The following is a 55,955-nucleotide window of genomic DNA, read 5'->3' on the forward strand; positions in this document are numbered from 1 at the left end:
GTTCAGGACTGCTCAGCAGCTCTTCCAGCGAAGGGACGACGGCCGGTGTTGGAGGAAGGGATTCCTGATGCTCTGCAACTGCACTGTCCATATGTCGATCCGTCCCGTTTATTCGTCCCTGCGAATTATATCAGTTTCACGACGGAACTGTGACAGTCAATCGAGCGAGCCGGAATTTCCCAATTCATTCAATACCTCGGCTGCCATCGCTCGAGTGATCTTGGTGCCTCGAGACCAGGCCAACCGGTCGAGCCGTTCGACAATCGTCTGAGCCGCATTCAGCGACCGTTCCATCCGGTTGACGATATAGAGCACGAGTTTGTCATCTATATTAAGCTGGCGGTCGGCGAAGAGCTTGACGATGACCTGCGACAGCAATTCCTCGTCGGGCTCGCCGATTTCGACGGTCGTCGCCGCCTTGAGCCTTGAGCGCAGGTCGGGAAGCTGAACGGGCCAGGACATCGGCCAGAGACGGCTGGTCATCAACAGGCTGTTGCCGTTTTCGCGCACGCTGTTGATGACGTGAAAAAGCTCGGTGTCGTCGAAGCCGAGACGGTCGACATCCTCGAAAAGAACCGGACCGTTGGCAGCGGCAAGCGCGGCACCGGATCCGGATGTCGGGTGAATGCGTTCGGCCCCGCTGCGCTCCTCCCAGATCGTCGCCAAATGCGTCTTTCCGGAACCGACCGGTCCGGCGAGAATGACAACCGGGGATGGCCATTGCGGCCAGGCGTCGACGATGGTCACGGCAGCGCTCAGCCGGTCGGAGATCAGGAGATCGTCCCGGCTGCTTGCGGCATCATGAGAAAAGACCAGCGGGAGTTGCTCCCCCGCCCTGCGCTTCACGTCGCTCATTTTGAATCGGCTTTTGTCTTCCGGGCCGCAGCAGGTTGCGACTGGCCCGCATAAAGATCGCTCTGAAGGTAGCGCGCGAGCGCAAAACGGACAAGCACGCCGACAACGGCGGCTGCCGGGACGGCAACCAGCAGGCCGACGAAGCCGAAGAGCGCACCGAACGCAAAAAGGGCGAACATCAGCCAGACCGGGTGAAGGCCGACGCTATGGCCGACGAGCTTCGGCTGCAGGATATTGCCCTCCAGGAACTGACCGCTGAAGAAGACTGCGAGCACCGCACCGATCCACAGGTAATCCGGCCAGAACTGCACGATGGCAACACCGACGGCAAGAACCAGACCGACCAGCGAGCCGACATAGGGAATGAAGCTGATCATGCCGGCAAAGAGACCTATGAGCAGGCCAAAGTTCAAGCCGACGAGCGACAGCCCGGCCGCGTAGTAAATCCCGAGGATCAGGCAGAGAGAGCCTTGCCCGCGAACGAAACCGGCAATCGCCTGATCGATTTCGCGGGCAATCTGGCGGACGTCGTTGAGATAATCGCGGGGGATACACTGATCGACCTTGGCGACCATGCGGTCCCAATCGAGCAGCATATAGAAGGCGACCACCGGCGTTACGACCAGCAGCGAGATGACATCGACGATCGCCTTGCCGGAATTCCAGATCTGCGCAAAGAGGCCAGTGAGGAAGCCCATGCCTTCCGTAAGGACTGCGGAGAAATTGTCCTTGATCGTACCGAGCTGGTTCTTGACCCAGACCGGCATCACGGAATCCTGCGCATCGGCGATGAAAGCCTGCAACTGGCTGATATAGCCGGGAACGCGCTGCGCGAAATCATTGAACTGGTTGATCAACACCGGAATGAGGATCATCAGCGCCAGCGCGAAGACGATGACGAAGGCGACCAGTATGACGATCGTCGCCATCAAGCGGCTCATGCCCAGGCGCTGCAAACGGTCGGCGACGGGATCGAGGAAATAGGCGATGGCCATGCCGGCAATGAAAGGCAGCAGGATGGAGCTGAAGATGTAGAGGAAGATGACGAAGAAGACGAAGACGCCCAGCCAGAAAAAGATCTGACGCTTCAGACTAGCTCCGCTGACCTGATTTGGCATCGTTTTCCCCGTTCGTCCGCCCCTGGCGCGATCGCTTCGCACCGGTCCTTGAAGCACATAGGATGCAGGCTGGAACATGGTCAACCCTGCTGCGAAAAATCCCGCCTTCCCCTATGGAAAGAGCAGGAAATTAGGGCTTTTCTCTATGCGGCGCCTTGCATAAAGCGCACTCTCATGCAATTGCGACCGGCATGTGAAGATCGGTTAAGAAACCGCCCGAAGACAGCCATCGGAGATTAGCATGAGCCAGTCTGGAAAAAACGGCCTGACCTATAGCGACGCAGGTGTCGATATCGACGCCGGCAATCTTCTGGTGGAGAAGATCAAGCCTGCCGTGCGCTCGACGCGCCGCCCTGGCGCCGATGGCGAAATCGGCGGCTTCGGCGGTCTGTTCGACCTCAAGGCCGCCGGCTTCACCGATCCGGTTCTTGTCGCCGCAAATGACGGCGTCGGCACCAAGCTGAAGATCGCGATCGACGCCGATTATCATGAGACCGTCGGCATCGACCTGGTGGCGATGTGCGTCAACGATCTCGTCGTACAGGGCGCAGAGCCGCTTTTCTTCCTCGACTATTTCGCGACCGGCAAGCTCGATCCGGACCAGGGCGCAGCGATCGTCGGCGGCATTGCCGCCGGCTGCCGCGAGGCGGGCTGTGCGCTGATCGGCGGCGAAACAGCGGAAATGCCGGGCATGTACTCCTCCGGCGATTACGATCTTGCAGGCTTTGCCGTCGGTGCCGCCGAGCGGGGCCAGCTTCTGCCTTCCGGCGACATTGCCGAAAGTGACATCATCCTCGGTCTCGCCTCCTCCGGCGTTCACTCGAACGGCTTCTCGCTGGTGCGCAAGATCGTCGAGCTTTCCGGCTTGAGCTGGGACGCGCCTGCGCCTTTTGCCGAAGGCAAAGCGCTGGGCGAAGCTCTGCTGACGCCGACCCGCATCTATGTGAAGCCGCTCCTTAAGGCCAGCCGCGAAACCAAAGCCATCAAGGCGCTGGCGCACATCACCGGTGGCGGTTTTCCCGAGAACATTCCGCGCGTGCTGCCGAAACATCTCGCTGCCGAGATCGATCTTGCCGCCGTCAAGGTCCCTCCGGTCTTCTCGTGGCTCGCCAAGACGGGCGGCGTCGAAGCCAAGGAAATGCTGCGGACCTTCAACTGCGGCGTCGGCATGATCGCCGTCGTCTCGCCCGAAGACGTCGCAGCGGTGACCGCCGTTCTGGAAGCCGAAGGCGAAAAGGTTGTCACCCTCGGCCGCATGATCGCCCGGGCGGAAGGCGCTGCCGGTACGGTTTACAAGGGCACGCTTGCCATATGACCATGCCGCGCAAACGCGTCGTCGTCTTCATTTCCGGCGGCGGCTCCAACATGATGGCGCTCGTCGAGGCGGCGAAAACCGAAGACTTTCCGGCGGCGATCGTCGGGGTGATTTCCGACAACGCAAATGCCGGCGGGCTCACCAAAGCCGCCGCTGAAGGCATTCCGGCTTTCGCCTTCATCCGCAAGGACTATGCAAGCAAGGAAGCGCACGAGGCGGCGATCTTCGAAGCGCTGGACAGGCTCTCGCCTGATATCCTGTGCCTTGCCGGTTATATGCGGCTTCTGAGCGCGACATTCATCCGGCGTTATGAAGGCCGGATGATCAATATCCATCCTTCCCTCCTGCCACTCTTTCCCGGGCTGCACACCCATCAGCGCGCCATCGACGCCGGCATGCGGATCTCGGGCTGCACCGTGCATTTCGTGACCGAGGGCATGGATGAAGGTCCGGTGATCGGCCAAGCGGCCGTGCCGGTCTTCTCCGGTGATACGGCCGATGCGCTCGCTGCCCGCGTGCTCACGGTGGAGCACCAGCTTTATCCCCGGGCGCTGCGGCTTTTTGCCGAGGGCAAGGTGCGGATGGAAGGCGGCAAGGCTGTCGGCGCGGATGCGGCCACGCCGGGTAGTTGCAATCACATCATTTCCCTGATCGCCTGATCGCTTCAGGCGGCAAGTGCCTGAAGCTGATGCAAGGTGCCGTCGCTATAGACGAAGCGCCCGCCGCGGAAGGTCGCGCGGATGCGATGCACATTGCCCGGCTCGACCACGACCAGATCGGCGCGCTGGCCGATGGCGATCTCGCCGCGATCCGTCAGACCTGCCGAGCGGGCGGCATTCCGTGTCGCCATCGCAACTGCGACCGGTATTGCGGTATATTCCGCGATCTTGAAGATGCCGGGGACGAAGGCTGCCGGGTGATAATCGGCCGCGATCACCGTCAAAAGGCCGGACTTGGCGGCATCGAGCGCGCTCAGATTGCCGGACATCGACTGGCCACGAAGCGCATTCGGCGCGCCCATGAGCGTCCAGAGCCCGCGGCGCCGGGCCTCCTCGGCCGCCGGCAGCGTGACCGGGAACTCGCTGATGGTGACGCCGAGATCATGCATCTCCGCGACCTTTTCGACGCTGTCATCGTCATGCGACGCAAGCGACAGCTTCTGCTTCAGCGACAGCGCGACGATTTCCTTCAGCTTTGCCTCGATCTCGGGATTGTTACGCAAGGCGATGCGCTTGGCGACCATTTCCGCCGCGATCTCCTCGGAGATCGCACGGCGCTCGGCGATGCTCAATATGTAGCTCTGGATGTTGTTGTACTGCCCCTGCCCCGGCGTATGGTCCGTCAGCGAAACCATATCGATCTGGCGGGCTTCGAGGAGTTTTTCGAGGGCGGGCGCGGCCCCCACATTGGTGATTTCGTAGCGAGCATGGACGCGGTGGTCGACCAGCAGATTGTGCTTGAGGCGATTGATCCCTTCGATGACGGCGTTCGTCGTCTCCAGTGAGCGGACGTGGCCGTAGACACTTTCGGTCGCGAAGGAAATCGCTGCATAAGCCGTTGTCACGCCTGCCGCCGCGAGCTTCTTGTCCAACTCGTGAATACCGAAGTCGATGGGCATGATGGCGTTCGGCCGCGGTGCGATCTCACGCTCGATCATGTCGCCATGTAGATCCACGAAACCGGGCATCAGCAACCGGCCCCCGCCATCGATTGCGGCGTTGGCGACTGGCTCGTTCCGTATCTCGGCAATCGCGCCGTCCTCAATGCGCACCGAACCCTGGCTCACAACTTCTTCGGGAAGAACGAGCGTGAAATTGCTGAGCCACATGACTTTTCTCCTGACGGCATGCGATTATCGGCCAAGCAGCAGCGCATAGGCTTGCTTCGTGACAAACGGATGAAGCTAATCCAGATAGAATCCTTACGTTGACGGTTCGATCGGATCAAACCGAGGAATGCGAAAAAAACGAGAGAAAGCTTTCTCGTAGTAGCCACAAACCTGCATCATCGCTCCTAGATCGTAGCTCGGATTGAACGAGGCGTGGCGGCCACTTGGGTGCCAACGACCGGCGTTCGCGAAAATCGCTCGTTCTCCTTCCCGCCACATGCCCATATAAGTTGCAACAAGACCAAGACTCTCATCGGGGCAATTTGCCAGAAGGCGACCAAAGGCTCGGTTCATCAATGACATCGGCATGGTATCCACAAGATGCTTCTCCGGCGCCCCAACTCTTCCAGATGAGTCTAATATCCGAAACGCCAGCATCTCTTCCCAAGCCTCAGGCGGGCTCTCATCAGAGATAATCAGATGAATAACCGCTACATAGGGAAATCCTAATTGAAGAAGGTGAAGTGCCTGAGTGTATCCGAAATCATTGGGTGATTTTCCCTGCCGCTGATAAGTGGCTCGGATTACTTTAAGCTCAACAGCGACAATTTTGTCGGCAACTAGGTAAGTTCCTTCGTAGGGAACTATGAGTAGATCGATATCGCCTGGATTATTCTTTCCTGGAAAAATCGTGGAAGTCGGTGCGCATTGATGAACGAGCACGCCGCTATCCTGAGGCATTCTCCAGAAATATTCGGATTGGATCGCCTGATAAACCTCGCCAAATAGGCGACGATCACACATCATCAGGCCAGCGAGAGCAACTTCATCCTTCTTTCGCGCAAGCCTAACGTCGATGAAGAACGCTGGCTCTCCACTACGAATAAGGCGGGGCAGCGTTTCTACCTTTATTAGCGTCGTCGCCAGCCCCTTACAAAAGACTTGCCCTGTTCATCGCCGCCCATTGCAGCAGGATGATCGTTTTCATGTCGCAGATCTCGCCGGTTTCGATCATGGCAATCGCCGTGTCCAGCGGGATCTCCAGCACTTCGATATCCTCGTGCTCGTGGTCCAGACCGCCGCCATGGGAAACGCGATCGGCGGTATCGATTTGTGCGGCGAAGAAATGCACGACTTCGGTGTTCGAACCAGGCGAGCTGTAGGCCTTGAACAGAAAATCGACGTCCCGGATGCGGAAACCCGTTTCTTCCACGGCTTCGCGGCGCATCGCCGCTTCCGGCTCCTCGCCGTCCAGGAGCCCGGCCGGTGTCTCGATTATGAAGGCTGGTTCGCCGTGAAGGTGGGGCGCCAGGCGAAACTGTTTGACGAGAACGACGGTCGAGCGCTTCGGATCATAGAGCAGGATCGTGGCGGCAGGCGTGCGGTGATAGACTTCGCGGTGGACGCGATGGGTCTCGCCTTCGGAATCCGTGTAGTCCAGCTCATAGGTGCTGAGGCGTGTCCAGCCTTCCGAGAGCGTCATTTCCGCGGCGATCTCCGCCTTTGCCTTGGCGAACTTCGTCATGCGGCGCCTCTGCGCAGCCAGACCTTATTGTCGTGGACCGCCGCGCCGCCATAGGGCGCCACGGGGTCTGCGCCGGTCAGTACGTTGATGCCTTCGCCATCGACATGGGCCTTGTTCGGCCACAGGCCTTCGGCAATCAGCACGCCGGGCTTGACCTCTGTGGTAACGCGGGCATGCAGGCGCACTTCACCGCGCTGGTTTCCGACCTGGACGAGATTGCCGTGTGCAATGCCGTTCGCCTCGGCATCTTTCGGGTTTATCATCAGTTCAGGACGCCCCTCCTTCTGCCGCGAGGTCTTCGTCTCGGCAAAGCTCGAATTCAGGAAGTTGCGCGCCGGCGAGGTTGCCAACCGGAAGGGGTGTTCGGCATCGGCCACCTCAATGACGTCCACCTGGTCCGGAAAGGCCGGCAGCTCGGAATGCGGACCGAGCAGGCCTACCGATTTCGGCGGGCGGTTGGGAGCCGGCTGGTTCATCCAGTCCGGCCGGAAGCGGAACTTGCCGTCCGGATGCGCAAAACCATTGAGGTAATGGGCCTCTTCGAAGGCAGGCTGGCGGTCGAACCACTTGTGCTCGAGGAAGTGGTCGTAACCCGGCAGGCCGCTCGTCTCTAGAATACGGTCGACCATTTCCCGCGCGGTAAAGCCGAAGCCGGGCCGATCCGCGACGCCGAGGCGCTTGGCCAGTTCCTCGATGACGAAAAGGTTGGTGCGCACGGTCGGCGGCGGTTCGACCAGCTTCGGCCCGAGCAGGATATGGTTCTGCCCGCCGGCACGGTAGATGTCGTCATGTTCGACGAACATCGTGGCGGGAATGACGATGTCGGCCATCTCGGCCGTCTCGGTCATGAACTGCTCGTGCACGGCAACGAAGAGATCGTTGCGAGCGAAGCCCCGCTTCACCAGCCGCTGCTCGGGCGCGATATTTACCGGATTGGTGTTCTGGATCAGCATCGCGGTGACCGGCCCGCGATGGCGCAACGCCACGGGATCGCCGGTCAGCACGTGGCCGATCTGCGACTGGTCGAGCATGCGGATGTCGGGATCCTTCATCGACTTGCCGGTCAGTTCCGCATTGTTCATGCGGAAGATACCGCTGTTCGAGTGAAAAGCGCCGCCGCCCTCGTATTGCCACGAGCCGAGCACGGTGGCGATCGAAGCCGCGGCGTGCATGGCAACCGCGCCGTTGCGCTGGCGCGTGAAACCGTAGCCGAGGCGGAAATAGGTCTTCTTCGTCGTGCCCACCAGTCTTGCGAAAGACTCGATCTCATCGACCGAAAGGCCGGTGATCGCGGCAGCCCATTCCGGCGTCTTCGCCTTGAGGTGTTCTTCGAGGCCTGCCGGATCGTCGGCATATTTCGCCATGTAGGCCCGGTCGGCATAGCCGTCGCGGAAGGCGACGTGCATGACGGCGCAGGCGAGCGCGGCATCGGTGCCGGGCCTGACTGTCAGCGCCATGTCGGCCTGCTTCATCGTTGGATTGTCGTAGATGTCGATGACGACGATCTTGGCGCCTCGCTCCTTGCGGGACTTGATCGCATGCGTCATCACGTTGACCTGAGTGGACACGGCATTCGTGCCCCAGATGACGACGCAATCGGTGCGGCCCATTTCGCGCGGATCGGGGCCGCGGAGCGCGCCCGTCGCCATGGTGAAGCCGGTCCAGGCCGGGTTGGTGCAGATGGAATCGAAGAAACCGGAATAGCCCTTGGCATGGCGCAGGCGATCGATGCTGTCACGCTGCACCAAGCCCATCGTGCCCGCATAGTAGTAAGGCCAGATAGCCTCGCTGCCGTCCTTCGCTTCCGCCTTCACGAAGGCCTCGGCGATCTCGTCCAGAGCCTCATCCCAGGAAACCTGCTGCCAGCGCCCCTCGCCTTTCACGCCGATACGGCGCAGAGGATGCATCAGCCGGTCCGGATGATAGAGACGCTCGGCATAGCGCGCGACCTTGGCGCAGATGACGCCCGACGTATAGCTGTGATCGTTCGCGCCGCGCACCCGGCCGATACGGCCGTCTTCCGTGATGTCCACCTCCAGCGCGCAGGTGGAGGGACAGTCGTGCGGACAGACGCTGTGGCCGATCCTTGATTTGGCGTGAGTGGGGGTCGCAATGTTCATGTGATTTCTATATGCCAAGCGGCAACCGGCCAAAAGCCGGAAAAAACGCCGATCAGGCGAATTCATACAGGCATCAACGACCATGAATTACCGCCACATCTATCATGCGGGCAACTTTGCCGATGTGCTGAAACACGCCGTTCTGGCGCGCCTTATCCGCTATCTGCAGAAAAAAGATGCGGCTTTCCGTGTGCTCGATACGCATGCAGGCATCGGGCTCTACGATCTCTCCTCCGAAGAGGCGCAGAAAACCGGTGAATGGCGCGACGGCATCGGCAAGATCATGGAAGCTGAACTTGCGCCTCAGGTCGCCGGTTTGCTGGAGCCGTATCTTACGGTAATCCGCGAACTCAATCCGGATGGCGAAATCCGCTTCTATCCCGGTTCGCCGAAGCTTTCGCGCATGCTCTTCCGCCCGCAGGATCGGCTTTCGGCCATGGAACTGCATCCGGAAGACTACGCCCGCCTTCACCGGCTGTTCGAAGGCGATCACCACGCCCGCGTCACCGAACTTGACGGCTGGCTGGCGCTCGGCGCGCATCTGCCGCCGAAGGAAAAGCGCGGCCTCGTCCTCGTCGACCCGCCCTTCGAGGAAGATGGCGAATATGCCCGGCTGGTCGAAGGCCTTGTGAAGGCCTATCGCCGCTTTCCCGGCGGCACCTATTGCCTGTGGTACCCGCTGAAGAAGGCCGCGCCCATCAAAGAGTTTCACGAATCGCTGCAGGCGACTGACATTCCGAAGATGCTGTGCGCCGAACTCAGCGTGCGCAGCGACCGCGGGATTACCGGCCTCACCGGGTCCGGCCTCATCATCGTCAATCCGCCGTTCACGCTGAAGGACGAATTGCACGCGCTGCTGCCGGCGCTCAAGGACCATCTAGCGCAGGATCGCTTCGCTTCCCAACGCGCCTTCTGGCTGCGCGGCGAAGCGAAGACGACAAAGGCTGATTGACCGCTTGCCGCGCGTGCGAAATAGTCCGCGCCGCAACCGCATTCCTTAAGGTGAAAACATGAAACTTCTTTGCTCCCCAGCGTCGCCTTTTTCCAGCAAGGTGCGTATGGCCGCGCGCTATCTGGAATTGGACGTCACCGAGATCAGGGTGGATACCAATGCCGGACCGGCAATTCTCGTCGACAACAACCCGCTCGGCAAAATCCCCACGCTTCTGACCGACGACGGGCTCTCGGTCTTCGACAGCGTGGCGATCATGCATTATTTCGACCGGCTCAAGAAGGGGAAGCTCTATCCTTCCAACAACGGCAAGCGAACCCAGGCCGAGATACTGGAGTCACTCTGCGACGGGATCTGCGACAGCCTGTTGGCGATCGTCTACGAGCGGCGCTTCCGCGACGAAGAGAAAGTGCACCAGCCCTGGATCGATCGCCAGTGGAAAAAGGTCGTCAGCGGTTTGCACCACATCAGCGCGCACCCGCCGAAAATCGGCAAGAAGCCGAACGGCGGCCACTTCGCCCTTGCCGCAACGATCGGCTATCTGGGCCTGCGCTTCAAAGGGCAATGGGAAGCCGAGCACCCCGAGCTAATCGACTGGGCAAGCAAGTTCGAAAAGAAATTCCCTGCCTACGGGGAAATCAAGCCGCAGGGCTAAAACACAAAAGCCGGGCACGAGACCCGGCTTTTTCAAAGTGTCTTCGGCGGACTTAGAACTTGACGCCGATACCTACCTTGACGCTGTGTTCGTCATAGCCGCGCGAAACGCTCGTCGGACCGAGATCGAAGTCCTTGTCCTGGTAATCGCTGAAGCGATATTCGACGCGCGCGGTGATGTTGTTCGTCACCATTGCTTCGGCACCTGCGCCGACCGTGTAGCCGTAGGCCGTCTTGCTGTCGGAATCCCCAAAGCCGCTAACCTTGTTGTTCGCCGCAGCGACACCAGCCGTTGCATAGAGCAGGAACGGATTGAGGTCGTAGCCGACGCGGCCGCGAACGGAGCCGTTGAAACGATTCTTGTTGGTGACGCCGCCCGAGGTGCTGTCGAGACCCGAATAACCCAGATCAGCTTCGACACCATAGACGATCTGGCCGCTCTGCCAGTTGTAACCGGTGTAAAGCTGGCCGCCGAGCGCGTAACCGTCACTGTTGTGCGCGAAGTGGCCGACATTGTAGGTGCCCGCGCCGCCGAGATAGAAGCCTTCCCAATTGCCGGCGGGCGTGACCGGCTCATTCTGAGCAACCGGAGCTTCCGGGATCTGTTCGACCGCGTCTGCAGCATTGGCGGCGGAAACGCCGGCGATCACGAAGACGGACGCCATCAGGCTAGCAACAAATGTACGCATACTTAATTCTCCTTTCGCTCCCGCGCTCTTCGTGAACTGTCCTACATCGAAGCATTCGCGAGAAATTACTAGATGTCCCTCTCGGATCAGCCTCGAAGGTGGAGCTCAATTGCGGATTTGAAAGAGCCAAACTGTGAAATGATTGTGGCGGACACGTGGCTGAAATTCGATGTTGCTATGTCGCAACAGACTATTTATTAACCATAATCGGGCGGCTCACTAATGAATACTTATATTAGCAACTTCTTTTCTTAAATAATACATAGAATAAGCTGAAGAAACAAAGGCGGCAATCATGCCTATTTATATAATTTGTCTCGGCGACTATATAGAGCGCACTGAGATTTGCAGGACCAAAAGGCACGCTTTTGAAAGAGAAAAGACTTAAGGCGGCACTCGTAACAGGGGCGGCCAGAAGAATAGGCCGGGCGATTGTCGAGGATTTGGCGGAAAGCGGTTTTGCGCTTGCGATTCATGCCAATGGCTCCATCGGCGAGGCCGAGGCAGTTGCGGCAGAATTGCGGCAGAAGGGCCATCGGGCGATTTCGATCCGCGCCGATTTGTGCGACGTGGATGGCACCGCGCAGTTGATTAAGCGGGTGAACGCTGAGCTCGGGCCGCTCGATTTGCTGGTCAACAACGCCTCCGTCTTCCACGACGATTCGGCGCGCAGTTTCGACGCGGCAATCTGGGAAGAGCACTTCGCGCTGCATGTTCGCGCCCCCTCGATTCTCTCGGCCGAGTTTGCAGCCCAACTCCCCGAAGAGACCGACGGACTGATCGTCAATATCATCGACCAGCGCGTCTGGGCCCTGCGGCCCAGCTTCTATTCCTACACGCTATCGAAATCGGCCTTGTGGACGGCGACGCAGACCTTGGCGCAGGCGCTCGCGCCGCGCATCCGCGTCAACGCCGTTGGTCCCGGTCCCTCGATACCGAGCGAGCGGCAGTCGCAAGAAGACTTCCAAGCGCAGGTTTCAGCGCTTATCCTGAAGCGAGGGCCGAAGCTCGAGGAATTCGGCAGAACGATTCGCTTCCTCTACGATACGCCCTCGATCACCGGTCAGATGATTGCCCTCGACGGCGGCCAGCACCTTGCCTGGCAGACGCCTGATGTGGCGGAGATTACGGAATGAACGGACGGAAGCTGCCCGACGGCGGTATTCTTTATGACGAAACGGAAGACAGCGAAGACGATATCGAGGTAGAGAGCGATGCTTCCGCCTCGCCGCTTCCGACTGCGATCGACTGGAACGAAGGCGGCGGCAACGAGAGCGGACTGCGCGGCGCGGAGCTGATCGGCGAGTTCGTCAAGCGGCTGCCGAACAGCCCCGGCGTCTACCGCATGTTCAATGCCGACGGCGATGTGCTTTATGTCGGCAAAGCCCGCAGCCTCAAGAAGCGCGTCGGCAATTATGCGATGGGCCGTGTCCATTCCAATCGGCTGGCGCAGATGGTGCGGCTGACGGCGCATATGGAATTCGTGACGACGCGCACGGAGACGGAAGCGCTGCTTCTGGAAGCGAATCTTATCAAGCGTTTGCGGCCGCGCTTTAACGTCTTGCTGCGCGACGACAAGTCCTTTCCTTATATTCTCATTACCGGCGATCATCGCGCCCCGGCGATCTTCAAGCATCGCGGCGCCCGCGCCCGCAAGGGCGACTATTTCGGTCCCTTCGCCTCTGCCGGCGCAGTGGGCCGCACGATCAACTCGCTGCAGCGCGCCTTTCTCATCCGCACCTGCACGGACAGCGTCTTCGAGACGCGCACGCGCCCCTGCCTGCTTTACCAGATCAAGCGTTGTTCAGGCCCCTGCACCCATGAGGTCAGCGACGAGGGATATGCGGAGCTGGTACAGGAGGCGAAAGACTTCCTTTCCGGCAAGAGCCAGAAGGTGAAGGCGCAAATGGCAAAGGCCATGAACGCCGCTGCCGAGGACCTCGATTTCGAGCGTGCCGCGATCTATCGCGACCGCCTTGCGGCACTCTCGCATGTCCAGAGCCATCAAGGCATCAATCCGGCGGGCGTCGAGGAGGCGGACGTCTTCGCCATCCATCACGAAGGCGGGGTTTCCTGCATCCAGGTCTTCTTCTTCCGCACCGGGCAGAACTGGGGCAACCGTGCCTATTTCCCGAAGGCCGATCCGCAGCTTTCAAGCGCGGAGGTTCTCAGTGCCTTCCTTGCTCAGTTTTATGACGACAAGCCGGTGCCGAAGCAGATCATGCTCTCGGAAACGGTCGAGGAAATGGAATTGCTGGCGGCAGCGCTTGGCGAAAAGGCGGGGCATAAAGTCTCGATCCTTGTGCCCCGGCGAGGCGAAAAACGCGATCTAGTCGATCACGTTGTTGCCAACGCCCGCGAGGCGCATGGCCGCAAACTGGCGGAGACCGCTTCGCAATCCCGGCTGCTCGGAGGCTTCAAGGCCACCTTCAACCTTGCCTATGTGCCGCAGCGGATCGAGATCTACGACAACTCGCACATCATGGGCACGAATGCAGTTGGCGGCATGGTCGTCGCAGGGCCGGAAGGCTTCGTGAAGAGCCAGTATCGCAAGTTCAACATCAAATCGACCGACATCACGCCGGGAGACGATTTCGGCATGATGCGCGAGGTGATGACGCGGCGCTTCTCACGGCTGATCAAGGAAGAAGGCATTCCCGACCGGACGCAAGCCGTCTCAGGCACGGAGGCTGCGGACATGCCCTTCCCGGCCTGGCCGGACGTCATCCTCATCGACGGCGGGCAAGGGCAAATGACGGCGGTGCGCGCAATCCTCGATGAGCTCGGCATCACCGATAGCGTGACGGCCATCGGCGTCGCCAAGGGCGTCGACCGCGAGGCGGGGCGTGAGCGGTTCTTTCCGCCGGGAGGCGAAAGCTTCACGCTGCCACCGCGCGATCCCGTGCTTTATTTCATCCAGCGCATGCGAGACGAGGCTCACCGCTTTGCAATCGGCTCGCATCGCGCGCGTCGCAAGAAGGAAATGATCAAGAACCCGCTCGACGAGATCGGTGGCATCGGACCGTCGCGCAAGCGGGCGCTGCTTCAGCACTTCGGTACCGCGAAGGCCGTCTCGCGCGCAGCACTTTCCGATCTCATGGCGGTCGACGGCATTTCCGAAACGGTCGCAAAGCAGGTCTATAACCATTTTCATGATGATGCCGCGAAATAGGCGGCTGCGGTCGCAAATTCCACGCAAATGCGGCGGAAAAGCAGAAAGAATGTTGACGATCTGCCCTCCGCACCCTCATCTACGGGCGTATAAATTCAGAGAACGGTTTCATGGCTTCGCGCGCATATAGCATCCCCAATTTGCTCACCTATGGCCGCATTCTCGCGGTGCCGTTGATCGTCCTGTGCTTCTTTATCGAGGGGCGACTCGCGATCAGCAACACGGCACGATGGGTTGCGCTTTGGATCTTCATCATCGCCTCCCTTACTGATTTCCTGGACGGCTATCTGGCGCGCATCTGGAACCAGACCTCGAATATCGGCCGCATGCTGGACCCGATCGCAGACAAGCTTCTGGTCGCCTCCATCCTGCTGTTGGTCGCGGCGGATCAGACGATCGCCGGCTGGTCGATCTGGGCGGCAATCACCATCCTCTGCCGCGAAATCCTCGTTTCGGGGCTGCGCGAATATCTCGCCGCCCTCAAGGTCAGCGTTCCCGTTACGCGGATCGCCAAATGGAAGACGACGGTACAGTTGGTGGCGATCGCGTTTCTGCTCGCAGGGCCTGCGGGCGACGAGATATTCCCCTTTACCACCCAGACCGGCATTGGCCTTCTGTGGATCGCCGCCCTACTGACGATCTATACCGGCTATGACTATTTCCGCGCCGGTCTCAAGCATATCGTGGATAATGAATGATGACGCGTATCGTCTATTTCGCCTGGGTGCGGGAACGGATCGGCAAGAGCGAGGAAGATATCGCGCTTCCGTCTTCCATCATCACCGTTGCCGATCTTCTCAATCATTTGAAGACGCTGGGCGAAGAATATGAGACGGCGCTTCAGCATGAGAATGTCATTCGCGTTGCGCTCGATCAGGAACATGTCGACCATGACGAACCGATTGGTGACGCCCGGGAGATCGGCATATTTCCGCCGATGACGGGGGGGTGATCGGCGCTCCCGCCCCCTCATCCGGCTGCCGCCACCTTCTCCCCGAGGGGAGAAGGGATATGCCGCGCCGTATCTATTCCACCTTCTCCCCTCGGGGAGAAGGTGCCCGGAGGGCGGATGAGGGGGCCGCGAACGGCACCGCCATTCTCCGGCCACAGAGGCGGCTGCCATGACCATCACGCCCACCATCCGCGTCCAACGCGAAGACTTCGATCTGCAGACGGAGATCGACCGGCTCACCAAGGGCAGGTCCGGCATCGGCGCGGTCGTGACCTTTTCCGGCCTTTGCCGCGACGAAGGCGGCAAACTCGCCGCACTCGAACTCGAGCATTATCCGGGCATGGCCGAGGCGGAGATGAGCCGTATCGCCAGCTTGGCGGTCGACCGTTTCAACCTGCTTGGCCTCACCGCGATCCACCGCTTCGGAAAAATCGCGCCCGGAGAGAATATCGTGCTGGTGATTGCTGCCGCGCCCCACAGGCAGGCGGCATTCGACGGCGCCAACTTCGTCATGGACTACCTGAAGACCTCCGCGCCCTTCTGGAAAAAAGAGCATGGCACGGACGGCGCGGCAGGCGGCTGGGTCGCCGCCAAGGATGCGGACGATACCGCGCGCGACAAGTGGAAATGACTAATTAGGGAATCGCGCGCTCCCGTCTGCTCAGCACCAGCAGGAAGACGAGCAGCGAGAAGATGACGAAATCCCGCCAGAGATAGGGGCCGTAAGCCGTCCACAGGGTTTCGGCAAGACCGATGCCCGCCGCGCCGCCTGCGGATTTCAGGGGATCCGAATAGCCGCCGGCTGCGGCGATCAGCAGGATCTTGAGGCCGAACAGCAGGCCGGCGCCGAAATTCATCGAACCGTAGTAGAAGGTCGTCAGGATGCCGCAGCATGTCGCGAAGAAGACGGCGGCGACATAGGCAACCAGAAAGACGCGGCTTGCGCTGATGCCGCAGAGTTCGGCGGCCAGAGGATCGTCCGTCACCGCACGCCAGATGCGCCCCCAGGCGCTACGCCTGAGGACAAGAGTGCCGATGGCGATCAAAGAGCACATCAAGCCCGTGTTGATGAGCTGGATATAGGTCAGCGTCACCTTGAACGCCGCGTCACTCCAGAAAACCACGGTGCCGTTGAGAAACGGCGACAGCCAGAGTTCGCGCGTGTCCGACGCCAGGCGCGCGGTCTCCATGAGCAGGATCGTCACGCCAAGAGCCGCGACGATAACCGCATTCGGCGAGCGGCCCACCAGCGGCCGCATCACCGAGCGGCCGATCCACAGGCCAGCAGCCAGCGAATAGACGAACGACATGAGGGCGCCGATCGCAAGCGACGCGGGCAGGACGAGCCAGAGGCGGTTATAGGCGAAATCGGTAAAGAGTAGCAGGATCTGTCCCGCAAAGGCAAAGACCGCACCATAGGTAATGTCGGCGCGCTTGGTAACGCCAAAGGCAAGCGCATAGCCGAAAGCAAGCGCGGCATAAAGCGCTGCCAACGGCACCGCGTTTGCCAATTGCTGCAGGAGATAGCCCATCAACGAACTCCGGATCGCTTGCAAAATAATAACTAGCAAAAATCGTTTTACCAGTTATATTTTCTCCATGAGCTTTACCTGGACTGCACATCGTTTTTCCGGCGGCGCACTAGCGCTGGACGTGGCCAACAGCGTCATTCTGCGGCATGATGAAGGGCGCAGCATCGACCGCTTTGCAACGGATGAACAACTGGAGCGTTTTCCGGAAGCGGCTGCAGAATTCTGCGCCGAGCGCGACCTCTTCGGCGAGGTGCTGCCGGTAGCGCCGGAGAACAGGCCCGGTTTCATTGCCCTGCGCGAAGCGACGGACCGCTATTTCCGGCAGCGCGTCGTGAACGGCAACGACGATGGCCTTCTTGCAGAGCTGCTTGAGAAACTTGCCGAGACGCTGCGAAATGCACGGCCGAACGGGCTCGATGCCGCCACTGCGCATTCGGTCCTTCGGCTGATAGCGATGCCCGATCCGGAGCGCATGAAGATTTGCCGCAATTGCGGCTGGCTGTTCATCGATCGCAGCAAGAACAAAAGCCGCGCCTGGTGCGACATGACCGTCTGCGGCAACCGCGCCAAGGCGAACAGGTATTACCGCAAAAAGAAGGAGGACGCCCCATGAAGGCGAAAGCGAAGACGATCGCGGCTCTGATGGCGGGCATGGCGCTGCTCGCCGCCTGCACGCGCGAAGTGGAAAAGATGGTCGAGGTGAGCGGTCGTATCTTCGTATTCAACTATCGCGTCGCAAGCGCCACCTATCTTGTCACATTGCGCAAGACCTCGCCGATCCCCGAGGGCGCCGTGGCGGTTGCCGAATTCGAGAACCCGGCGGGCGGCGATCCAATCGTGATCAGGGAGAAGATCTTTCCGGCATGGGACAAGATCACGCTCCAGAGCCCGAATATCCACTGCGTCCGCAAGGACCGCCCCTATTCCGTGCAAATCCGGTTGGTGGATGCAGAGGGCCAGACGCTGCAGGAATTGAAGACGCAACTGGTTTCGGATGTCGATCAATCGATCCTGCCAAGCAAGCCGCTGGTCGTAGGGCCGCTCTATACGCAGAACCCGGATGTCTTCAAGCCGGATGGAACAGCCGACTTCAGCAATACGGACAAGTGCCCTGCGGCATAACGAAAAAGCCGGAGCGAAGCCCCGGCTTTCAGAGTCATTTCAGAGGTTTCAGCCTCTCGGCTGAAAATCCGATTCAGCCGACGATTTCCGTGTCGGAGAACCAGTACTTGATTTCCTGGACAGCCGTTTCCGGAGCGTCGGAGCCGTGAACGGAGTTTTCGCCGATCGAAAGAGCGTGGACCTTGCGGATCGTGCCTTCGTCGGCGTTTGCCGGGTTCGTTGCGCCCATGATTTCGCGGTTCTTGACGATGGCGTTCTCGCCTTCGAGAACCTGAACGACCGTCGGGCCCGAGGTCATGGTCTCAACGAGTTCGCCGAAGAACGGACGCTCCTTGTGAACGGCGTAGAAGCCTTCAGCTTCGCGCTTGCTCATCCAGACGCGCTTGGAGGCGATGACGCTCAGGCCGGCATCTTCCAGCATCTTGGTGATGGCACCCGTCAGGTTGCGCTTCGTTGCATCCGGCTTGATCATCGAAAAGGTGCGTTCAATCGCCATTGGGGTCAAATCCTCTGTTTCTCGGAGAAAAGTGGGCGGTCTTTACCCGCCCCCAGCCCCGAAAACAAGGGGCAAGCGCCAATTTCACGCCGCTGTCACAGTGCGTCCCCTGCCCTCATGCAGGTCAAGACCGCGCTCGAACCAGCCCATAACCGGGTCATCGGCTGATAGCATCGACAGCCGGGTTGTGACCTGCCTTTCGCGAAGAGTTTGGATCGCATTTCACAACAGATTGTCGCGACGATCAAAATCAGGAATACCCATGGCCGTCATCATTTAGAGCATGGCCGCTTCAAGGTTGTATTAACTGTACTTCAGCACCTCATAATAAGTCCACCCAATACTGCTGAAAATTCAAGCTATTTTAAAATCTTTGAATGCATAACGCCACAACAGCCGCGGCCGGACAGGGCTGACGCAGCGAGGGACGGTTATGCAGAATGCAACCAGAAACGCAGTGCAGAACGAGGGCGCACGCCCCGCTCCTGCCACTGAGGCGCAAAAAATCGCGCAGCATATGGCGCGGCTTAACATCGCGAGCCTGCCGCGAAATTACGAACTTTTCTATGAAGCGGTCGCCGGTCACAATGCAGCGCTCGCCAGCGACATTGCCGCGCTCGGTTCCCATCCGCAGCAGGCGAAGCTCGATGCGCTCGGCCTGCAACATCGTCTCGTCAGCCATTGCGGGATTGCCGCAGAAGCCGCCGGCAGCGAAGCGGGCAAGCTTCTGCTCGAAGCCGCAGAACATCTTTCCGAAAGCCTCCAGCAGAAACGCTCCTTTTCACGCGCCGCTGAAGCCCTGCTGCAGTCGATTTCCGGCAGTGGCGACCGGGGCATCGGATCTCTTATAAGCGAGATGGGAATATCTCGCGGCCTCGCTTAAGAGCGTCCTTTCCTCCGAAACCGAACTCGAAGCAAAGCTGAAAGCCGCCGCCGAGCGGATCGAGACGCTGGAGCGCGGAATGGCCGCCGCGCAATCGGCATCGGTGACCGATGCGCTAACCGGCCTGCCAAACCGCATCGCGCTGACCAAGGCAATCAACGAACTTTACGAGCGCGAGGAAGGTGCGGCGGGCAGTGCTTTGATCATGGTCGATATCGACGATTTCAAGCAAGTGAACCAGAAATACGGCCTGCCGGCCGGGAACAAGCTGATCAAGAAGCTCGGCGGCCTCTTCCGCAAGTCCATCAAGAAGAACGATCTCGTCTCGCGCATCGAAGGCGACGAGTTCGGCTTCCTCTTTGCCAATGTCGGCATGCGCGATGCCGTGGCGATTGCCGAGCGACTGCGCAATTCGGTGGAAGACAACATGGTCTTCGCGACTTCCGAAGGTGGGCCGGGCAAGCTTACCATTTCGCTTGGCATCGCGCTGAGTTCCGATGCGGCGACGCCGGCACAGCTTCAGGCCAATGCCCGCGTCGCTCTTCTTGCCGCCCAGTCCAACCGCCGCCAGCCGGTGCAGGCTTTTGGGCGCTAGCCTTCGTCCGAGCGCTCTTGCCTTGATCGCGCGTTTCGGCCAAAACGCCGCGCATGATCACGATTACCGATATCTCTGCGCGCATAGCCGGGCGCCTTCTCCTCGACAATGCCAGCGTAACGCTCCCGGCGGGAACGAAGGCTGGCCTTGTGGGGCGCAACGGCGCGGGCAAATCCACGCTCTTCAGGATCATCACCGGCGATCTCGGTGCGGAGTCCGGCTCGGTTTCCATTCCGAAGAATGCCCGCATCGGCCAGGTGGCGCAGGAAGCTCCGGGCACGGAGGATTCGCTGATCGAAATCGTGCTCTCCGCCGATCGGGAGCGCGCCGCGCTGCTTGCCGAATCCGACACGGCGACCGATCCGCACCGTATCGCGGAAATCCAGATGCGCTTGGTCGATATCGACGCACATTCGGCCGAGGCGCGGGCCGCGAGCATTCTCGCGGGTCTCGGTTTCGACCGGGACGCCCAGCAGCGGCCGGCGTCCTCCTTTTCCGGCGGCTGGCGCATGCGCGTGGCTCTGGCATCGGTGCTGTTTGCCGAGCCGGACCTGCTGCTCCTCGACGAGCCGACAAACTATCTCGATCTCGAAGGCACGCTCTGGCTGGAAGACTATGTGCGGCGCTACCCGCACACCGTCATCGTCATCAGCCACGACCGCGACCTTTTGAACAACGCCGTCAATTCGATCATCCACCTCGACCAGAAGAAACTGACCTTCTATCGCGGTGGCTACGACCAGTTCGAGCGCCAGAAGGCCGAGGCCGACGAACTGCAGATGAAGGCTAAGGCCAAGAACGAGGCGGCGCGCAAACACCTGCAGAGCTTCATCGACCGTTTCAAGGCCAAGGCGTCCAAGGCACGCCAGGCGCAGAGCCGCGTCAAGGCGCTCGAGCGCATGGGCACCGTCGCTGCGGTGATCGAAGATCACGTGCAGCCGATCACTTTCCCCGAGCCGGAAAAACAGCCCGCCTCGCCGATCGTGGCGATCCAGGGCGGCGCGGTCGGCTACGAGCCCGGCAAGCCGATCCTCAAGAGCATCAGTCTTCGGATCGACAACGACGATCGCATCGCGCTGCTCGGCTCCAACGGCAACGGCAAATCAACCTTCGCGAAATTCATCGCCGGCCGGCTCTTGGCCGAAAGAGGCGAAATCAAACTCGCGCCGAACCTGAAGATCGGCTTCTTCGCGCAGCACCAGCTCGACGACCTCGTCCCGGCCGAGACGCCCGTCGAGCATGTGCGCCGGCTGATGCCGACCGAACCCGAGGCAAAGGTGCGTGCCCGCGTCGCGCAGATGGGACTTGCGACGGAAAAGATGTCGACCGCTGCCAAGGATCTTTCCGGTGGCGAGAAGGCGCGTCTGCTGATGGGCCTTGCCGCCTTCCATGCGCCGAACCTTCTGATCCTCGACGAGCCCACCAACCACCTCGACATCGACAGCCGCCGGGCGCTGATCGAGGCCCTCAACGACTACGAGGGCGCCGTCATTCTCATCTCGCATGACCGCCATCTCATCGAGGCGACAGTCGATCGCCTCTGGCTGGTCAACAACGGCACGGTTTCGAATTTCGAAGGCGACTTGGAAGACTATCGCAACATCGTCGTTTCCTCTGGCAAGAAGAAGGACGAAAAGCCCGAGCCGGGTGAAGAAGCTTCCTCCAAGGCCGATCAGCGCAAGGCGAATGCCGGCAAGCGCGCCTCGCTTGCGCCCCTCAAGAAGAAGATCAACGAAATCGAATCCTTGACGGCAAAGCTCGAGAAACAGATTCAAGCCCTCGATGCGGAGCTTGCCGATCCGGCCCTCTACGAAAAGACGCCGGCGAAGGCGACGGAGAAGGCCAGGCAGCGCGCCGAGGCGGCATCGAAGCTCACAACGGCCGAGGAACAGTGGCTCGAGCTTTCGGCCGAATACGAGGACGCCATGGCGGGCTAGCCAGCCCGTTTGCCTACGAAATATCCCAACTGGTCGAAGCAACGTCGTTCAAGACGTGACAACGCGGCTTGCCCGGCGGTAACATTCTGATAAAACACCGCGCAATAAATCATACTTTTGAGCGAAACACCGAACGCGAGCTTTATCCCATGTCACCCATCAATCTCGCCATCGTCGGCGTCGGCAAGATCGTCCGCGACCAGCACCTTCCCTCGATCGCCAAGAACCCCGACTTCAAGCTCATCGCGACGGCGAGCCGCCATGGCACGGTCGAAGGTATCCCAAGCTTCACCAGCATCGAGGCCATGCTGGACGCCGTGCCGGCGATCGACGCCGTATCGCTGTGCATGCCACCGCAGTATCGATACGAGGCCGCCCACAAGGCGCTTTCCGCTGGCAAGCATGTCTTCCTCGAAAAGCCGCCGGGGGCCACATTGAGCGAGGTCGCCGACCTCGAAGCGCTGGCAGCCCAAAAGGGTCTTTCGCTTTTTGCAAGCTGGCACTCGCGCTACGCCGCCGCTGTCGAAGCTGCAAAAGCCTTCCTGGCGTCGACGACGATCAAAAGCGTCCACGTCATCTGGAAAGAGGACGTGCGCCACTGGCATCCGAACCAGGATTGGATCTGGCAGGCAGGCGGCCTCGGCGTTTTCGATCCCGGCATCAATGCGCTGTCGATCGTCACCCATATCCTGCCAAAGGCGATCTTCCTGACAGGCGCGACACTGGAATTCCCGGAAAACCGAGACGCGCCGATTGCCGCCGATCTGCACTTCAAGAACGCCGATGATGTCCCTGTTCGCGCCGAATTCGACTGGCGCCAGACCGGCAAGCAGAGCTGGGATATCATTGCTGAGACGGCAGCCGGAACGATGGAGCTTGCGGAAGGCGGCTCGAAGCTTTCCGTCAATGGCGAGCTGAAATTCTCCGCTCCGGAAGAGGAATATCCTCAGCTCTACCGGCGCTTTGCGGAAATCGTCAAGGCGGGCAAATCCGACGTCGATCTCGCGCCGCTCCGCCATGTCGCCGACGCCTTCATGCTCGGCAAGCGCAAATTCGTGGAAGCATTCCACGACTGAGCCTAAAAAGGCGGCGATCAAATGATGAGTCAGGAGGGTGGACATGGCCGAGAACAAACCGGAGATGACCGCCCTCCTCAAGGAAGTCGCCGAGAGCCCGAAGCGCGACAACAGCGCCTACCACGCAGCGATGGCCGAAGCCCGCCAGGCATTTGAGACGGCCGAGGGCGCGCTCGGCGGTCGCGTCAAGGTGAAGACCAAAGCCAAGCTGAAACGTAATGGCGATTATGTCGTGAAGTGGACGTTCAAGCGCGCCGACTGACATTTGAGCGGACGGTCAGGCAACAAAGATCGGCCCGCAGGCTCAGGCCTTCTTCTCCCAGCGTCCCTCGGGGGTCTGCTGCCAATAGGTGAGGTTGTGCCCCTCGCCTTTTAACTTCTTCCATTGGGCGCGAGCGCCTTCGAGCTGTTCCTGGTCATATCCATCGAACATGAAGACGATGCGGTCATAGGCATCGACCGGCGGCGGCTCGGCGCCGTCGACAATAAAACGCACGGTCGCGGCATTGGCATTTCCGGCGGATGCCGTGAGCAGCACCGGCTGGTCTTCGGCAAGTTCGGCCTCGTCCGTGCCGTGCGGCAGAAAGCTGTCTTCACGGAAAGTCCAGAGATGCGCGTCAAGCGCATCCCTTCGAGCCGCTTCCTGCACCTGGATCGCAACACGCCAGCCCCGCTCGACGCTCTTGTCGACGAGCGGGGGCAGCGCGTCCTCCAACTTGGATTCGGTCAGGTGATAGAACAGGACTTCCGTCATCTCGGCGATCAGGCTTCGTAACTGTCGCGTACCAAGCGGTCCAGCAGGCGAACGCCGAAGCCGGAGGCCCAGGACTGGTTGATCTCATCCTGAGGCGATCCGATTGCGGTGCCGGCGATATCGAGATGTGCCCAGGGCGTCTCCTGCACGAAGCGCTTGAGGAAGTGCGCAGCCGTGATCGAACCCGCGTAACGGCCGCCGGTGTTCTTCATGTCGGCGAATTTGCTGTCGATCATCTTGTCGTATTCCTTGCCGAGCGGCATGCGCCAGACCCTCTCGCTTGTGGAGGTGCCGGCCGCCGTCAGCTGCCCGGCCAGGTCATCGTCGTTCGAGAACAGACCGGCATGGACATTGCCGAGCGCTACCATGATCGCACCCGTCAGCGTCGCAAGGTTGATCATGAACTTCGGCTTGAAGCGGTCGTTGCAATACCAAAGCGCGTCGCAGAGCACGAGACGGCCTTCGGCGTCGGTATTGATGACCTCGATCGTCTGGCCCGACATCGAAGTGACGATATCCCCCGGGCGCTGAGCATTGCCGTCCGGCATGTTTTCGACGAGACCGATGATGCCGACGGCGTTGACAGCAGCCTTGCGGGCGGCAAGCACATGCATGAGACCCGTGACGGCGGCAGCACCACCCATATCGCCCTTCATGTCTTCCATGCCTGCCGCCGGCTTGATGGAGATGCCACCGGTATCGAAGACGACCCCCTTGCCGATGAAGGCGACCGGCTTGTCCTTGGCCTTGCCACCCTTCCACTGCATGACGGCGAGGCGCGGCGGGCGGGCGGAACCCTGAGCGACGCCGAGCAACGCACCCATCCCGAGACGCTTCATTTCGCGCTCGGTCAGGATTTCGACCTCAACGCCGAGCTTTTCGAGCTCCTTTGCCCTTGCCGCGAACTCGACCGGGCCGAGGACATTTGGGGGTTCGTTGACGAGATCGCGGGCGAGGTTGACGCCATCGGCGACAACCTCGGAATCTGCAAAGGCCTTCTTCGCACCGCCCGCGTCATTGGTAACGATCGTTACCTTGACTGTCTTGCCGTTTGCCGCGTCGTCGTCATCGCCCTTCTTCGTCTTGTAATTGTCAAAATTGTAGGCCCGCAGCAGCATTCCGAGCGCGAAATCCGCAGCAGTCTTTCCGTCGACGGTAACGCCTGGGGCATCAACGAAGATGGTTGCCTTATCAACACCCTTGACCTTCGAGGCAGCCGTGCCGCCTGCCTTCAGCCAGTCATGAGCCGCAAGCTCTGCGGCCTTGCCGAGACCGACGACGACGATGCGATCGGCGTGAGAGCCTTCAGGGGCGACAAGATCAAGCGCGCTCATCGATTTGGCGGCGAATTTCGCAATTTTCGCAGCCTTGGCAATGATGCCCGCCGGGTCGGCAATTTCAGCTCCCGCCGCCAAATCGGACTCGCTGGCTTTCAAAAGAATTGTCAATCCGCCGCGGATCTGCGCCGACTTTGAAAATGAAATATCGAATTTGGCTGACATGTTTTCTCCATTCGGATTCTTCAGAATCCTATCCGGCGCGATAATTTCGGGTTTTAGCGCCTAAAACAAGGCTTGATCACGAGGCATGGACAAATCCGCTGTGCCGAGTCAAAAAGCCAGCGCCTCGATGCAGCGCAGCAAAACATGAAAAGAAGTCCAACGTGAAGTCCGCTACCGAGAACCAGCTATTAAGGCCCAAGATTCGCCTTCCCAGGACGGCGGCCGGTAGTTTCGTCGCCCTCTTCTCTCTCTGGTGGGTGCTGCTTGTCGTATTCCATGCCTTCCCGCAGATCGACATCGCCGCGTCCCGGTATTTCTTCGTTGTTGACACCTGCAAGAGCTCCAATGTCGCCGCGCAGATCTGCGGGCACTTCCCCTCCCGTCAGACGGCATTTCTGGATATCCTCAGAACAATCTTCTTCCGGCTGCCGTATGTCGTCGCGATCGGGATGCTCATCATGCTGATTGCATGTTACGGACATCATGGCGCGACGTTCAACGCGCTTCGGGCTCGGAACCTCAAAATCGCTCTGACGTCTCTGCTGTTGGGGCCGGGCCTGATCGTGAACCTCATACTCAAGGAGCATTCGGGCCGGCCGAGGCCTATCAGCACACTCGACTTCGGCGGCACACTCGATTTCATGCAGGCCGGATCCTTTGCCGGAAAATGCCTGTCGAACTGCTCGTTTGTCTCCGGAGAGGCCGCGAGCGCCGGCTGGCTCCTCTGCCTCCTCGTGCTGATACCGCAGCCGGCACGCACCGGGCTGTTTCTGCCGATTTTGGCAATCTCGATTCTCACGCCGCTGATGCGGCTGGCCTTCGGCGCGCACTTCCTTTCCGATGTCGTGCTCGGTTGGCTGCTGGCTGTGGTTGTTTTCGCTGGCGTCTTTGCGCTAGCCGATTCATCACACCGCGCAAAAAATTCTGAAATTTGAATGAAATTATGACGGCTGGTTGTCGCAAAAGCGCGGCAAAGAGCTTAGATGGTTCCAGCTGCGGTGCGTCCGCATCGCTTGTGTGTTCAAGGGCCGGCATGAAACTACTAGAGATCTACATATTGCGGCGCGTCGGCCAGATGTTCCTCGTAGCGCTCCTTCCTGTACTCGCTATCATCTGGACCACCCAAGTGCTGCAACGCATCAACCTGGTCACAGATAGCGGCCAGTCGATCGGCTCGTTCGCCATGCTTGCGACATTCATCCTGCCGTCGATCATTCCCATCGTGCTGCCGTTCGCCGTCGTGATCGGCGTCACACAAACGCTGACGACGATGAACAATGATTCGGAACTGGCCGTCATCGATGCGGCCGGCGCCAAGAGGGACGTGATCATCCGCCCGATCCTCGTGCTCGCGGCGCTCATCAGCGTGTTCTCCTTCCTGGTCGACAACGTCGTTGAACCGAAAGCAAAGACCGCCGGACGCCAGATGATTGCAGCGGCCTACGCCGATCTTCTGTCCACCGTCATGGAAGAGAAGAACTTCCGCAAGATCGATGATGGGCTGTATGTCCAGATTTCGGAGCGGCTGGCTGGCCGCGTCCTGAAGGGCCTGTTCGTCGTCGACGAGCGCGATCCTACCGCCGATATGATTTACTATGCACGTGAAGGTGCCGTCGACGAGAAGGGCACCTCGCTCATCATGCGTGACGGCGAGGTTCAGCGCAAACCCCACGACGGCAATGTCTCGATCATCAGATTCGACTCATACTCCTTCGATCTGTCCGATCTGACCGAGAACCGCGGCCAGGCAACGCTGCGCGCCAGCGACCGCGACCTGGCTTTCCTGCTCAATCCGGATCCGACGGACAAAGACTATATTTCGAAGCCAGGAACATACAGCGCCGAACTCCACCGGCGGCTTACCGATTGGATTCTGCCTTTTGTCTTCGCGCTTATTTCACTGGCGATTGCGGGCGACGCACGGTCGCATCGCGAGGCGCGGCTGCATCCGATGGTAACGGCGCTTACTTTCGCCTTTGCACTGCGCTGGGCCTCCTTCTACGCGGCGAACCAGATTGACACCGATCCCTCTTATATCGGCGTTCTGTATGCGATTCCGATCGTGAGCGCCGTCTTAGCAATCCTCTCGTTCAACCTGCACAAGCGTCTTTCCGTTCCAGCCGCGGTGAGCGAGCGCGCGGCCAGCATCTGGCAGAAGATCGAACGGCTGCTGCCGTCCGCGGCTCAAGGCAAGACACCCGGAGGGCGTTCATGATTTTCGGCACTCTGGGGCGCTATTTCTTGCGCCGGTATCTTGCGATTACGATCTGGTTCTTCCTGGGCGTGATCTCGATCGTCTTCCTCATTGATTTCAGCGAAACGGCGGGACGAATGTCGGGCTTGCCCGGCTATACCGTCACCGGCGGCCTGCTGATGACTGCGGTCCGCTTGCCGCTCATCATCCAGCAGACGGTTCCATTCATTGCGCTTTTCGTCGGAATGACGGTCCTGATCGGCTTAAACCGCAAGTATGAGCTGGTGGTGGCGCGGGCGGCCGGCATTTCGGTTTGGCAGTTCATGTCTCCGTTCGTGCTTGGCGCCTTCCTCCTCGGCGTCCTGACGATGACGGTCATCAACCCGCTGGCGGCCTGGGGACAGCGGCAGGCGGCTTTGGTCGAAACCGACTGGCGCGGCCAGGAAAAAGCCTCGAGCAGCAAACCGCAGATCCCATGGCTCCGCCAGATCAGCGGAAAGGATGACGTCATCATCGGAGCGCGCACGATTCAAGAGAACGGAACGCTGCTGATCGATGCGGTTTTGATCCACTTCGATTCGAGCGGACATGTCATCCTGCGCCAGGATGCAGCATCGGCGAAATTGGAAAATGGTTACTGGCTTCTTAAGAACGTTGTCGAACGCCGGCCGGGCGAAATCGCCCTTCGCAAGGAAACCGTCGAACTTCGCACCAATTTGAAGCAGGATTTCGTTCGGGAACGCCTGACGGCGCCTGAAACCATTGCTTTTTTTGATCTTTCCCATCGAATCGCAATCGCCAAATCCTTTGGCATACCGACGAAGGCGCTGGAGACGCAATTCCACTCATTGTTGTCCCAACCGTTGCTGCTTGTCGCGATGACTCTCATTGCTGCAACAGTGTCTCTAAAATTTAGCCGGTTCAACCAGTCGAGGTCGGTGATTCTGGGTGGAATCCTTTCAGGCTTCGTGCTTTATGTGGTCACGGCGCTTGTTAGAGCGTTTGGAAGCAGCGGAGTCGTGCCGCCTTTCGTGGCGGCTTGGATTCCTGTAGTCGTCGCGTTGGCTCTCGGCGCAACGATTCTGCTTCATCAGGAGGACGGCTAGTGGCGGCAGGCGACCGCAAGACTTTTAGTAAACAGATGGTTGCCCTGCTGGCCGGGGCGACTCTGGTTAGCTATTCGGGAACCATTCCTGCCGCCTTCGCGCAACAGAGCACGACGGTGGGAAGGCTGCAGCCGAAGATCGATCCCAACGCGAAAATGATCCTTTCGGCGAATGAGCTGGTCTACAACAGAGACCAGCAGATCGTTTCGGCCGTCGGAGGCGTGCAGATCAATTACGCCGGCTACAAAATGGTGGCCCAGCGCGTGGAATACAACCAGCAGACGCGCCGGATGATGGCGATCGGCAATGTCGAGCTGATCAGCCCCGATGGCAACCGCATGTATTCCGACAAGATCGACGTGACAGACGACTTTGCCCAAGGCTTCGTCAGCGCGCTGCGCATCGAGACCACGGACAATACGCGCATCGCGGCCGAAAGCGGCCAGCGCGTCGACGACAATTTGATGATCCTCAACAAGGGCGTCTATACGGCGTGCCTTCCCTGCGCCGAACACCCCGAGCGGCCACCTTTCTGGCAGGTAAAGGCCGAGCGCGTTATTCAGAACGGCGAGAAGCATACGATCCGCCTGGAAAAAGCGCGCTTCGAACTGCTTGGCAAGCCAATCGCTTTCCTTCCGTGGATCGAGGTTCCGGACCAGACCGTGAAGCGGAAGTCGGGATTCCTGTTCCCGACCTTCAGTACGTCGCAGAATCTCGGATTCGGCGTTACCGTCCCGTATTATTACGTCTTCTCGCCGAGCGCGGACGTCACGGTTAACGGCACCGGCTATACGACCCAGGGCTTCCTTCTGGACGCCGAGTTCCGTCAGCGGTTTGAAAATGGCACGCACACGCTGCGCGTTGCCGGGATAGACCAACTGAGCCCGCAAACCTTTACTGAGGGCACAAGCGACCACGAGGCCGATGGCCGCGCAATGATCGGGTCTCAGGCAGAGTTCAAGATCAATCCCCGCTGGACGTTCGGCTGGGATGTCATGGCGCAGACCGACAACAACTTCTCGCGTACCTATAAGCTCCAAGGCTTCGATGAAACGACCCACACCAACCAGGTTTACCTGACAGGTCTCGGCAAGCGGAATTATTTCGACATCCGCTCGTTCTACTTCGATGTGCAGGATGCCGATCCGGACAGCGAGGAAGAAAAGCAGCAGGCGATCGTCTATCCGGTGATCGACTATCACGCGGTCGCTCCGCAGCCGCTCGCGGGTGGCGAACTTTCGCTCGACGTCAACTTCACGAATATATCGCGCACGCACGACAGCTTTTTCGACAACCCTGTGGGCGAAAACCGCTTCCCGGGGCTCAAGGGCCAGACGTCCCGCTTGACCGGCGAATTGGAATGGAAGCGCACTTTCGTGACACCTCAGGGCGTCCTTCTTACGCCTCTCGTTGCAGCACGAGGCGACGCGCTCGCGCTCAACATGGACGATCCCAATTCTCTTGCCCCTTACGATGGCAATTTCGACGATGGCGACGCTGCAACGCGCGGGATGATCACTGCCGGCCTGGAGGCACGTTATCCAATCCTGATGACGACGGCCAACAGCACGCACGTCTTTGAACCGATAGCGCAAATCTACGCGCGTCCCGACGAGCCCTTGGCGGGTGCCCTGCCGAATGAGGACGCGCAGAGCTTCGTCTTTGACGCCACGACGCTCTTCGAGCGTGACAAGTACTCGGGCTATGATCGCATCGAGGGCGGAACGCGGGCCAATATCGGCTTCCAGTACACCGGGACGTTCGATAACGGCTACAAGCTTCACGGCATTTTCGGGCAATCCTATCAGCTCGCCGGCCAGAACTCGTTTGACACGGACGATCTCGTCAATGCCGGCGCCAATTCCGGCCTTGAGACGACCCGTTCCGACTATGTCGGTCTTGGCGGCATCGAAACGCCGCAGGGTCTTTCTTTCGCCGCGTCCTACCGTCTGGATGAGAAGGATCTCTCCTTCCGCCGCGGCGATCTCACGACCGGCTTCCAGAACGATACGTTCCAGAGCCAGCTTCTCTACACCCATATTTCCGCTCAGCCGGACTACGGGTTTGCCGAAGACAGCGACGAAATCCAAGCCAAGGGACGGATCAGGTTCAAGGATTATTGGTCCGTCTTCGGGGGTATTGCCTGGGACCTCAACAACGATGTCGTCAGCAGAAAGACCCTTGGTCTCTCCTACGAAGACGAGTGCACGATCTTCACGATCGCCTATACTTCGAAGCGCGATACGTCCGACGAATCGGCAAGCGACTGGACCATCGGAGCCAGACTTACGTTCCGTACCCTGGGCGATGTGAACATCGGATATTCCGGCGATATCGAAAAGAATATCTACAACAATTGATTAGTATTTGAGCGGCGAAGGAAAGCGGGCCTTTCTTTCGCCGCAACACTATGCAGGACATTGCCGTCAATTGGGTTATGAGGCATAGGAGTGTCGCTTAGGAACGGCTCTCCGGCGACCTCGGCAAAGCTGTACTTGCTGCCGCAGCGTCTATGGGAAGGACTGGCTTATGATTGGCGCAGGAAAGACTGTCACATCTCTGTTGGCTGGAGCTGCATTATGCGCGCTCGCGGCGCTCATTCAGCCGCAGGGCGGCTCGGCATTTGCGGCCAGCGAGGTTAAAGCCGTCGTGAATGGCGTTGCGCTTACATCAGGCGATATCGCAAAACGCCAGGCGTTCCTGCGTCTCCAGCATCAGAAAGCCGATGCGAAGGCTGCTGAAGAATCGCTGGTCGATGAGACACTGAAACGGCAGGAAGTCTCGCGCGTGCGAATGTCCGTCTCCAAAGAAGACGTCGATGCCTCCTTCGCGCGCTTTGCGTCCGGGAATAAGCTCACGACCGAGCAGCTCACGCAGATTCTCACCCAGGCCGGCGTCGGCGTCGATCACTTCAAGCAGTTCATTGCCGTGCAAATGAGCTGGCCGCGCGTCGTCAACGCGCGATATGGCTCGAGTGCACGCATGTCGAGCAGCGATCTTGTCAGCCGCATGATGGAGAACAACAAGCAGAAGCCGGTTACCACCGAATATATGCTGCAGCAGATCATCTTCGTGGTGCCGCAATCGAAGAAGGGCATCACGGCCAAGCGCAAGAGCGAAGCCGAAGCATCGCGTTCGAAGTATCCGGGTTGCGACCAGGCGAAGGTGTTTGCTGCAACAATGCGTGATGTGTCCGTCCGCGACCTTGGCCGCATGCTGGCACCTGAGATTCCGGCCGACTGGAAACCATTGGTCGAACAGGCAAAGGGCAACACCACGGCGACACGGGTGACCGACAAGGGTGTGGAGTATCTCGCTATCTGCAGCCAGCGCGAAGTGTCGGATGACACGGCCGCCGAGATCATGTTCCGCCAAGAGGACCTCGACAAGGCGAAGGCAAACAAGACCGCGCCAGGAAACGAGAACGCCACCAAATACTTGGACGAGCTGCGCAAGAAGGCGCAGATCATCTACCGCTGATCGCCGTGTCTACCCCGTTTTTGCGCCCGCTTGCACTGACGCAGGGAGATCCGGCCGGGATCGGCCCGGACATCACGTTGATGGCCTGGCTGAGGAGGCGTGAGCTCGGTCTGCCACCTTTCTTTCTGATCGGTGATCCCGATGTGCTGTTGGTGAGGGCGCGGCAGCTCGATCTTTCCGTCGCAATAGCCGAAGCGAGTGCGGCGACGGCCGCCGATGTTTTTGTCGATGCGCTGCCCGTCCTGCCCGTTGCCGCCGGCGTCCAAGTGGCCGCGGGCGAACCGCATGTCGCGACAGCGCCGGGCACGATTGCCGCAATTGAAACGGCCGTGTCGCTGGTCCTCAAGGGCGAGGCCGCGGGGGTTGTTACCAACCCCATCGCAAAATCCGTTCTCTACGAGGCCGGCTTTAAGTTTCCCGGACACACCGAGTTTCTAGCCGACCTCGCCGCCCGCGCGACCGGCAAGCCGGTCAGACCGGTCATGATGCTTGCGGGTCCCAAGCTGCGGGCGATCCCGGTTACCATTCATATCCCGATCAGGGACGTGCCCCAGGCGCTCAGCGGCGATTTGATCGCGGAAACCTGCCGCATCGCGCATGCCGAGCTCAGGCAGCGCTTCGGCATAGAGAGGCCGCGCCTCGCAGTCGCCGGTCTCAATCCGCATGCCGGCGAAAGCGGCACGATGGGGCGCGAGGACGAAGACATCATCTATCCCGCCATTGAACTTCTGCGTTCCGAAGGCATCGACGCCATTGGCCCCCTGCCCGCGGATACCATGTTCCACGACGAGGCACGCGCCCGGTACGATGTCGCGATCTGCATGTATCACGACCAGGCGCTGATTCCCGCAAAGGCACTGGGCTTCGACGATTCCGTCAACGTGACGCTCGGGCTGCCTTTCGTGCGGACTTCGCCGGATCACGGGACGGCCTTTGGTATTGCCGGCAAAGGCATTGCGCGTGAGCAGAGCCTGATTGCAGCCCTGAAGCTTGCAGCCCAACTCAGCCGGTCGGCGGAACAGCGCTGATGGCCGCACTTGATGGCCTGCCGCCGCTTCGCGACGTGATTCAGCGTCACGGCCTTGATGCACGCAAGGCTCTTGGCCAGAACTTTCTTCTCGATCTCAACCTGACGCAGAAGGTGGCGCGCACCGCTGGATCTCTCGAAGGCTCTACCGTCTTCGAGGTCGGGCCTGGGCCCGGCGGGCTGACGCGCGCCATCCTGGCGCTGGGTGCGAGAAAAGTGATCGCCGTCGAGCGCGATCCGCGCTGCCTGCCCGCGCTGGCGGAAATATCGGATCATTATCCCGGCAGGCTTGATGTGCTCGGTGGTGACGCGCTGAAGACCGATTTCGAGGCGCTGGCGCCTGCAGGACCAGTCAAGATCATTGCCAATCTTCCGTACAACGTCGGCACGCAGCTGCTCGTGAACTGGCTGTTGCCAAAGCAATGGCCGCCGTTCTGGGAATCCCTGACGCTGATGTTCCAAAAGGAAGTCGGCGAGCGGATCGTCGCGGAACCGGGCGACGACCACTACGGCCGGTTGGGCGTTCTCTGCGGCTGGCGCACCGATGCCCGGATGGCCTTCGACGTCTCCCCGCAGGCCTTCACGCCACCGCCGAAGGTAACGTCCACGGTGGTGCATCTGACGCCGAAGGCAAACCCGATCCCCTGCGCCGTCGCCAATCTCGAGAAGGTCACGCAGGCGGCGTTCGGCCAGCGGCGCAAGATGCTGCGCCAGAGCCTCAAGCCGCTTGGCGGCGAGAACCTGCTGAACAAGGCAGGCATAGATCCGCAACGCCGCGCCGAAACCCTCTCGGTCGAAGAATTCTGCCTGCTTGCGAATTCGCTTTAGAGAACCGGTGTCTCTTCCAACAGTTTGCTGACGAAATCGAAAACGCCGTGCCGCCGGTCGCGGCGCAGACGCTCGGCCTTTACGATCGACTGGACCGCATCGAAGGCTGCCTCGAGATCGTCATTGACGATCACATAGTCATATTCCCGCCAATGCGCGATTTCAGCGCGGGAATTAGCCAGACGGCGTGCAATCACGTCTTCGGAATCTTCAGCGCGCCGGTGAAGCCGCGACTGCAATTCGGTCATCGTCGGCGGCAGAACGAAGATGGAAACGACATCCGCTGACATCTTCTCCTGCAGCTGCAAGGCGCCTTGCCAGTCGATGTCAAAAAGCATGTCCCGCCCCTCAGCCATCGCCGCTTCCACCGGCTCGCGCGGAGTGCCGTAAAAATTGCCGTGCACTTCGGCCCATTCCAGCAGCGCATCGGAATCGCGAAGCCGCTCGAACTCGCGGATGCTGATGAAATGATAATGAATGCCGTCGACTTCGCTCGGGCGCCGCGGACGCGTTGTCACGCTGACGGAAAGGCCGATCTGGCTGTCCTGCGCCAGCAGCGTCCTTGCGATGGTCGATTTGCCTGCGCCGGACGGCGACGAGATGACGAGCATCAGACCGCGGCGAGCGATCGGAACGGGCGAGGATTTCGCCGGCTTCATGTCCTACTCCAGATTCTGGACCTGTTCGCGGAACTGGTCGATGACGACTTTCAGTTCGATGCCGGCGGCAGTGACCGCCGCCGCATTCGACTTCGAACAGATGGTATTCGATTCACGGTTAAATTCCTGTGCAAGGAAATCGAGCTTGCGGCCAACCGGACCGCCGCGCCCTAACAGATCACGTGCCGCCGCGACATGCGCCCTCAGCCGGTCGATCTCCTCGCTGACGTCGGCCTTGGTGGCGAGCAGCGCGGCTTCCGCATGCAACCTGTCCCTGTCGAGCGTGCCCGCGCCGTCCATCAACAAGGCAATCTGCGCTTTGATCCGTGCCGAAATTTCCTGCGGCGTGCGCGAAGGGTCGCGTTCAATGGCATGCGCCAGGTTCTCGATGGTCGAAACGTGATTGAGCAGCACGCGGGACAGCGCAGCCCCCTCCTGCTCGCGCATGAGCTTGAGGTCGGAAAGAGCCGTCAGCAGGCCTGTCGCGATATCCGCATCGCGCGCGGCAATCTCTTCCGCGCTATCCTCGGTCTCGCGAAACTCGACGAGCCCGCGGATGGACAGAAGCGTGTCCAGGCGCAGCGGCTCGGGATCGATAATCCCGGCAAGCTGATCGCGCAGCGCAAGCACGTTCGCCAACGTTTCCTGATTGAGGACCGCCTCGAAACGGTTCTCGCCCGCCGAAACCGAGAGATTGGCCTGCATGTTGCCGCGGCTGAACTGCTCGCCCGCGACACGGCGCACATCGGTTTCCATGCGCTCGAGACCGGGTGGCAAGCGAAGCCTGAGGTCGAGCCCCTTACCGTTGACCGACCGCAATTCCCAAGCCCAGCGCCAGCGGCCGCTCGTACCCTCGCGCCGCGCAAAACCGGTCATGGACTGCAAAGCCATCCGAGCCTCCGAAATCAGTTTGTCTTTTTCTTCTGTTGAGCAGGTTCGTCGGCTTGCGCCGATCCTGGCTGGCCGTCAACCGCGATATTCGGGTCGCTCCCTTTTTCGGCCTGGAGCTTACGCCAGCGCTTTACATTGGCGTTATGCTCGTCAAGTGTCGCCGCGAAAACATGCCCTCCCGTGCCATCGGCAACGAAATAGAGGTCTGCCGATTTCCACGGGTTGGCGACTGCTTCCAGCGCGTCGCGGCCAGGATTTGCGATCGGCGTCGGCGGCAGGCCCTTGATCGCGTAGGTATTGTAGGGCGTCTCTTTCTTCAGATCCGACTGATAGATCGGGCGGTCAGCCGGCTTGCCGTCCCCGCCGAAAAGACCGTAGATGATCGTCGGATCCGACTGCAGCCGCATGCCCTTGCTGAGGCGGTTCAGGAAAACGGATGCGACATGCGCCCGCTCGTCGGGAACACCGGTTTCCTTCTCGACGATCGAAGCGAGCGTGACGAACTCCTCCTTCGACTTCAATGGGACCGAAGGATCGCGCTTCTCCCAGATCTGATCCACGAGTTTTGTCTGCGCCGCGGCCATCTGGTCGATGATCTCGGTGCGCTTCGTGCCGCGGGAGAACTTGTAGGTATCCGGGCGCAGGCTGCCCTCCGGCGGAAGCGCCGTCGGCACTTCGCCTTCGAGGACGGCATCCTCGCCCATGCGGTTGAACATCTGACGGACTGTCAGCCCCTCCGGGAAGGAGATCGAATAGAGGATCGATTTGCCGGACTTCAGCAGTTCCATGATGTCGTTCATGGAGGCCTTGGCCTTGATTTCGTACTCACCGGCCTTGAGGCTCTCGCCGTCCTTCAGGCGAGTGGCTGTCAGGTAGCGGAAGATACGAGCATCGGAGATGATGTTGTTGCGCTCAAGATTGGAGGCAATTTCCGAAAGGCCGGCCCCGTTGCGCACAATGAAATTGGTGTTCGTCTCCAGCGGACCGGGGTCCTGATAGCTGGAGATTGCATAATAAAAGGCGAAGATGCCGGCAGCGCAGGCAAGCACCACCATCGTCATGAGGAAGTTCAGGAAGATGATGACCTGGCTGCGCGCTTTCTTGGAACGCTTCGGCGGCTCCGGAACACGCTCAGGACGCAGCGCTTCGTTGGGCGACTTCGGAATGATCCGCCCGTTTTGCGCCGGCTGGCCGCTCTGGTCTGCCGATTCGTTGCTGTGGTTCGTATCGCTCACGGCAATCCTCTAATTTCGCCTATCCGCTGTTTTAAGAAGCAATACGGCAAAAAACAGGTGGCAGCACTTTTTCGAAAGACGCTGGCACCCCTACTCCCGCAGCCTCAAAAACCGCGTTCAAGCTGTATAGCGGCGCAGCACCAGCGATGCATTCGTACCGCCGAATCCGAAGGAATTCGACAGTGCCACATTGATCTCTCGCTGACGAGCCTTGTGCGGAACAAGATCGATAGCGGTTTCCCGTTCGGGATTATCCAGATTTATCGTCGGCGGTGCAACGTTGTCACGGATCGCAAGCGTTGCAAAGATCGCTTCGATCGCGCCGGCCGCACCCAGCAAATGGCCGGTAGCAGACTTCGTCGAAGACATCGAGATCCCGGACGCCGCATTGCCGACGAGACGCTCGACGGCCCCGAGCTCGATCGTATCGGCCATGGTCGAGGTGCCGTGGGCGTTGATGTAATCGATATCGGCAGCCGTCAGCCCGGCGCGTTTCAGCGCCATGGCCATGCAACGCTGCGCGCCCTCACCATCTTCCGACGGCGCGGTGATATGGTACGCGTCGCCCGAGAGACCGTAACCGACGATTTCTGCATAGATCTTCGCGCCGCGCGCCTTGGCATGTTCCAGCTCTTCTAGGACGACGATCCCGGCGCCCTCGCCCATGACGAAGCCGTCGCGGTCGCGATCGTAAGGACGCGACGCCTTCTGCGGATTGTCATTATGTTGCGTGGAAAGCGCCTTGCACGCGGCGAAGCCTGCGAGCGAGATACGGCTGACCGGCGATTCCGTGCCGCCCGCGAGCATCACGTCGGCATCGCCAAGCGCGATCAGACGGGCCGCATCGCCAATGGCATGTGCGCCGGTCGAGCAGGCCGTGACGACCGAATGGTTCGGTCCCCTGAGCTTGTGACGAATCGAAACCTGGCCGGATACGAGGTTGATCAAACGGCCGGGGATGAAGAACGGCGAGATCCGGCGCGGGCCCTTGTCGCGGAGCGTGTAGCCAGCCTCGACAATACCCTCGATGCCACCGATGCCGGAACCGATCAGGACGCCGGTCGCGATCTGGTCCTCATCGGCCTCCGGGTGCCAGTTGGCGTCGTTCAGCGCCATATCGGCGGCTGCCATGCCGTAGATGATGAAGGGATCGACCTTGCGCTGTTCCTTCGGCTCCATCCAATCATCGACGTTGAAGGTGCCCTCCGTGCCGTCACCGACAGGAATGCGGCAGGCGATCTTGGCGGGAAGATCCTCCACCTCGAATTCGGTGACGAGGCGAGCGCCGCTCTGGCTGGCGAGCAGCCGAGCCCAGGTGACTTCAGTTCCGCATCCCAAGGGTGATACCATGCCGGTACCGGTGATGACGACCCGTCTCATCGACAGCTTCCCCGCCTGTATTTTTTCACTTTGAATAAAGCAATGCACAAATAAAAAGGGCGGACTCATGGCCCGCCCTTTGAAAATCACTCAGGATTAAGCCTGAGCCTTTTCGATGAACTTTACTGCGTCGCCGACCGTCAGGATCGAGTCTGCTGCGTCGTCCGGAATTTCCACGCCGAATTCTTCTTCGAACGCCATAACCAGTTCGACCGTATCGAGGGAGTCAGCACCCAGATCGTCGATAAAGCTGGCGCCCTCGACAACCTTCTCGGCGTCGACGCCAAGATGATCAATAACAATTTTCTTTACGCGTTCTGCGATATCGCTCATGTCGGTTTCCTCGACCTTATATCCTGATCAGAATGCCTTCCGGCACCCCTATCCTGTTTCAGCCTTCGGCGCCCTCTGGCACTTTCGGCAAACTCGTTAGCCCGGGCTTCTAAGATGTTCCACGCTGGCAAAAACCCGCCGGTGCCTTGGTTTCCGGGACGACTGTGACAGTCATGGCCCGCTTAACACGGTTTATGTCTGCCGCAAAGCCTGAAAATCAACCCCGTTCGGTTGCTCAACACGCTATTCAACCGAAAAACGCGGACGGCGCCGGTTTTCCGTTTCAGATCATGGCCATGCCGCCGTTTACGTGCAGAGTCTGGCCTGTCACATACGCAGCTTCCGAGGAGGCGAGATAGGCAACGGCCGAAGCCACTTCGGCACCCGCGCCCATGCGCTTCATCGGGATTGCCCCCATGATCGCTTCCTTCTGCTTGTCGTTGAGCTTGCCGGTCATGGCGGATTCGATAAAGCCCGGAGCGACGCAATTGACCGTCACGTTACGGGTCGCGATCTCCTGGGCGAGCGACTTGGTGAAGCCGATCATGCCGGCCTTGGAGGCGCAGTAGTTGGCCTGGCCCGGGTTGCCGGTGACGGCGACCACCGAGGTGATGTTGATGATGCGGCCATAGCGGCGGCGCATCATCGGATGCGTCAGCTCGCGCGTCAGCCGGAACATCGCGGTAAGGTTCACCTCAATGACGCTGTCCCAATCCTCGTCGCTCATGCGCACGAAAAGGCCGTCCTTGGTGATGCCTGCGTTGTTCACCAGAATGTCGACGCCTTCGAGCTCGGCTTCCGCCTTGGCTCCGAGCGCCTTGACCTCGTCACGGTCGGAAAGGTTCGCCGGGAAGATCTTGACGCGATCGCCAAGCTCGCTCGCCAGCGCCTCAAGCTTCTCGACGCGGGTGCCGTGGAGTCCGACGATCGCGCCCTGCTTGTGCAGGATGCGGGCGATTTCCTCGCCGATGCCGCCGGATGCGCCGGTGACGAGAGCCTTGCGGCCGGAAAGATCGAGCATGGGGGCGTTCCTTATATCTGGTGAAACCAATCAGGCCATGAGGGCGGCGACGGCCGCGTCGATGTCGGCAGGCGTATTGACGGCGATGCCGTTGACGGTCTTGTCGATGCGGCGCGCAAGGCCTGTCAGAACCTTGCCGGTGCCAAGTTCATAAAGCGTCGTGACGTTGTTTACAGCAAACCATTCCACGGTTTCGCGCCAGCGGACCTGGCCGGTGACCTGCTCGACGAGCAGCGCCGAGATTTCGCCGGCGTCCGTCACCGGTGCGGCGCGGACATTGGCGATCAAGGGTACGATCGGATCGGACTTCTTCACTCCCGCGAGCGCTTCGCGCATCGCTTCTGCGGCGGGAGCCATCAGCTTCGAGTGGAAAGGCGCGGAGACCGGCAGTAGGATGGCGCGCTTGGCACCCTTGTCGGTCGCAAGGCCCGCAGCTCTCTCGACGGCCGCTTTTTCACCGGAGATCACCAGTTGGCCGCCGCCGTTATCGTTGGCGATCTGGCAGGAGCCGATAGCGGAAGCCTCTTCACATACAGCCAGTACGTCTGCATGCTCGAGGCCGATGATGGCCGCCATCGCACCGACGCCGACCGGAACGGCTGCCTGCATTGCATTGCCGCGAATGCGCAGCAGGCGCGCGGTGTCAGCGAGCGAGAAGGTGCCGGCGGCACAAAGCGCGGAATATTCGCCGAGCGAGTGGCCCGCGACGTAGGATACCTTCGACTTCAGATCGAGACCCTTCGCTTGAAGGACGCGAACGACGGCGAGCGATACCGCCATCAGCGCCGGCTGGGCGTTGGCCGTCAGCGTCAGCGTATCTTCCGGGCCTTCGAACATGATCGCAGAGAGCTTTTCGCCAAGTGCATCATCCACTTCATCGAAAACGGCACGGGCCTCGGCAAAGTTTTCCGACAGTTCCTTGCCCATACCGACGGCCTGGCTGCCCTGGCCGGGAAATGTGAAAGCGACGATCATCTAGTGTCCCTTATTATGTCATTCGGGCGATTTCGCCTCCAATTGACGTTCTTGCAGGGAGAGTCAATAGCCACGGCAGGCTCTCCAAAGCCTTTTGCGGGCATGGAAAGCCACGACTTTTCCCTTGCGCTTGCGGAATTCGAGCCTAAATTCGCGCCGCCCTCCCCGGACACCTCTACTCATTCTGTTTTCAAGGTTTTCTAATGAAGCTCAATAAATTAGGCCGCACTGATATTTCCGTTTCGCAGATCTGCCTCGGTACCATGACCTGGGGCTCGCAGAACACAGAAGCCGAAGCGCACCAGCAGATGGATTACGCCGTCGAGAAGGGCGTCAATTTCTTCGATACCGCAGAGCTCTATCCGACGACGCCCCTCACGGCGGAAACGCAGGGGCGCACGGAGGAATATATCGGCAGCTGGTTCGAAAAGACCGGCAAGCGGAAGGATGTCGTTCTCGCGACCAAGGTCGCTGGCCAAGGCCGCGATTACATCCGCAATGGCCAAGGCGCCGATGCCAAGAATATCAGGCTTGCGCTCGACGCCAGCCTGAAGCGGCTGAAGACCGATTATGTCGACCTCTACCAGATCCACTGGCCGAACCGCGGCCATTTCCACTTCCGCCAGAGCTGGAATTACGATCCTTTCGAGCAGAACCGTGAAAAGGCGATCGCCAACATGGTGGACATTCTCGAGGCGGTCGGTGAACTGCAGAAGGCCGGCAAGATCCGCGCCTTCGGCCTCTCCAACGAAACCACATGGGGCACGCAGAAGTATCTGACGCTTTCCGAGCAGAAGAACCTGCCGCGCGTCGCAAGCGTCCAGAATGAATACAGCCTGCTTTATCGCCATTTCGATCTCGATATGGCGGAGCTTTCGCATTATGAGGATGTCGGCCTGCTTGCCTATTCGCCGCTCGCAGCCGGTCTGCTGACCGGCAAGTATCTGAACGGCGCCAAACCCGCGGGATCGCGCGCCGCGATCAACGGCAATCTCGGCGGACGCCTGCAGCCGCTGCAGGAAGCGCCGACCAAGGCCTACCTGGAGATCGCCGCAAAGCACGGCCTCGACCCCTCCGCGATGGCGATCGCCTTCTGCCTGACCCGCCGCTTCGTGACGTCCGCCATCATCGGCGCGACGACGATGGAGCAATTGAAGGTCGATCTGAGCTCGGTCGATGTGAGGCTTTCGAGCGACGTGCTGGCCGATATCGAGAAGGTGCACCGGCAGTATCCGATGCCGATATGAAGGGGCCTGCATCCGCCTCTCAGAAGATGAAATGCAGTCTGTGACAAGGGCGAGCAACTGCTCGCCCTTTCGTCCTTCAACGCCGGTTATTGAGCCGTAAGCACGGATGCTACGCTGGCCTTGGCAACTGGTGGCGGGTTCCACTTTCCCGTCAGGGCATCAGGCTTGGGTGCGTAGAGCCGCATTGTCAGGTTGAACGGCCCTTCCGGAGTTGGCAACCAGTTCCACTCCTTCTCCTTGCCCGGGCTCTCGCGCTGGAAATAGAGATCAAGCGAACCATCGGGACTGTATTGGAAAGGCATCCAGCTGCTGACAGCGAAGCGGTTGATGGAATTGGCGACTTGAAATCCCTTGTCGTCATATAGCGTCACCGACCAGAAGGCTTGGGCGGGCGGAATCTCGGACTTCTCGAAATGGATCGTGTAGTTGTTCCCGCCATGGAGCGGCTGACCGCTTTCGTCCGCCAGATTCAACGGATAGATGGCATCCTCCGGTAGGTTGGCGCCGAGACCCTGTTGCGCAACGATGGCGCGCTTCAGATAGTAGTTGCCGTAGACACCCATCGTGTCGGTGTTCATCGACCAGCCATTGGCCACACGGGCTAAGGTCTTCACCTTCCAGGCCATCAGTGCCTGGGCGTCCTGAGGAACCGTCTCGAGTGCCTTCTGGACGGCCGGATCGGCTTTGGAGAGATCGAAGCTCTTGCCTGGCTCGATGCCGATCCGCTTCATTCGGGCAATGATCGGCTGATCGGTGATATGCGGAGGATAGACCTTCAGGAGTTCGGCAGCGTAAGCGAAATACGCTCCTGCCGACGCGGTATCGACCTGGGTCTTGGGCGGTGTTTTCATGTCGATTGACTGGTCGATCTTGACGTCGGCCGGTTTTGGCTCCTTGCCCCACTCGGAGAGCAAGGTGATCTTGTAACCGTCCTGAATCTTGTGAACGGCGTCATAGTCTGGCGGTCCGTCGGTCTTCGTCCGGCCGATGACCCAGACGTAGGGCGTCGGCGCATCGATCCTTTGCGTTCCTTCCGGCAGCTTGAATTCATCGAATTTGTCGCGCAGATCAGGCCGCCAGCCGGGAGGTGTAACCAGGAAGTGACCGGCCCCGGTTCCGGTTGTCCGCCAGCCCGGCGCCGCAAACACATCGGTCCACATATCGAGCATGGGCAACAGGTAGTAGCGTCCGCCAGTATCCGGTGCGGAAACGACAACGGGCTCTTTCCTCAAGTCAAGCCAGCCACTGGAATACAGCGTGTCGAAATTCGGGCGGACTACCACCTTCATGTTCGCCGGCGGGAACTCGGGGATGTTGTTGAAGCGATTGGGTGGACCGCCGATGGCGCCTTCTTTGGCTTCGGCGTTAGTCAACTGTTTGCGGGTGATATCCATCGACAGCAGAGGGTAGAAGTAGACGTAGGCGTCCACACCTATCGCATGAGCTTCTTCCTCGGTGATTGCGTCTGCCGCATGCGCGGCGGTGACCGGAAATACTGTGAGGCTTAAGGCCAGAAGAATGAGTTGTTTCAGCTTGCAGAACGACTCCCGGTCGCCAACTGTTCTTGGTGCACGCATCGCATCCTCCCTATTATCAACCTCGGGTGAAGTGGCTACTCTCCAGATAGCGGTATGGTATAGTTGTATTGCTACAGTTGTATGTTCTATTGACCTACGAAACGATGAAATTAGCTTGCTTTTTCTTGGTCGTCGCACGGGTTATACATGAAATAATGACCTTGCGCTAGCTGCAGCAAAGAGCCGACTAAGGCAGCGATCTATTTGAAACGACGCAAAGGCTGCTACTTACAAGTGATTTCAGCTTCCTTCTGGGGGCGATTGGTCGTTAAAAGCGAAACCTCTTCCAAGGATCGCGCCGCTGGATGAAGCCGTCGGTAAAGCGGCGGAGAACCGAGCAAAGCATTCGAATTAAGCCGGGCGCGTTCTTCTCGATTGCGGGTGCTCTTGCCTTCTGCCGAAAAATCCGTATAAGCGCCCCTGTTCTCAAACCCGGTCTTCTGGCTGGTGGCTGAACGGAGGGCCGGTTTCTCTGGAAATCGTTCGGAACGGAAGCGTTCCAGCCTCCCGTGTCTCCGCTCTCGACCGTCTCGGAAACGCTTTTCTTGCCTGGGTCCACCCAATCAGGAGCAGTCGTTGAGGCTTAGCCGCCGAAGTTCGGGTTGAACCAACGCAAGAAAGGCAAAGCTGTCATGGCTCTTTATGAACATGTATTCCTTGCCCGGCAGGATATTTCCGCTCAGCAGGTCGATGCCCTCGTAGAACAGTACAAGGGCGTGATCGAAGCAAACGGCGGCAAAGTCGGGCGTATCGAAAACTGGGGCCTCAAGTCCCTCACCTATCGCATCAAGAAGAACCGCAAGGCTCACTACGCCCTGATGGACATCGATGCACCGGCAGCTGCCGTCCAGGAAATGGAACGCCAGATGCGCATCAGCGAAGACGTCCTGCGCTACATGACGATCGCTGTCGAAAAGCACGAAGAAGGCCCGTCTGCCATGATGCAGAAGCGCGACCGCGACGACCGCGGCCCGCGTGATGGCGCCGACCGTGGCCCGCGCCGCGAATTCGGTGACCGTCCGCCGCGCCGTGACGGCGACTTCCAGCGTGGCCCGCGTCCGGACCGTGCTCCCCGCGAAGACCGTGCATAAGGAGATCTAAGAATGTCTGAAGCTTCCTCCGCTCCGGTCCGCCGCCCGTTCCATCGCCGCCGCAAGACCTGCCCGTTCTCCGGCGCAAACGCTCCGCGGATCGACTACAAGGACGTCCGTCTCCTGCAGCGCTACATTTCCGAGCGCGGCAAGATCGTTCCGTCCCGTATCACGGCTGTTTCGCAGAAGAAGCAGCGCGAACTCGCTCAGGCGATCAAGCGCGCCCGCTTCCTCGGCCTGCTGCCGTACGTCGTCGCCTAATCGGCTGCCGCAATGAATTGAGGGAAGGCAGCGATGCCTTCCCTTCTCCCTTTCGCGATGGGCGCGGATCGGAACCTTTAAAACCCATGTTGAGGCGGGTTTCTCTGAAGTTGATTCAGGAAACATCCTCTAACTGCTTGATGAAGCAGGACAGCGAACGTGAACCGACTGAACTATAAAACGCTGCTGACCGGCGCTCTTGCCGGTGTTACCGCCGCACTTCTGGTGCTCGGCGCGAGCGTTCAATTGTCGTTCAGCGCTGTGCTCTACGCAGCTTCCGCGCTTCCGATCCTTCTCGTCGGCCTCGGCTGGGGCAATGCCGCGGCAATCTCGGCCGTCGTGACGGCTGCCGTGGTCGGTGCTGTCGCCATCTCACCGACCTTCGCGCTGATGATGACGCTGGTAACGCTGCTGCCCGCCGGCTGGATCAGTCATCTTGCCAACCTCGCCCGTCCGGCCTCCGAACTCGGCGGACCTGACCATCTGATGGCGTGGTATCCGCTTTCCGATATCCTGCTGCATCTCTGCGGCCTCGTGACGCTCGCTGTCGTCGTGACCGGCTACATGATCGGCTATGGGCCTGAGCTCATCAGCCAGATGGTCGATACGCTGTTCGGCTCGCTTTCACAGCAGGAGCCGAGTTTCACTGCCGATGCCGCGGCCACCGCGCAGACAAAGTCGCTGCTCCTTCTGATGCTGCCCGCCATTCAGGGCGCGATGTGGGTCACCATGCTGTTTGCGGCCTACTACGTCGCAACGCGCATCGTGAATGCATCCGGCCGCGCCCTTCGTCCGCGGGAGGATATTCCGTCTGCGCTGCGCATGAGCCGCAACGCGATCTTCATCTTTCTCGCCGGCCTTGCCGCCACCTTCTTCAGCGGCGTTCCGGCGATGATCGGAGCAACCGTCGTCGGCACCTTCGGCGCCGGCTTCCTGCTTTCCGGTTTCGCCGCGGTGCATTTCCGCACGCGCGGCAAGGATTGGCGTCTCCCGGCGCTGATCCTCTGCTACCTGGCATCGCTTATCCTGATGTTGCCAGCCTTTTTCATTCTTGTCGTCGGTTTGTCCGATACGCGCAAAACGATCGCATTGACCCCGAGCAAGAATGCCGATGCCCCCAAACCCACAGACAAGCAAATCTAAGACACGAAAGGAAACGAAGATGGACGTCATTCTTCTCGAACGCATCTCCAAGCTCGGCCAGATGGGCGAAACCGTAAAGGTTCGCGACGGCTTCGCACGTAACTACCTCCTGCCGCTCGGCAAGGCGCTTCGCGCCAACGCTGCCAACAAGGCCCGCTTCGAAGCCGAGCGTTCAACGCTCGAAGCCCGCAACCTCGAGCGCAAGTCGGAAGCACAAAAGGTTGCCGACGTCCTCGCCGGCAAGTCGTTCATCGTTGTTCGCTCTGCCGGCGAAACCGGCCAGCTCTACGGCTCGGTCGCTGCTCGTGACGTCGTTGACATTCTGGCTGCCGAAGGCTTCAACATCGGCCGCAACCAGGTTCACCTGAACACGCCGATCAAGGCAATCGGCATCCACAAGGTCGAGCTGCAGCTTCACGCCGAAGTCGAAATCCACGTCAATCTCAACGTTGCTCGCTCTGCCGATGAAGCCGAGCGTCAGGCCAAGGGCGAAACCCTCACCTCGGTCGACGCCATCTACGGTGTTGACGAAGACGCCCTGCGTCCGGAAGACTTCTTCGATCCGGAAGCCGACCGCGGCGACGAGGAAGAAGAAGCATAAGCTTCGCTTCGAGCTTGCTCATACAAAAAGCCCGGCTTCGCGCCGGGCTTTTTCGTTTCTAGTTCTCAGCCACGCTTTTGACGGGTGCAGCGCTCTTGTCGATCTTGACCACGACCGAGAGGCCCGGCGACAGATCCTTGGCCAATTCCTGGCCCGGATCGATGCTGATCCGAACGCCGACGCGCTGGGCAACCTTGGTGAAATTGCCGGTTGCGTTGTCCGGCTTGATGACTGCAAACTCCGAACCTGCTGCCGGCGAGAAGCGCTCGACGCGCCCGGTAAGCCGGCGGTGCTCGAGCGCATCGACGAAGATGGATACGGGCTGACCGATCTGCATGCCATCGAGCTGCGTTTCCTTGAAATTGGCGATCACCCAGACGTCCTCCGGAACGACGGCCATGAGCTGCGTCCCCGACGTCACATATTGACCGACCCGCACGCCGACTTCGCCGAGATGGCCGTCACGCGGCGCGACGATCGAGGTGTTCTGCAGGTCGATCTCCGCTAGATGAACCGCGGCTTCAGCACCGGCAACGTTTGCCTCCAGAGACGAGCGGTTGACGATGATCGTCGCAAGGCTCTGCTTGGACACTTCGAGCGCGGCCTGCGCCTGGTTCAGTGCCGCCTTTGCCTGTTCGAGCGTGGCCTGGGCGGCTTCCGACTCGCTGGCGGACGCGATGCCGCGATTACTGAGGCTGTTGACGCGATCCCAGGCAAGCTGCGCGCGTTTCAAGGCAGCGGTGGCGCTGTCGATCGCGGCCTCGCTCGAGGCAATGGTGGCCTGGGCAGACACTTCCTGCTGATGCGAGTTGGCCAGCGATGCCTTCTGGGCGTCGAGGGCCGCGCGCGACTGGGCGAGCTTCTGCGCATAGATGCGGTCGTCGATCTTCGCGAGCACTTGCGCCTGCTTCACCTGCTCGTAGTCCTTGACCGGCACGTCGACGACGTAACCACTCACCTGGGGGCTCATCAGTGTCACATAACCGCGCACATAGGCGTTGTCAGTCGTCTCGACCGAGGTGACGAATGGCGGCAAGCGCCATGCATAGAGAACCAGCAACACACCGGCGGCACCGGCGAGGAGGACGATCAGGGTGCTCGGCGAGCGAAGGAACTTGAACATGCGAGGTGACTCGGCTCAGGATTGGGCAATGGCGGCGTTCGCTGCCCTCTGCCAAGGCAGGCGCTTCCATGCAAGTTGAAGGAGGAGAACGACAAGCCCTGCGACGCAGGAGACGAAGATGACGTAGAAGGCATCATTGTAGGCGAGCACGTAAGCTTCCTTCGTCACCTGCTGGCTGAGGAGCGACAACCCCTCGGCGTTCAGCAGCGTCTTGTCGATGATCGCCTTCCCGTAGGCGGCAGAGAGTTGCGACACGCGCTGCGCCACGAGGGGGTCGGTGAGCAGTATATGCTCGACCAGCACGTTGGAATGAAACTTCTCCCGGATGGTCACGAAGGTGCCGAGAACGGCAGAAGCAAAAAGCGAGCCGATGCTCTGCGTGAAGAGGAAGATCACGAGGAAGTTGACGATGTACGGTATGCCCTTGGCCAGTGCGGCGGCGAAGCCCTTCGACATGACCGGTGGCAGGAACAACGCCGCACCGGCAGCCACCATAGCTTGGCTAAGATACATTTCGGTCGGCCGCGTCAGACTGGTGGACTGACTGTCGAGATAGGCGCCGGAGGCGATGAGCACGAGCGCCAACACATGCGCCGTTTCCACGTAGCGGGTCACCATCAGGAACGCGCAGAAGAGCCCGCCAACAAGCGATGCCAGCAGGATGATCGCATAAAGATAGATCGTCTGGTCGTTAAGCAGGCCGAGCTGCTGATAGAAGTTCGCCGCCGTCGCCGACTGTTCCGCGGAGACGAAGCGGAAGAGCAGCAGCAGGCCGGCGATCCGCATGTTCGGACCGGAGAAGAGCCAGCGCAGATCGATCATCGGATTCTTGCGCGGCAGTTCGATTGCGAACATCAGCGCCAGCGAACCGACGGCGACGGCAAGCACGGTGCCAAGCCATTCGGCCTCGAACCACCAGTAGAGACGGCCGAGCGTCAGCACGACGGCCAAGCAGCCGAAGCCTACGGCGAGCAGCAGGTAGCTCAGGATATCCAGCCGCTGGATGACCTTGGCGCGCGGCGGCGGAGTCAGCGGCAGCAGGTAGATGACCGGCAGGGCGATCAACGCCAGCCCCATCTCGAAAGTGTAGAGCGCTTCGTATCCGCCGAGCTGCAGCAGCTGAGGTGAGATGATACGGGCGATCGGTGCCGCAAAGAGTGTGTTCATCAGCGCCAGGCTGAGACCGACGGAGAGCTTCTTGTCCGGCGGAAAGGCTTCCAGCATGTAAAGGAAGCCGAGCGTCGAAAGCGGCGCCGCGGCCATGCCGCTGAGAGTGCGCACGACGATCGCCGAATGCAGGTCGGTAATCAACAGGTTCATCAGCGAAGCGACGACAAAACAGATGATGCTGAACTGGGCAAAGCGGCGAAGGCCATACTGCGTGCGGATCTTGAAGAGCCCGATCGTGAGGCTTGCGTAGGGCGCCATATATGCGGCCGACAGCCACGAGATCTCGATAGTGGTTGCCGAGAATGAACCTTGAAGCTGGTAAATGTTCGCCGTTATCAGGTTCATGCCGAGCCCCTGCGTCAGGAAAAACAGCACGGACGAAGCCATATAGAGCGGCACCTTCCAGGCCGGCGGCGGCACTGGTGCGGGAGGGGCAGCCGGCTGTTTCGCCTCGGCCTTTACCGGCTCGCGAGCGGGCGCAGCATTGTCATTTGCCGTCTCGGCGAGGCTCATGCGGGCGTCCTCATTGTCCGCGTACGGCTGCGAGGTTCGCCTGCATAGCGCGGATGACATTCAGAGCCGTCTTAAGATCGTTTTCGGGAATGCCCGCGACGACTCGGGCGCGCACATCCGTAGCAAGATCCTCAACCTCGGCGGCGACTGCCCGGCCCGCCTCCGTCATATAGATTTCCTTCGCACGACGGTCGGAGCCGGCGACGCGGCGCTCCACGAAGCCCTGCCCTTCCATGGCATCGAGAATACGAACCAGCGTCGGCGTTTCGAGTTCCAGCCGCTCGGCGAGTTCCCGCTGGTTGATGCCGTCCTTCCGGTTCAGGGTAAAGAAAACGCGCGCGCGCGGCAATGTCATGTTGTGCTCGCGTACGATCGAAGCGAATGTCGCCTTCAATTTGCGAGTGAATGCAGAGATGTCCTCGAAGAGTTCACGTCCGACATGCTTATTCGACATGTGTTCCTATTTCGCCCCACTTTATTAGTGTGCTAATTATATTTCCTATTCGGGATCTTTTTTCAAGTGCCAAGCTCCGTGGCTTCGGGCTAAAATGCTCAAATTGAGATGCGTTAGTGAGTCGCTATCCCGGCGCTGTGTCCTGTCGATGACACCGGCGGTATTTTCTCCAAGGTGCAGACCTGCGCTGTGGAGAAGTCGAACAATGTGCAAAGCGTTGGCGGACTTACGGCAAGCCACGAGCTGTTGCTGAGTTGCACTTGCATTTGCGCTTGCGAGCCTTCAAATCCGGTGTTGGAAAAGACAGAACGGACCACGATGAACGAAGCCGCGCGAAAGATTGCCGCCGTTGCTCCAGCAGAGCAGCATTACCGCGAAGCACCTAACAATATCGAAGCCGAACAGGCGCTCCTGGGTGCCGTTCTAATGAACAATGACGCCTATTATCGGGTGTCCGACTTCCTGAAGCCGATTCATCTCTACGAGCCGCTTCACCGGAAGATTTTCGAGGTGGCCGGCGACATTATCCGCATGGGCAAGATCGCCAATCCGGTGACGATCAAGACCTTCCTGAAGGCCGACGATAAGGTCGGCGACATGACGATCTCCGAATATCTCGCGCGCCTTGCCCGCGAGGCGGTGACAATCATCAACGCCGAAGACTACGGCCGCGCGATCTACGATCTGGCGCTGCGCCGCGCGCTAATTACTATCGGCGAGGACGTCGTCAACATCGCCTATGACGCGCCGCTCGACATGCCGCCGCAGTCGCAGATCGAAGACACCGAACGCCGGCTCTTCGAGCTCGCCGAAAACGGCCGGTACGATGGTGGCTTCCAGGCGTTCAACGATGCGGTTGCGCTGGCAATCGACATGGCGGCCGCCGCCAAGGAACGCGACGGGGGCCTCTCCGGGATTTCCACCGGCATCCATTCCCTCGACGCGAAGATGGGCGGATTGCAGCGTTCGGACTTGATCGTGCTCGCAGGGCGCCCTGGCATGGGCAAGACCTCGCTTGCAACCAACATCGCCTACAACATTGCCGCTGCCTATGAAGGCGAAGTGCAGGCCGACGGCAGCACGAAGGCGAAGAACGGCGGCGTCGTCGGCTTCTACTCGCTCGAAATGTCGTCCGAACAGCTCGCCACCCGTATCATCTCCGAGCAGACGGAAGTCTCCTCCTCGAAAATCCGCCGCGGCGACATCAATGATGCCGATTTCGAAAAGCTCGTCGCCTGCTCGATGATGATGCAGAAGGTGCCGCTCTACATCGACCAGACCGGCGGCATCTCGATCGCCCAGCTTTCCGCCCGCGCCCGCCGCCTGAAGCGCCAGCGCGGCCTCGACTGCCTGGTCGTCGACTATATCCAGCTGATGACCGGCTCCGGCAAATCCGGCGAAAACCGCGTGCAGGAAATCACGCAGATTACCACGGGCCTGAAGGCGCTGGGCAAGGAACTCAACGTTCCGATCATCGCGCTTTCGCAGCTCTCACGTCAGGTGGAAAGCCGCGACGATAAGCGCCCGCAGCTTTCCGATCTTCGTGAATCTGGCTCGATCGAGCAGGACGCCGACGTCGTGCTATTCGTGTTCCGCGAGGAATATTACGTCAAGAACCTGGAACCGCGCGATCCGGCCGATCCGAAATATGCGGAATGGGAAGCGCTGTTCGAGAAGGTGAAGGGAACGGCCGACGTCATCATCGCCAAGCAGCGTCACGGGCCGACCGGCACGGTAAAGCTTGCCTTCCAGTCGGAATTCACGCGCTTCGCGGATCTCGCCGACCCGTCCTTCATCCAGTACGAGGAACACTGAGGGCCGCGCTTAGCCTCTCACGCTAACCCTCTTTCGCGAGAGGGAGAGGGAACGCAGCCCCGCCATGCGGGCAGCAAGCAATCGTATGCGACGAGGTCATTCCAGACCGGCTTGTGTCTGGATCCTCGGGTCAAGCCCGAGGATGACGAGTATGTGGGACCGGTCGGCGCGACAAAGAGAGCTTGCAACGTACTGAGAGGTTTCTTTGGGCACTTAGGCACAACTTCTCCTTCGTCATCCTCGGGCTTGACCCGAGGATCCAAACACCAGCAATAAGTGCATTCCTTAAAACGCCGGCCCCCTCTCAGTGGCCTGCAGGAGCCGCCCGATAGGCTTCCCGGCCGGCGACCCAGGTGCGTCGTACCGCCGGCGCGGCGCCTTCCGGCCACTCGACCAGCACGAGGTCGGCCCGTTTGCCGACTTCAATCACGCCGCGATCGTGCAACCCGGAAGCGCGGGCCGGATTACCCGACACGAGAGGCCAGAGCGCATGGAGCGGTCCGACCCCGTCGGCCTTGAGCCGTGCCAGGCCGAGCAACATCGCCGGATAATAATAGTCCGAAGCGAGAATGTCGCAGAGGCCCTCGCGGATCATGTCGGCTGCACCGATCGAAGCGAGATGGCTGCCGCCACGCGTCGCGTTCGGCGCGCCGAAGACGATGAAATCGCCGGCGTCGCGGGCGGCCTGGGCCACTCGCCTGTTCATCGGGAACTCGGTGATCCGCGCACCGCGCGCGCGGAAGAAATCGCGCGTTTCGATCTGGCTGTCGTCGTGAGAGAGCATTGGTGCGCCGGCCGCCTGGCTAAGAGCCGCCACCTCCTCGATCACGCCCGGCACCTGCGGTCGGCGCTCCCACATGTCCCGAACGAGCGATACCATGTCCGAAACAGGAATTTTTGCCCGCTTGGCGCGTTCCGCCATCTTCGCGGCGAAAGCCGGCGTTTCCGGATCAACCGCCGGGAAGACCGGATCGAGGTCGAACGGCCGCTCCTGCAACGGCACTGAGGGATGCAGCATCGCCATCGATGTATGATCGTTGAAGGCGACAGAGGGAAGGCGCGGACCGGAAAGCGCCTCGCGGATCAGGTCGACAGCCTCGAAGCAGAAGGTTTCCCAACGCAGTTGCACGCGATTATCCACCGTCAGCCGCGGGGTGAGTGCATCGAGCGCGGAGACGACGGCGCGACCATTTTCCACCGATCGCAGCCCCGGCTCCCAACTCAACGTCAGGGCATGATAGGCCGTCGCAATGCCGTTGGCGGCAAGCTGGCGGTCCGTTTCGAGCATAGCGGCGGCGACAGGGAGCATGGTGCCGGGCCGCGGCATGAGCTGCCGCTCGAAGGCGTCACCGTGGATATCCACGAAGGCCGGCGCGAGGATATGACCGCCGCCTTCAACCACATCCGCCCCGTCGCGCGCGCCGTCGATCGCCGTGATCCGGCCGTCCTCGATACGCACGGAGGCTTGCTCCAGGCGGTCGCCGAAAACCACGGTCGCGCCCTCGATCACAATTGCCGCATTGTTCCGCATCGCCCACTCCATAAAAAGAAGAGGCGCAGCAGCCATGTCACCTGACAGGCCGCGCGCCATCCGGCGCTTCTATCCAGCCGATGTGACAGATTTGAGAAGGTCCCTGTGCAGCCGATGCTTAAGGCGCGCCGGACAATCGGCGCACCGCAGGGCAAGGCACTCCTACCCGGCACATCACCTCTTAAAAGATTGTGCAGCGCGAAGGTTTTTCGCGTACCGGCCTTTTTCCCGTCCAGGAAACGGTTAAGGATCGCAGGACACGTTCCGATGACAAAAGGGCCTCGATGACCGATTTCGACGACGACCTTTCCAACGATTTCGAGAGCGCAGCCGTGCGGCTGACCGTCGATCTCGCAGCCTTGGTCGACAATTGGCGCGATATGGCGCGGCGATCCGGCAAGGCGCGCACCGCCGCGGTCGTCAAGGCGGATGCCTATGGCATGGGGATCGAGGATGCGGGCGAAGCGCTCTTCCTGGCCGGAGCAAGGGATTTCTTTGTTGCGACCGTGGATGAAGGCGTGACCCTGCGCCTTTATGCACCGGAGGCGCGCATCTTCGTTCTCGCAGGTATCTGGCCGGGCACCGAGCGGCGCTTCTTCGAGAACGACCTGGTACCGGTCATCTCGTCCGAAGAGCAGCTTGCCTTCTGGATGGCCGTGCTTTCGGATTACGGCGACTATCCTTGCGCACTGCACGTCGACACCGGCTTCAACCGGCTCGGTCTGCAAATCGACGAGGCGCTGGCGCTTGCAGAGGATGTTTCCCGCCCCGCAAGTTTCGCTCCGGTCCTCGTCATGAGCCACCTTGCCTGCGGCGACGATCCCGCCTCGCAGATGAACAGGCAGCAGCTCGAATCATTCCGCAAGGTTAGCAGCGCTTATGAAGGTATCGAATCAAGCCTTGTGGCTTCCGCCGGTATTTTCCTGGGCGACGACTACCATTTCGACCTAACCCGCCCCGGCATCTCGATCTATGGCGGTGAGGCCGTGAACGGCATGGTCAATCCGATGCGGCCGGTCGCGACCGCGGAAGCCCGGGTGATCCAGGTGCGCACCGTAAGCGCCGGCGAATCCGTCAGCTACGGCCGCGCGCTCCGGCTTACGCGTGACAGCCGGCTCGCCATCGTTTCGGCCGGATACGCGGACGGCTACATGCGCAGCCAGTCGAGCGGCGGCGTGCCTCTCCGGCAGGCCGTGCCGCAGGGCGGTCAAGGCTTCTTTGAGGGCTACAAAGTGCCGGTCGCGGGCCGCATCACGATGGACCTCACCATTTTCGACGTGACGGACCTGCCTGAAAACCTCATCCGTGCCGGCGACTACATCGAGCTCTTCGGCAAGAACATCCTCGTTGACGATGCCGCGCGCGCGGCAGGCACGATCGGCTATGAGATGCTGACCAGCATGGGGCTGCGCCACGAACGGAAATACGTGGCGGAAGACGAATAGTGTCTTCAGCGTGTCGTCAGCGCCAGCCGCACGCCGAGCGCGACGAGAAGAGTGCCAAGCCCGCGATCGAGCCACAGGCCGATCTTCCTGTTGCGTTTGAAGAGATCGGCAAGCCGTCCGCCAGCCAGGATCAGCGGCGGTTCAATGAACGCAGCAACCGCGATGATCAACGCTCCGTGAACGGCAAGCTGCAGCCATGCCGGGCCTGCGCCTTCGACGACGAACTGCGGCAGGAAGGCGAGGAAGAAGATCGCGACCTTCGGATTGAGCAGCGAGACCAGCATGCCCTGACGATAGATCCGGCTCCAGTGCATCGTCTCGCCCGCAGCTTTGACGAAACCGCCCTCGCCGCCTGACCGCAGCGCCTGGATACCGAGCCACACGAGATAGATCGCGCCGATCCACTTGACGGCCGAGAAGGCAAGCGCTGATGCCGCAAGGATCGCCGATAGCCCGAAGGCGGCCAGCAGCACATGCATGCACGCCCCGGTCCAGATGCCGAAAACCGCCGAGAAACCCGCCCGTGTTCCGCTCTTGATCGTATGGCCGAGGATGAATGCCATATCCGGCCCCGGCGAGAGGTTCAGAAGCACGGCAGCCGTCAAAAAGGCGACCCAGTGGGCGAGCGAGTAATCGAGCATAGGCGCATCCATCGTTTGAAGGTCCGATGCTGCCACCGCCACGCCTGATAGGAAAATCATTAGTTTTGATCGGTCGAGCAGGCGATTATCTAGGATAAATCTGATTCGGGCGCATCGGCGCTCATGGACGAAAGCAATCATTGATGGCAAAAGCCCGCACACAATTCATCTGCCAGAGCTGCGGCACGATCCATACCCGCTGGGCAGGCAAATGCGAAAACTGCGGCGAGTGGAACACCATTGTCGAAGAAGATCCCATGGGCGGGATCGGCGGCGGGCCGGCGAGAACGCCGAAGAAGGGCCGCCCGGTAGCGCTCACCGCCCTTTCCGGGGAGATCGAGGAAGCGCCGCGCATCCATACCGGCATCTCCGAGCTTGACCGGGCGCTCGGCGGCGGCTTCGTGCGCGGCTCGGCGGTGCTGGTCGGCGGCGATCCAGGGATCGGCAAGTCGACGCTGCTGATGCAGGCGGCGGCGGCCCTTTCGCGCCGCGGCCACAAGATCATCTATGTTTCCGGCGAAGAAGCCGTTGCCCAAGTGCGGCTGCGCGCCCAGCGCCTCCGCGCCGCCGATACCGATGTCATGCTCGCCGCCGAAACCAATGTCGAGGACATCCTTGCGACGCTCGCCGAGGGCAAGCGGCCGGATCTCGTCATCATCGATTCCATCCAGACGCTGTGGAGCGAACTGGCGGAGTCCGCACCCGGAACGGTCACGCAGGTGCGCACCGGCGTGCAGTCGATGATCCGTTTCGCCAAGCAGACCGGGGCTGCGATGGTTCTCGTCGGCCATGTCACCAAGGACGGCCAGATCGCGGGACCGCGTGTCGTGGAACACATGGTCGATGCAGTCCTCTATTTCGAAGGCGATCGCGGCCACCAGTATCGCATTCTGCGCACCGTCAAGAACCGCTTCGGCCCGACGGACGAGATCGGCGTCTTCGAAATGTCGGACGCGGGCCTGCGCGAAGTCGGCAACCCGTCTGAACTTTTCCTCGGCGAGCGCAATGAAAAATCGCCGGGGGCTGCGGTGTTTGCAGGCATGGAAGGGACGCGCCCGATCCTTGTCGAAGTGCAGGCGCTGGTGGCGCCGACATCGCTCGGTACGCCGCGCCGCGCCGTCGTCGGATGGGATTCCG

The 55,955-nt window shown here is 60.3% G+C and carries 53 protein-coding genes and 2 pseudogenes (1 of these 55 running past the window's edge); 30 read left to right on the forward strand and 25 right to left on the reverse strand.

Translation table 11 applies throughout. The features are described from left to right. Positions 1-156: 156 nt before the first annotated feature. Positions 157-855 (reverse strand): DnaA regulatory inactivator HdaA, encoded by a 699-nt coding sequence (gene hdaA / locus ACPYOI_RS10840; protein ID WP_481417136.1) that lies wholly within the window; start codon positions 853-855, stop codon positions 157-159. Continuing rightward, the gene (locus ACPYOI_RS10845) at positions 852-1,973 is read right to left on the reverse strand and encodes an AI-2E family transporter (protein WP_481417137.1); all 1,122 of its coding nucleotides are present in this window, start codon (positions 1,971-1,973) and stop codon (positions 852-854) included. The genes hdaA and ACPYOI_RS10845 overlap by 4 nt, the downstream gene beginning before the upstream one ends. Positions 1,974-2,214: 241 nt before the next feature. On the opposite strand from ACPYOI_RS10845, the gene purM reads away from it, so the two are divergent. After that, positions 2,215-3,288: a phosphoribosylformylglycinamidine cyclo-ligase gene (gene purM / locus ACPYOI_RS10850; protein ID WP_481422863.1), complete on the forward strand. Its 1,074-nt coding sequence runs from the start codon at positions 2,215-2,217 to the stop codon at positions 3,286-3,288. Next, entirely contained in the window at positions 3,285-3,947 is a 663-nt protein-coding gene (gene purN, locus ACPYOI_RS10855; RefSeq protein WP_481417139.1) for a phosphoribosylglycinamide formyltransferase, read from the forward strand. Before purM ends, purN begins: the two co-directional genes overlap by 4 nt. A gap of 5 nt (positions 3,948-3,952) precedes the next feature. Here purN and ACPYOI_RS10860 read toward each other — a convergent pair whose 3' ends face one another. The 4 genes from ACPYOI_RS10860 to ACPYOI_RS10875 form a co-directional block, all read right to left on the reverse strand. After that, entirely contained in the window at positions 3,953-5,116 is a 1,164-nt protein-coding gene (locus ACPYOI_RS10860; protein ID WP_481422864.1) for an alpha-D-ribose 1-methylphosphonate 5-triphosphate diphosphatase, read from the reverse strand. A 93-nt stretch (positions 5,117-5,209) separates the two neighbouring features. Further along, positions 5,210-5,839 (reverse strand): hypothetical protein, encoded by a 630-nt coding sequence (locus tag ACPYOI_RS10865; protein ID WP_481417141.1) that lies wholly within the window; start codon positions 5,837-5,839, stop codon positions 5,210-5,212. Between the two features lie 208 nt (positions 5,840-6,047). Beyond that, entirely contained in the window at positions 6,048-6,641 is a 594-nt protein-coding gene (locus ACPYOI_RS10870; RefSeq protein ID WP_481417142.1) for an NUDIX domain-containing protein, read from the reverse strand. Next, the gene (locus ACPYOI_RS10875; RefSeq protein ID WP_481417143.1) at positions 6,638-8,827 is read right to left on the reverse strand and encodes a molybdopterin-containing oxidoreductase family protein; all 2,190 of its coding nucleotides are present in this window, start codon (positions 8,825-8,827) and stop codon (positions 6,638-6,640) included. Before ACPYOI_RS10875 ends, ACPYOI_RS10870 begins: the two co-directional genes overlap by 4 nt. A gap of 16 nt (positions 8,828-8,843) precedes the next feature. On the opposite strand from ACPYOI_RS10875, the gene ACPYOI_RS10880 reads away from it, so the two are divergent. Next, positions 8,844-9,713 carry a 23S rRNA (adenine(2030)-N(6))-methyltransferase RlmJ gene (locus ACPYOI_RS10880; protein ID WP_481417144.1) on the forward strand — a complete coding sequence of 290 codons (870 nt, stop codon included), beginning with the start codon at positions 8,844-8,846 and terminating at the stop codon, positions 9,711-9,713. Between the two features lie 58 nt (positions 9,714-9,771). Continuing rightward, positions 9,772-10,368 carry a glutathione S-transferase gene (locus ACPYOI_RS10885; RefSeq protein ID WP_168829099.1) on the forward strand — a complete coding sequence of 199 codons (597 nt, stop codon included), beginning with the start codon at positions 9,772-9,774 and terminating at the stop codon, positions 10,366-10,368. Positions 10,369-10,420: 52 nt separating this feature from the next. Here the strand turns inward: ACPYOI_RS10885 and ACPYOI_RS10890 are convergent, their stop codons facing one another. Beyond that, positions 10,421-11,056, reverse strand: a complete 636-nt coding sequence (locus ACPYOI_RS10890) for an outer membrane protein (RefSeq protein ID WP_168829098.1) — start codon at positions 11,054-11,056, stop codon at positions 10,421-10,423. Between the two features lie 368 nt (positions 11,057-11,424). On the opposite strand from ACPYOI_RS10890, the gene ACPYOI_RS10895 reads away from it, so the two are divergent. The 5 genes from ACPYOI_RS10895 to ACPYOI_RS10915 all read left to right on the forward strand — a co-directional run bounded on the left by ACPYOI_RS10895 (position 11,425) and on the right by ACPYOI_RS10915 (position 15,811). Further along, entirely contained in the window at positions 11,425-12,192 is a 768-nt protein-coding gene (locus ACPYOI_RS10895) for an SDR family oxidoreductase (RefSeq protein ID WP_481417145.1), read from the forward strand. Then, a complete protein-coding gene (gene uvrC / locus ACPYOI_RS10900; protein WP_481417146.1) occupies positions 12,189-14,228 on the forward strand; it encodes an excinuclease ABC subunit UvrC in 2,040 nt (679 codons plus the stop codon). Before ACPYOI_RS10895 ends, uvrC begins: the two co-directional genes overlap by 4 nt. Positions 14,229-14,338: 110 nt before the next feature. Beyond that, positions 14,339-14,926, forward strand: coding sequence for a CDP-diacylglycerol--glycerol-3-phosphate 3-phosphatidyltransferase (pgsA, locus tag ACPYOI_RS10905; RefSeq protein WP_168829095.1), 588 nt, complete (start codon positions 14,339-14,341; stop codon positions 14,924-14,926). Continuing rightward, positions 14,926-15,180 (forward strand): molybdopterin converting factor subunit 1, encoded by a 255-nt coding sequence (moaD, locus tag ACPYOI_RS10910; RefSeq protein WP_481417147.1) that lies wholly within the window; start codon positions 14,926-14,928, stop codon positions 15,178-15,180. The genes pgsA and moaD overlap by 1 nt, the downstream gene beginning before the upstream one ends. A gap of 169 nt (positions 15,181-15,349) precedes the next feature. Beyond that, the gene (locus ACPYOI_RS10915; protein ID WP_481417148.1) at positions 15,350-15,811 is read left to right on the forward strand and encodes a molybdenum cofactor biosynthesis protein MoaE; all 462 of its coding nucleotides are present in this window, start codon (positions 15,350-15,352) and stop codon (positions 15,809-15,811) included. Between the two features lie 4 nt (positions 15,812-15,815). Here ACPYOI_RS10915 and ACPYOI_RS10920 read toward each other — a convergent pair whose 3' ends face one another. Beyond that, positions 15,816-16,712 (reverse strand): branched-chain amino acid ABC transporter permease, encoded by an 897-nt coding sequence (locus ACPYOI_RS10920; protein ID WP_481417149.1) that lies wholly within the window; start codon positions 16,710-16,712, stop codon positions 15,816-15,818. Positions 16,713-16,779: 67 nt separating this feature from the next. Between ACPYOI_RS10920 and ACPYOI_RS10925 the strand changes: the two genes are divergently transcribed. Continuing rightward, the gene (locus ACPYOI_RS10925) at positions 16,780-17,325 is read left to right on the forward strand and encodes a CGNR zinc finger domain-containing protein (protein WP_481417150.1); all 546 of its coding nucleotides are present in this window, start codon (positions 16,780-16,782) and stop codon (positions 17,323-17,325) included. After that, a complete protein-coding gene (locus ACPYOI_RS10930; protein ID WP_481417151.1) occupies positions 17,322-17,834 on the forward strand; it encodes a hypothetical protein in 513 nt (170 codons plus the stop codon). The genes ACPYOI_RS10925 and ACPYOI_RS10930 overlap by 4 nt, the downstream gene beginning before the upstream one ends. A 73-nt stretch (positions 17,835-17,907) precedes the next feature. Here ACPYOI_RS10930 and ndk read toward each other — a convergent pair whose 3' ends face one another. Further along, positions 17,908-18,330 (reverse strand): nucleoside-diphosphate kinase, encoded by a 423-nt coding sequence (gene ndk / locus ACPYOI_RS10935; RefSeq protein ID WP_481417152.1) that lies wholly within the window; start codon positions 18,328-18,330, stop codon positions 17,908-17,910. 84 nt (positions 18,331-18,414) lie between these two features. After that, positions 18,415-18,549 (reverse strand): annotated as a pseudogene (locus ACPYOI_RS10940) (glutathione S-transferase family protein); the annotation flags it as partial. 214 nt (positions 18,550-18,763) lie between these two features. Between ACPYOI_RS10940 and ACPYOI_RS10945 the strand changes: the two are divergent. The 4 genes and pseudogenes from ACPYOI_RS10945 to ACPYOI_RS10960 all read left to right on the forward strand — a co-directional run bounded on the left by ACPYOI_RS10945 (position 18,764) and on the right by ACPYOI_RS10960 (position 23,083). Next, positions 18,764-19,808, forward strand: a pseudogene (locus ACPYOI_RS10945) (GGDEF domain-containing protein). A 53-nt stretch (positions 19,809-19,861) separates the two neighbouring features. Continuing rightward, positions 19,862-21,745 (forward strand): ABC-F family ATP-binding cassette domain-containing protein, encoded by a 1,884-nt coding sequence (locus ACPYOI_RS10950; RefSeq protein WP_481417154.1) that lies wholly within the window; start codon positions 19,862-19,864, stop codon positions 21,743-21,745. A 149-nt stretch (positions 21,746-21,894) separates the two neighbouring features. After that, positions 21,895-22,821: a Gfo/Idh/MocA family protein gene (locus ACPYOI_RS10955; protein WP_481417155.1), complete on the forward strand. Its 927-nt coding sequence runs from the start codon at positions 21,895-21,897 to the stop codon at positions 22,819-22,821. A 43-nt stretch (positions 22,822-22,864) separates the two neighbouring features. Next, positions 22,865-23,083, forward strand: a complete 219-nt coding sequence (locus ACPYOI_RS10960; RefSeq protein WP_481417156.1) for a hypothetical protein — start codon at positions 22,865-22,867, stop codon at positions 23,081-23,083. A 42-nt stretch (positions 23,084-23,125) separates the two neighbouring features. Here the strand turns inward: ACPYOI_RS10960 and ACPYOI_RS10965 are convergent, their stop codons facing one another. Together ACPYOI_RS10965 and ACPYOI_RS10970 are read right to left on the reverse strand one after the other, a co-directional pair. After that, the gene (locus ACPYOI_RS10965; protein WP_481417157.1) at positions 23,126-23,575 is read right to left on the reverse strand and encodes a DNA polymerase III subunit chi; all 450 of its coding nucleotides are present in this window, start codon (positions 23,573-23,575) and stop codon (positions 23,126-23,128) included. 8 nt (positions 23,576-23,583) lie between these two features. Then, positions 23,584-25,077, reverse strand: coding sequence for a leucyl aminopeptidase (locus ACPYOI_RS10970; RefSeq protein WP_481417158.1), 1,494 nt, complete (start codon positions 25,075-25,077; stop codon positions 23,584-23,586). 161 nt (positions 25,078-25,238) lie between these two features. Between ACPYOI_RS10970 and ACPYOI_RS10975 the strand changes: the two genes are divergently transcribed. From ACPYOI_RS10975 to rsmA, 7 genes are all read left to right on the forward strand, one after another. Further along, a complete protein-coding gene (locus ACPYOI_RS10975; RefSeq protein ID WP_481417159.1) occupies positions 25,239-26,012 on the forward strand; it encodes a phosphatase PAP2 family protein in 774 nt (257 codons plus the stop codon). Positions 26,013-26,110: 98 nt separating this feature from the next. Further along, on the forward strand, positions 26,111-27,292 hold the full coding sequence (locus ACPYOI_RS10980; protein ID WP_481417160.1) for an LptF/LptG family permease: 1,182 nt from the start codon (positions 26,111-26,113) through the stop codon (positions 27,290-27,292). Further along, positions 27,289-28,377 (forward strand): LPS export ABC transporter permease LptG, encoded by a 1,089-nt coding sequence (gene lptG, locus ACPYOI_RS10985; RefSeq protein ID WP_481417161.1) that lies wholly within the window; start codon positions 27,289-27,291, stop codon positions 28,375-28,377. Before ACPYOI_RS10980 ends, lptG begins: the two co-directional genes overlap by 4 nt. Then, complete coding sequence (locus ACPYOI_RS10990; RefSeq protein WP_481417162.1) at positions 28,377-30,737, forward strand: LPS-assembly protein LptD; 2,361 nt, start codon at positions 28,377-28,379, stop codon at positions 30,735-30,737. Before lptG ends, ACPYOI_RS10990 begins: the two co-directional genes overlap by 1 nt. 169 nt (positions 30,738-30,906) lie before the next feature. Further along, positions 30,907-31,857 carry a SurA N-terminal domain-containing protein gene (locus tag ACPYOI_RS10995; protein ID WP_481417163.1) on the forward strand — a complete coding sequence of 317 codons (951 nt, stop codon included), beginning with the start codon at positions 30,907-30,909 and terminating at the stop codon, positions 31,855-31,857. Positions 31,858-31,862: 5 nt separating this feature from the next. Next, the gene (gene pdxA, locus ACPYOI_RS11000; protein WP_481417164.1) at positions 31,863-32,885 is read left to right on the forward strand and encodes a 4-hydroxythreonine-4-phosphate dehydrogenase PdxA; all 1,023 of its coding nucleotides are present in this window, start codon (positions 31,863-31,865) and stop codon (positions 32,883-32,885) included. After that, the gene (gene rsmA / locus ACPYOI_RS11005; RefSeq protein WP_481417165.1) at positions 32,885-33,712 is read left to right on the forward strand and encodes a 16S rRNA (adenine(1518)-N(6)/adenine(1519)-N(6))-dimethyltransferase RsmA; all 828 of its coding nucleotides are present in this window, start codon (positions 32,885-32,887) and stop codon (positions 33,710-33,712) included. Before pdxA ends, rsmA begins: the two co-directional genes overlap by 1 nt. Here rsmA and gmk read toward each other — a convergent pair. From gmk to fabD, 7 genes are all read right to left on the reverse strand, one after another. Beyond that, complete coding sequence (gmk, locus tag ACPYOI_RS11010) at positions 33,709-34,371, reverse strand: guanylate kinase (RefSeq protein WP_481417166.1); 663 nt, start codon at positions 34,369-34,371, stop codon at positions 33,709-33,711. The genes rsmA and gmk overlap by 4 nt on opposite strands. Before the next feature lie 3 nt (positions 34,372-34,374). Next, on the reverse strand, positions 34,375-35,262 hold the full coding sequence (locus ACPYOI_RS11015) for a YicC/YloC family endoribonuclease (RefSeq protein ID WP_481417167.1): 888 nt from the start codon (positions 35,260-35,262) through the stop codon (positions 34,375-34,377). 14 nt (positions 35,263-35,276) lie between these two features. Continuing rightward, positions 35,277-36,497 carry an endolytic transglycosylase MltG gene (gene mltG / locus ACPYOI_RS11020; protein ID WP_481422865.1) on the reverse strand — a complete coding sequence of 407 codons (1,221 nt, stop codon included), beginning with the start codon at positions 36,495-36,497 and terminating at the stop codon, positions 35,277-35,279. A 117-nt stretch (positions 36,498-36,614) separates the two neighbouring features. Further along, entirely contained in the window at positions 36,615-37,877 is a 1,263-nt protein-coding gene (gene fabF, locus ACPYOI_RS11025) for a beta-ketoacyl-ACP synthase II (RefSeq protein ID WP_481420222.1), read from the reverse strand. Positions 37,878-37,973: 96 nt separating this feature from the next. Then, positions 37,974-38,210 carry an acyl carrier protein gene (locus ACPYOI_RS11030; RefSeq protein ID WP_027507378.1) on the reverse strand — a complete coding sequence of 79 codons (237 nt, stop codon included), beginning with the start codon at positions 38,208-38,210 and terminating at the stop codon, positions 37,974-37,976. A gap of 283 nt (positions 38,211-38,493) precedes the next feature. Next, positions 38,494-39,231 (reverse strand): 3-oxoacyl-[acyl-carrier-protein] reductase, encoded by a 738-nt coding sequence (gene fabG / locus ACPYOI_RS11035; protein WP_481419004.1) that lies wholly within the window; start codon positions 39,229-39,231, stop codon positions 38,494-38,496. Between the two features lie 30 nt (positions 39,232-39,261). Further along, the gene (gene fabD, locus ACPYOI_RS11040; protein WP_481419005.1) at positions 39,262-40,206 is read right to left on the reverse strand and encodes an ACP S-malonyltransferase; all 945 of its coding nucleotides are present in this window, start codon (positions 40,204-40,206) and stop codon (positions 39,262-39,264) included. 203 nt (positions 40,207-40,409) lie between these two features. Here fabD and ACPYOI_RS11045 point away from each other — a divergent pair, with 203 nt between their 5' ends. Then, positions 40,410-41,453, forward strand: coding sequence for an aldo/keto reductase (locus tag ACPYOI_RS11045; protein ID WP_481419006.1), 1,044 nt, complete (start codon positions 40,410-40,412; stop codon positions 41,451-41,453). Positions 41,454-41,539: 86 nt separating this feature from the next. Here the strand turns inward: ACPYOI_RS11045 and ACPYOI_RS11050 are convergent, their stop codons facing one another. Next, the gene (locus ACPYOI_RS11050; RefSeq protein ID WP_481419007.1) at positions 41,540-43,030 is read right to left on the reverse strand and encodes a DUF1254 domain-containing protein; all 1,491 of its coding nucleotides are present in this window, start codon (positions 43,028-43,030) and stop codon (positions 41,540-41,542) included. A gap of 632 nt (positions 43,031-43,662) precedes the next feature. Between ACPYOI_RS11050 and rpsF the strand changes: the two genes are divergently transcribed. The 4 genes from rpsF to rplI all read left to right on the forward strand — a co-directional run bounded on the left by rpsF (position 43,663) and on the right by rplI (position 46,126). Continuing rightward, positions 43,663-44,121 (forward strand): 30S ribosomal protein S6, encoded by a 459-nt coding sequence (gene rpsF / locus ACPYOI_RS11055; RefSeq protein WP_168829067.1) that lies wholly within the window; start codon positions 43,663-43,665, stop codon positions 44,119-44,121. Between the two features lie 12 nt (positions 44,122-44,133). Next, on the forward strand, positions 44,134-44,382 hold the full coding sequence (gene rpsR / locus ACPYOI_RS11060) for a 30S ribosomal protein S18 (RefSeq protein ID WP_004680498.1): 249 nt from the start codon (positions 44,134-44,136) through the stop codon (positions 44,380-44,382). Positions 44,383-44,541: 159 nt separating this feature from the next. Continuing rightward, complete coding sequence (locus tag ACPYOI_RS11065; protein WP_481419008.1) at positions 44,542-45,525, forward strand: DUF2232 domain-containing protein; 984 nt, start codon at positions 44,542-44,544, stop codon at positions 45,523-45,525. 19 nt (positions 45,526-45,544) lie between these two features. After that, positions 45,545-46,126 carry a 50S ribosomal protein L9 gene (rplI, locus tag ACPYOI_RS11070; RefSeq protein WP_168829065.1) on the forward strand — a complete coding sequence of 194 codons (582 nt, stop codon included), beginning with the start codon at positions 45,545-45,547 and terminating at the stop codon, positions 46,124-46,126. 58 nt (positions 46,127-46,184) lie between these two features. Here rplI and ACPYOI_RS11075 read toward each other — a convergent pair whose 3' ends face one another. Genes ACPYOI_RS11075 through ACPYOI_RS11085 form a run of 3 tightly spaced genes read right to left on the reverse strand, consistent with a single transcriptional unit; the run spans position 46,185 to position 49,386 of the window. Further along, complete coding sequence (locus ACPYOI_RS11075) at positions 46,185-47,249, reverse strand: HlyD family secretion protein (RefSeq protein ID WP_481419009.1); 1,065 nt, start codon at positions 47,247-47,249, stop codon at positions 46,185-46,187. A gap of 15 nt (positions 47,250-47,264) precedes the next feature. Further along, complete coding sequence (locus tag ACPYOI_RS11080; RefSeq protein WP_481419010.1) at positions 47,265-48,932, reverse strand: MFS transporter; 1,668 nt, start codon at positions 48,930-48,932, stop codon at positions 47,265-47,267. A 10-nt stretch (positions 48,933-48,942) separates the two neighbouring features. Then, positions 48,943-49,386, reverse strand: coding sequence for a MarR family winged helix-turn-helix transcriptional regulator (locus tag ACPYOI_RS11085; protein ID WP_481419011.1), 444 nt, complete (start codon positions 49,384-49,386; stop codon positions 48,943-48,945). Between the two features lie 318 nt (positions 49,387-49,704). Here ACPYOI_RS11085 and ACPYOI_RS11090 point away from each other — a divergent pair, with 318 nt between their 5' ends. Further along, the gene (locus ACPYOI_RS11090) at positions 49,705-51,201 is read left to right on the forward strand and encodes a replicative DNA helicase (RefSeq protein WP_481419012.1); all 1,497 of its coding nucleotides are present in this window, start codon (positions 49,705-49,707) and stop codon (positions 51,199-51,201) included. 304 nt (positions 51,202-51,505) lie between these two features. Here ACPYOI_RS11090 and ACPYOI_RS11095 read toward each other — a convergent pair whose 3' ends face one another. Next, positions 51,506-52,732, reverse strand: coding sequence for an alpha-D-ribose 1-methylphosphonate 5-triphosphate diphosphatase (locus ACPYOI_RS11095; protein ID WP_481419013.1), 1,227 nt, complete (start codon positions 52,730-52,732; stop codon positions 51,506-51,508). A gap of 284 nt (positions 52,733-53,016) precedes the next feature. Between ACPYOI_RS11095 and alr the strand changes: the two genes are divergently transcribed. Next, positions 53,017-54,177 (forward strand): alanine racemase, encoded by a 1,161-nt coding sequence (gene alr / locus ACPYOI_RS11100; RefSeq protein ID WP_481419014.1) that lies wholly within the window; start codon positions 53,017-53,019, stop codon positions 54,175-54,177. Positions 54,178-54,182: 5 nt separating this feature from the next. Here the strand turns inward: alr and ACPYOI_RS11105 are convergent, their stop codons facing one another. Beyond that, positions 54,183-54,818 (reverse strand): LysE family translocator, encoded by a 636-nt coding sequence (locus tag ACPYOI_RS11105; RefSeq protein ID WP_481419015.1) that lies wholly within the window; start codon positions 54,816-54,818, stop codon positions 54,183-54,185. 143 nt (positions 54,819-54,961) lie between these two features. Between ACPYOI_RS11105 and radA the strand changes: the two genes are divergently transcribed. Then, positions 54,962-55,955: the 5' portion of a DNA repair protein RadA gene (gene radA / locus ACPYOI_RS11110; protein ID WP_481419016.1), read on the forward strand. 410 nt of this gene lie beyond the right edge of the window; 994 of the gene's 1,404 nt are visible here — the first part of the coding sequence; it begins with the start codon at positions 54,962-54,964; the stop codon falls past the right edge of the window.

Source organism: Rhizobium sp. SVR5-2C (assembly GCF_056755115.1).

Coding starts and splice junctions, on each gene's coding strand:
- ACPYOI_RS10920 (WP_481417149.1), bottom strand. CDS start 16,712: ATGGGCTATCTCCTGCAGCAATTGGCAAACGCGGTGCCGTTGGCAGCG.
- ACPYOI_RS10880 (WP_481417144.1), top strand. CDS start 8,844: ATGAATTACCGCCACATCTATCATGCGGGCAACTTTGCCGATGTGCTG.
- ACPYOI_RS10915 (WP_481417148.1), top strand. CDS start 15,350: ATGACCATCACGCCCACCATCCGCGTCCAACGCGAAGACTTCGATCTG.
- ACPYOI_RS10885 (WP_168829099.1), top strand. CDS start 9,772: ATGAAACTTCTTTGCTCCCCAGCGTCGCCTTTTTCCAGCAAGGTGCGT.
- ACPYOI_RS10955 (WP_481417155.1), top strand. CDS start 21,895: ATGTCACCCATCAATCTCGCCATCGTCGGCGTCGGCAAGATCGTCCGC.
- ACPYOI_RS11045 (WP_481419006.1), top strand. CDS start 40,410: ATGAAGCTCAATAAATTAGGCCGCACTGATATTTCCGTTTCGCAGATC.
- rpsR (WP_004680498.1), top strand. CDS start 44,134: ATGTCTGAAGCTTCCTCCGCTCCGGTCCGCCGCCCGTTCCATCGCCGC.
- ndk (WP_481417152.1), bottom strand. CDS start 18,330: ATGGCGATTGAACGCACCTTTTCGATGATCAAGCCGGATGCAACGAAG.
- ACPYOI_RS10995 (WP_481417163.1), top strand. CDS start 30,907: ATGATTGGCGCAGGAAAGACTGTCACATCTCTGTTGGCTGGAGCTGCA.
- fabF (WP_481420222.1), bottom strand. CDS start 37,877: ATGAGACGGGTCGTCATCACCGGTACCGGCATGGTATCACCCTTGGGA.
- gmk (WP_481417166.1), bottom strand. CDS start 34,371: ATGAAGCCGGCGAAATCCTCGCCCGTTCCGATCGCTCGCCGCGGTCTG.
- uvrC (WP_481417146.1), top strand. CDS start 12,189: ATGAACGGACGGAAGCTGCCCGACGGCGGTATTCTTTATGACGAAACG.
- lptG (WP_481417161.1), top strand. CDS start 27,289: ATGATTTTCGGCACTCTGGGGCGCTATTTCTTGCGCCGGTATCTTGCG.
- ACPYOI_RS10980 (WP_481417160.1), top strand. CDS start 26,111: ATGAAACTACTAGAGATCTACATATTGCGGCGCGTCGGCCAGATGTTC.
- ACPYOI_RS10870 (WP_481417142.1), bottom strand. CDS start 6,641: ATGACGAAGTTCGCCAAGGCAAAGGCGGAGATCGCCGCGGAAATGACG.
- ACPYOI_RS10965 (WP_481417157.1), bottom strand. CDS start 23,575: ATGACGGAAGTCCTGTTCTATCACCTGACCGAATCCAAGTTGGAGGAC.
- ACPYOI_RS11050 (WP_481419007.1), bottom strand. CDS start 43,030: ATGCGTGCACCAAGAACAGTTGGCGACCGGGAGTCGTTCTGCAAGCTG.
- ACPYOI_RS10845 (WP_481417137.1), bottom strand. CDS start 1,973: ATGCCAAATCAGGTCAGCGGAGCTAGTCTGAAGCGTCAGATCTTTTTC.
- ACPYOI_RS11090 (WP_481419012.1), top strand. CDS start 49,705: ATGAACGAAGCCGCGCGAAAGATTGCCGCCGTTGCTCCAGCAGAGCAG.
- ACPYOI_RS11075 (WP_481419009.1), bottom strand. CDS start 47,249: ATGTTCAAGTTCCTTCGCTCGCCGAGCACCCTGATCGTCCTCCTCGCC.
- ACPYOI_RS11095 (WP_481419013.1), bottom strand. CDS start 52,732: ATGCGGAACAATGCGGCAATTGTGATCGAGGGCGCGACCGTGGTTTTC.
- moaD (WP_481417147.1), top strand. CDS start 14,926: ATGACGCGTATCGTCTATTTCGCCTGGGTGCGGGAACGGATCGGCAAG.
- ACPYOI_RS10860 (WP_481422864.1), bottom strand. CDS start 5,116: ATGTGGCTCAGCAATTTCACGCTCGTTCTTCCCGAAGAAGTTGTGAGC.
- ACPYOI_RS10950 (WP_481417154.1), top strand. CDS start 19,862: ATGATCACGATTACCGATATCTCTGCGCGCATAGCCGGGCGCCTTCTC.
- rpsF (WP_168829067.1), top strand. CDS start 43,663: ATGGCTCTTTATGAACATGTATTCCTTGCCCGGCAGGATATTTCCGCT.
- ACPYOI_RS11030 (WP_027507378.1), bottom strand. CDS start 38,210: ATGAGCGATATCGCAGAACGCGTAAAGAAAATTGTTATTGATCATCTT.
- hdaA (WP_481417136.1), bottom strand. CDS start 855: ATGAGCGACGTGAAGCGCAGGGCGGGGGAGCAACTCCCGCTGGTCTTT.
- ACPYOI_RS11080 (WP_481419010.1), bottom strand. CDS start 48,932: ATGAGCCTCGCCGAGACGGCAAATGACAATGCTGCGCCCGCTCGCGAG.
- pgsA (WP_168829095.1), top strand. CDS start 14,339: ATGGCTTCGCGCGCATATAGCATCCCCAATTTGCTCACCTATGGCCGC.
- ACPYOI_RS10930 (WP_481417151.1), top strand. CDS start 17,322: ATGAAGGCGAAAGCGAAGACGATCGCGGCTCTGATGGCGGGCATGGCG.
- ACPYOI_RS11105 (WP_481419015.1), bottom strand. CDS start 54,818: ATGCTCGATTACTCGCTCGCCCACTGGGTCGCCTTTTTGACGGCTGCC.
- rsmA (WP_481417165.1), top strand. CDS start 32,885: ATGGCCGCACTTGATGGCCTGCCGCCGCTTCGCGACGTGATTCAGCGT.
- rplI (WP_168829065.1), top strand. CDS start 45,545: ATGGACGTCATTCTTCTCGAACGCATCTCCAAGCTCGGCCAGATGGGC.
- ACPYOI_RS10875 (WP_481417143.1), bottom strand. CDS start 8,827: ATGAATTCGCCTGATCGGCGTTTTTTCCGGCTTTTGGCCGGTTGCCGC.
- ACPYOI_RS10960 (WP_481417156.1), top strand. CDS start 22,865: ATGGCCGAGAACAAACCGGAGATGACCGCCCTCCTCAAGGAAGTCGCC.
- purM (WP_481422863.1), top strand. CDS start 2,215: ATGAGCCAGTCTGGAAAAAACGGCCTGACCTATAGCGACGCAGGTGTC.
- fabD (WP_481419005.1), bottom strand. CDS start 40,206: ATGATCGTCGCTTTCACATTTCCCGGCCAGGGCAGCCAGGCCGTCGGT.
- ACPYOI_RS10925 (WP_481417150.1), top strand. CDS start 16,780: ATGAGCTTTACCTGGACTGCACATCGTTTTTCCGGCGGCGCACTAGCG.
- ACPYOI_RS11015 (WP_481417167.1), bottom strand. CDS start 35,262: ATGGCTTTGCAGTCCATGACCGGTTTTGCGCGGCGCGAGGGTACGAGC.
- alr (WP_481419014.1), top strand. CDS start 53,017: ATGACCGATTTCGACGACGACCTTTCCAACGATTTCGAGAGCGCAGCC.
- purN (WP_481417139.1), top strand. CDS start 3,285: ATGACCATGCCGCGCAAACGCGTCGTCGTCTTCATTTCCGGCGGCGGC.
- ACPYOI_RS10890 (WP_168829098.1), bottom strand. CDS start 11,056: ATGCGTACATTTGTTGCTAGCCTGATGGCGTCCGTCTTCGTGATCGCC.
- ACPYOI_RS10970 (WP_481417158.1), bottom strand. CDS start 25,077: ATGTCAGCCAAATTCGATATTTCATTTTCAAAGTCGGCGCAGATCCGC.
- fabG (WP_481419004.1), bottom strand. CDS start 39,231: ATGCTCGATCTTTCCGGCCGCAAGGCTCTCGTCACCGGCGCATCCGGC.
- ACPYOI_RS11085 (WP_481419011.1), bottom strand. CDS start 49,386: ATGTCGAATAAGCATGTCGGACGTGAACTCTTCGAGGACATCTCTGCA.